Genomic DNA, 57,671 nt, shown 5'->3' on the forward strand with positions numbered 1-57,671 from the left:
AAAAAATGAATATTGAATAAAATGAATGTTGGATAAAATATGAAAAATGAAAAACAGCTTAACCGTTATTTATTTCCGGCTGCCGTTTTTTCGATGATATCTAACACTTTTTCAAAATTATTTTTCCATTCGGAATTTTGGGTCATCCATTCAATCATTTTTCCGCTTTCCTGCGCCTTTGAAAATTCAGGATCCATTGGAAGCCGCGCTAAAATTTCCGTGTGGAAATCTTGGGCGGCTTTGGCAAGTCCACCTTCGCTAAAAAGAATAATTTTTTCGTCGCAGTGTGGACAGATGATTCCGTCCATGTTGCTGACAATTCCAACCGGTTTGACATTTAACTTCTGAAGGAAGGTCAGAGATTTTCGAACGCTGGTGAGTGCGATGTCTTGCGGGATGGTCACGACGATTGCCCCGTTGAGGTTTTGAAGAAGCTGCATGATTCCAAGCGGCTCGTCTCCGGTTCCGGGCGGCAGGTCAATGATTAAGTAATCCAAATTTCCCCAGGCGACATCTTCAAAAAACTGGCGGATTGCGCTGGTTTTTGCAGGCCCGCGCCAAATGACCGGCGTGTCGTCGTCCGGCAAAAGAAGACCGATGGATATGACTCCCAAGTTGAGATTTTCCGCCGGCCGTGCCGGAATAAGTTTGTCGCCCGCTGTGGTTAAATCTTCTCCGGAAATTCCAAAAAGCATCGGGATGCTGGGACCGTGAAAGTCACAGTCCGCCAAACCGACATGGTTTCCGCGAAGCGCCAAACCGGTTGCAAGCGCCGCGGCAACCGTACTTTTTCCGACGCCGCCTTTTCCGCTCATGACGACAAATATATTTTTGACAAGCGCCAAATTTTCATGGAGCTTGTCTTCCTTTTCTTTTCCGGCCGGGTCCGGTTTTTTTTGAACAACATGAAGAGGGTCCGCCATTTTCTTTCTCCGTCATTTTAAATGTATGAAATGAAATAAAAACAAAAATAGAAAAGAACTTGAATTTTTAAACGGATTAGATTTCCTGAATCAATGAAACAGAATCGCAATCCGGATATTTGGAACAGTTGACGCAGTCCGCCCAGATTTTCCAGGGAAGTTCTTCCCGGTTAATTTCATCAAATCCTTTTTTCTTGAAAAACAGGGGACTGCTTGTCAGAACGAAAAGGCGGTTGAGTCCGACGGTTTTGGCATCTTTGATGCACGCGTTGAGAAGTTGTGTTCCGATTCCTTGATGCGTGCGTCCGCGAACGACCGCAAAAGAGACGACTTCTCCTAAGTCTTCCCAATCCGGATGGATACCGCAGCACCCAATGATTTTTCCATTTTCTTCACAAACCATAAAGTCACGAATCGTCGTGTATAGACTGTCTAAGGACCGCGGAAGCATACATCCTTCCGACGCATAAGAATTGATAAGCGCTTTGATTTCAAAAACGTCGCTCATTTTGGCTTTCCGAATCATTTCCTGACCTGCCTTTTTTGGTTTTTGTTCATTGAGTTTTGAATTTTACATAAATTAATGGAGGTATTAAAATCTCCAGTTGATTTTGAATTTAAGCGGGCGTGGGAGGATTCGAACCCCCGGCCTGCAGCTTAGGAGGCTGCTGCCATATCCGGACTAGGCCACACGCCCGAAAGAAACAATTTCAAAAGCACAAGCACATTCTGATTAAAATATATTCCGATGCGGTTATGAATAAATGAATTGTAAACATATTGTTCAGATGTTGACACAATAAAAATAAATACTATTTCATTTATTGTATACCTTAAATTTAGACCAGGTTTACATATTACAAAAAACTTAAACGGACAAAACGAAAAACGAGTCTTCCCAATCAATTTTCAAAACATTGATTTTCCAAATCAATTTCGAAATATTTATTTTTCAAAATTTTCAAAACAATTTATTCCAAATCTTACAACAATTTCATAAAAAAACAGATTCATAAAAACAATTTCATAAAAACAGATGTCAGTTTATCACAACGGTGAAAAAATGGATTCTTCGGAAGATATTAATCTTAAAATTAAAAAAATGGTTTTAGCTGCTCTTTTTGCGGCATTGATTGCGGTTGGCGCTTATATTTCCATTCCGATTACACCCATATCGATTGTCCCGATCACGCTTCAGACTTTTTTTGTCGTGCTGACACCGATTGTTCTTGGAAAAAAATGGGGAACCATCAGTGTTTTTGTCTATCTGCTTGTCGGACTTATCGGTTTTCCGGTGTTCAGCGAAGGACGCAGCGGAATCGGCGTCCTTTTCGGACCGACCGGCGGCTATTTGATTTCTTTTTTGATTGTTGCCTACGTCGTCGGCTTTTTGTATGAAAAATCCAACAAAAAACCGTTCAGCGTTTTTTGGATTGCGCTTTTCGGATGCCTGATTACATTATTTATCGGCTCCTTGTTCATGGCATTGACCCTTCATTTGTCTTTGGAAAAAGCTTTCCTCATCGGATGTTTGCCGTTTTTGCTCGGCGGACTTTTAAAGACCATCGCCATTGTTTTTGTCGCGCCGGGACTCGCAAACAAAGTCAATTTGAACACAACCTATCCGAACCCAAATGAAGATTTAGACGCAAGCGATTCAGATCAGGTAACCATTACACCCGAGGGATGAAATTGATTGAATCTGTGAACGAAAATTCTGGACCGATGAGCGAAAACGCTGAATCCATGAATGAAAATTCGGAACCGGTGAGCGAGAATGCGGAGCAAACAAAAGAAATCGCGTTTGAAGCTGTCAATCTGTCGTTTCAATACCCGGATGGAACCGTTATTTTAAAAAATATCGATCTTAAAATTTACAAAGGTGAATTTACAATCATCGCCGGCCCCAATGGTTCCGGAAAATCTACATTCGCGCTTCATCTAAACGGCCTTTTAAAACCGACATCGGGAAAACTTCTTGTTTTTGGAAAAGATACAAAAAAACACAAAAACGTATCCGCGATTCATAAAGAAGTCGGAATCGTTTTTCAAAATCCTTACACGCAATTTGTCGGAAATACGGTTTCGGAAGACGTTGCGTTTGGTCCCGAAAATTTAGGATTTTCGCGCGGGGAAATCAAAACTCGGGTGGATGCCGCCCTTTCAGCCGTTCGGATGACCGACCTTTCCGCCAAAGACCCGTCGTCGCTCAGCGGCGGAGAAGCACAGGCGGCGGCAATTGCCGGAATTTTGGCAATGGGAACCGAATGCATTGTGTTTGATGAAATCACCTCTATGCTGGACCACAACGCCACCGGCCGGGTTTTAAATTTGATTCAAGAACTTCGGGAACGGAAAAAAACCGTCATTTACATCAGCCACGAACCCAAAGACATTCTGAGCGCGGACCGCATTATTGTTTTGGACAAAGGGTCCGTGACGTTTGACGGAAAAACGGAATGCTATTTGAAGTCCGGAATATACCCGCTTCCGGATTTGGTTCAACTCATGAAATTGCTCCAAGAAACCGGCGCGGATGTTTCGGAGGCCGTTGCGTCCCCTCAGGAGGCCGCCGATGAAATCCGAAAATGGATGGATAAAAATTCTCAAAAATAATAAAAATAATAGAAATAATGAAAATGACAAAAACAGATATAGCCAACTAAAAATAATAAACGGACACCTCTATTTAAAAACAATTCATAAAAAACATGCCTCTGTTTTTTAAATATTTTAAAAAATTGCTGCCATAACGAACGGCGGCGGCATCAATATAAAAAACAAATGAAAAAATACCGCAAATAAATACAGCGAATAAAAATCGCAGCAATAAAAATCGAAGCAATAAGAATCGAAGCAGAGGAAATAGCGGCATAGAATATGGTATACAAAAAATTTTTAACTTACGAATCCGGAAAATCTCTTTTTCATAAATTGGACCCCCGGACGAAAATCATTGCGCTGATGGTCATCAGCCTGATCATCTTCAGCCAACGCTTTTTCAGTGGGCTTATTTTTATTTCCATTTTGCTTTTGATTTGCGTTTTTGTCTCCCGAGTTCCTTTCCGGAAATTGATTTTGTCCGTAAAACCCATGTTCTTTTTCATCTTCCTGGTTTTTTTACTTCATTTTTTGTTTACAAGCGATCCATTTGCGTTTCACCCGTTTTATGACATCCGTCCGGCGGAATTGATGGCCTCCGGCCATAATATTTATGTCAATCCGGATATGCCGCTGACGGTCTCTGTCGTTGCCGCGCCGGTTGTTACATTCCGATTCTTGTCCCCCAGTTTTTACAGTTTCTTTACCGGTCTTGGTGTTGCGCTCAAATTCTTGCTGTTGATTTTGTTTGCGGCTTTGATGACCGCCACCACGAAAGAATCCGACATTATTCAGGGAATCGACAAATTGGTCCGCCCGCTTCTTCCCAAAAAAACAGGTTTGACCTCTCACGATTTGGCAGTGATGATTTTTCTGTCCATTCGATTCATTCCGCTTCTGATTACGACCGGAGAGCAAATCACAACATCGGCATCTTCGCGTGGTTTTGAAATCAAAAAACATCCGGTCAGGTACATCAGAATTCTGTCGGCGGGACTCGTGTCATCCATTATTCGTTTTTCCGACGATGTCTCGTTTGCCATGGAAAACCGCGGATACACCGGCACCCGGCGCACCTACATGAATGAATTGAAAATGAAACCCAAGGATGCCGTCTTTTTGACGATCTTTGCCGTCATTTGTTTTTTGTTTTTCGCGTTTGCGATTCTGTTTTTCATTTATTCCGCCGGATATATGTAACGCCATGACCGGATACAATGGGTGATGTATCGGTATACAGATAATTTTATATTGTAATTTATATATTAGTATGTTGTCGGAAACATTTTATAGAACGAAACATTAGTATCTTTAAGATACTTTGTTTGAGTTCTTATTTTAATCAAACCGGCCGTCATAAATCGTGAATCGTGTTTTGACCGCTGATCGATTTTTGGTTTTTAGTTTTTAACCGGTTCGATTTTTGGTTTGATTTGTATCGCCTATTGATTTCGATTTTGTCAATCCTACTCGTTTTTTAAAAATCGAAAACATACGTTAATTCAAATATTATGAATTCAATCTCATCCCTTTAATATTTCAAGTTCAAAAGTACTCAGGAGTCAAAAAATGCTTCAAATTGAAGATTTATATGTGGATGTTGCGGGGCGTCCGCTGCTTAAAAATGTGAATTTGGTCGTCGAAAAAGGAGACACCAACATTTTGTTTGGTCCAAATGGCGCGGGAAAATCCGCGCTTCTTTCAACGATTATGGGATTTTCCAATTACAAAGTCACATCCGGCCGAATTTACTTTAAAGGAAAAGATATCACGGACGCGCCGGTCAATGAACGGTCCAAAATGGGCATCGGAATAATGTCCCAGCGTCCGCCAAATATTGTCGGCGTCAAACTCAAAGAACTGCTGGAAATCGAATCGCAGGAGAAATCTATAGATATTGACAAAATGGCGGAATCCATCGATATGGCCCGCTTTTTGAATCGTGACATCAACGTCGGCTTTTCCGGCGGCGAAATCAAGCGGTCGGAACTTCTCCAACTCCGGGTTCAAAAACCCGATTTTTACTTGTTGGACGAGCCGGAATCGGGAGTGGACCCGGTGAATATGGCGCAGGTGGGAACGACCATTCAAAGAATGTTGTGTGCTCAGGGGGATTGCCGCGCCAACCCAAAAATCCGGAGCTCGGCATTGATTATTACCCACACGGGAGAAATTCTGAATTATTTGGACGCGGATAAAGCGTACATTTTGTGCAATGGAACCATCATGTGTTCCGGAAATCCGAACCGGTTGTTGAGCGAAATTAAATCAAAAGGGTATGAGGAGTGTATCCGATGCAAACTGGCAAATCCGATCAATCTGTAAAAAGTGTGAAAAACACAAAAAAAGAAAAGACGGACGACGTGATCGTTCGTCAGTCTTTGGACAAAGAGGCCATGTACGGCACGTTTGTAGACATGAAAACGTTTCAAATTCCGGATGAGTCCATTCGCGTAAATAAATTAACGGATTTGGATGACGTGGTCAAAAAGTCGCTGGTGAGTGCCGGAATTGCGCCGGACGGCAAAAACAAAAGCGGCAGCTTTTTGATGTACAACAACACGGTTTCCCATCACTCAACCGCGGTGGATGGTTTGGAACTCATGCCACTTAAGGACGCTTTTAAAAAATACGACTGGCTGGCGGAATACTCTTGGAAATTGGTGAGTCCGGAGGCGGACAAATACACGGCTCAGAGTTATTTGGAAGACTCGGACGGCTATTTTATCCGGGCGCTGGCCGGCAAAAAAATTCAATTTCCGATTCAATCTTGTCTGATGATTGGTTCTGAAAAGACGATGCAGACGGTTCACAATATTATTATCATTGAGGAAAATGCCGAATTGGAAGTGATTACCGGGTGTGTGACGCATGACGACATCAAGCGTGCGCTGCACATTGGTGTCACGGAGATGTACATTCAAAAAGGCGCGAAGCTGACGTTTAGCATGATCCATAATTGGGAGGAGGAAGTGGAAGTCCGTCCGCGCACGGGAATTCAAATTGAAGAGAATGGGCAATTGGTCAACAATTATGTTTGTTTAAAGCCGGCTCGTTCTATTCAGACGAATCCGACCGCCCGTTTGGTCGGGGAAGGCGCAAAAGCCTTTTTCAACACGATTGCCGTTGCCCACCCGAATTCTGTTTTGGATATGGGCAGCCGTGTTTTCTTGGACGCGCCCCGGACGAAAACCGAAATTATTTCCCGGACGATTACGCTGGGCGGCGAAATGATTTCGCGTGGCGACATTATCGGAAACGCGCCGGAAGTTTATGGTCATTTGGAATGTAATGGTTTGGTTCTGAATGAGAAAGGAAAGCAGCGCGCGATTCCCGCGCTTGAGGCGAACGCGATGAATGTGGAAATGACGCACGAGGCGGCAATCGGCCGGATTGCCCGCGACCAAGTGGAATACCTCATGTCCCGGGGCCTGGAAGAAGGCGAGGCGACCGGTCTTATTGTGCGCGGATTTTTGAGCGCCGGCATTGAGGGCATTCCGGATGAACTCAAAGCGGAAATTGCCGACATTGTCAAAAAGACGGAAAACGCTTCTTAATTCTCCAAAAAATTCAGGGACTGAAAAATTTTTGAGTGAATTATCGGATTTGCCAAACGTGGGCAAAGTTTTGGAACGAAATCTGCGGCAAGCCGGCATTGAGACGCCGGAGCAACTCAAAAGAGCGGGTGCAAAGGAGGCTTTCCTTCGCATCCGCCTCCATGCTGACCCGGACGCCTGCTTGCATATGCTTTACGGCATTCAGGGAGCGATTGATGGTGTCCCGGACAAGCTTTTGCCGGACGATATCCGGCAACAATTAAAAGCATTTTACAAAACGTTATAATTTTTAAAATTAAAAAATTAAAAAATTAAAACAATTTCAAACTTTAATTATTCTCAAAAAACAATTCTTCAAAATCAATAAAAAAAGCCGGCATTCCTGCCGGCTTTTTCATTTTTCATTCCGTTTTTAAAAATGAATCCCCAAGTTCATTTTTTTGATGAATCGTTTTTTCGTTTTTGTTTTTTGAAAAATATTGATTGGATAATAATGGATGATGAAAATCATTTATTTCTTATATTTTTTCTTTTTTTCCTTTTCCAATTCTTCCTGCTGCCTTAAATAATCAGCTTTGATTTCTTCGGGCGTTCGGACAATATCTGTTTTTCCGATAAATCTTTCAAAAGCGGTCGCGTTTGTGAAAACTTCTTCCCGCGTTCCTTTTTGATTAATCATCAGCCCGACAAAAATCAGGGCAAGACCCAAAATATCGTTCACGGTCGGAATTAGAAAAATACCGATTAATACGAACGTCGACGCGATAATCCCTTTTAACGCGCCTTTGCGGTAAGAAAAGTAACCGGTCCGCCGAAAAATCCGAAGGTCGCGGTAAGTCAAATACAAAATCGCCACATACGCAAAAATGCCGATGACGATATACATTGTGATTAAGTCAAAACCTGCCATTTTTATTCTCCGATTTTTGTTTTTTACATTTTTTATTAGTTTTTTCGTCTCTTTGAAAATAAAATAAAAGAATACAAAGAAAATAGAAAAATAGAAAAGTAAATATGTAAAAGACATATAAAACCGTATTTAAAAAAACAAAATAAAAAATCAAAACAAAAAACCAAAACTAAAATAATCAAAATAAAAAATCAAAACTAAAATAATCAAACATTTCAATTTTCATTTCATTTTTATTTTTCAATTTTTTCTGTTTTTCAATAAACGAGTGTGAAAAGACGTGGACATTTCCGCCGGTTGGTATTTGCTGCTTGTTGTTTTATTGGCTTTTTCCGCCTTTTTTTCGTCAGCGGAAACTTCTTTTTCCTCCATTCACAAAATCCGTTTTAAAACAATGGCGGAAGAAGGAAATGACAAAGCGAAACGTGTGCTAAAAATCACCGACGACTACGATAAATTTATTTCCACCGTCCTCATCGGAAACAATTTGGTCAACATTGCGGCAGCCACGGTTGCAGCCATCATTTTCGGGCAACTGTTTCCCGAAGAAATCGCGGCGGCGGTGTCGACGGTTGTTATGACGCTGCTCGTTTTGACGTTTGGCGAAATTTTGCCCAAGAGCTTTGCCAAAGCCAATGCGGACAGCCTGGCGGTAAAATTCGTGGTTCCGGTGGAAGCCATTTCCATTCTTCTGTCGCCCTTTGTTTTCGTTTTTGCCAAAATGGCATCCTTTGCGGGACGGTCCGGCAAAAATGAGATGAAGCAGCCGACGGTTACGGAAGAAGAACTCAAATACATTATCGAATCCATTGAAGAAGAAGGTGTCATCGGGGAGCTCGAAAGCGAACTCATCCAATCCGCGATGGATTTTGACGCGACCGAAGTTCAAGAAGTCATGGTCCCCCGCGTGGACGTGGTGGCGCTCAATGTCGATGACAGTCAAGAAGCCATCATGAAACAAATCGTTGAAAAGGGATACTCGCGAATGCCGGTGTACGAAAACAACATTGACAGCATCATCGGCGTGGTTCACGTCCGGGATGTTTTAATAGAATGGGCAAATGCCCGGCCGGCCAGCTTGCGGGAATTGATGAAACCCTGCAAATTTGTCTACAAAACCATGAAAATCGAGCCGCTTCTTCATGAGTTCAGCCAATCCAAAACGCATTTTGCGGTGGTGGTGGACGATTACGGCGGAACCAGCGGTATTGTGACGATGGAAGATGTTTTAGAAGAATTGGTCGGCGAAATTTGGGACGAAACCGATGAAATCGTGAATGACATCGTGAAACTCGAAGATGGCACGTATGAAGTCAGCGGCAATTGCAACATTTACGACCTTTTGGAACATTTGGACGTGGATGAGAAAAATTTCGATTGTGACTACAACACCGCCGGCGGATGGACGCTGGAAGTCTTTGAACGGATTCCCGAAGTCGGCGAAAGCTTCGATTACAAAAACCTTCAAGTTACGATTCTGGAAGTCGACGACCAGCGGGTGACGAAATTAAAAATTAAAAAAACAAATTCGGCAGAAACGGAAAATATAAATTAATGGTTTTTTCGTTTTAGTCCTCGGTGGCGACCACGTGCGTTACAGCAACAACTTTGTCCTCTCGTGTGAAAAACCGGCAGGACGGATTATTTGAGACAATTGCTAAATTGCTAAATTTTTTATTTTCGTTTTATTCATAAAAAAGAACGTTTTCCCGTAATTGGTTTTCCGCCTCTCCTTCTTTGTTTTATAAACATGCATCTGGCAACCTATATATAGAAGTTCTAACATTAATTTATCCTGAATCATCTTCATCACCAATGCTTGATATTGATTTTCAATTCATGATTCTTACAATGAATCTTATGTAATATTTTTATGTAATATTCTTATGTAATATTTTACTCTTTCAAAAATCAGGAGGATTTACATTTGTCTGGACAAACAGGACAACCGATTTTTATATTAAGTGAAGGAAGCAGAAGAACCCGCGGTTCCGACGCTCAAAACAACAACATTATGGCCGCAAAAGCCGTTGCGGAAGCCGTCCGCACAACCCTCGGCCCCAAAGGCATGGACAAAATGCTGGTCGATTCCATGGGCGATGTCATCATTACCAACGACGGTGCCGCCATCCTTCGGGAAATGGACATTGAGCACCCGGCCGCGAAAATGATTGTCGAAATCTCCAAAACACAAGATGCCGAAGTCGGAGACGGAACCACAACCGCCGCCGTTTTGGCCGGAGAACTTCTCGCGAACGCCGAATCCCTTCTGGACGAAGGAATCCACCCGACCATTATCTCCGCCGGCTACCGGATGGCCGCCGAAAAAGCGCAAGAGATTGTCAAATCCATCGCGATTGATGTGTCCGTCGACGACGTGGAAACCTTGACCAAAATCGCCGCGACCGCCGTCACCGGAAAAGGCGCGGAATCCCACAAAGACAAGTTATCCGACTTAACCGTCCAAGCCGTCCGCTCGATTGTGAAGAAAGACGCGAGCGGCAAAATGGTGGCCGACACCGACAAAATCAAAATCGAAAAGCGCTCCGGCGGAAGCATCGGAGACTCCGAATTGATTGACGGTGTCATCATTGACAAAGAACGTGTTCACCCGAACATGCCCAGCCGCATCGAAAACGCGAAAGTTTTGCTTCTCAGTGCCGCGATCGAATACAAAAAGACGGAAGCCAAATCTGAAATCAAGATTACATCTCCGGACCAAATGCTCGGCTTTATCGAACAAGAAGAAGCCATGCTCAAAGAAATGATTAAAAAAGTCATTGACTCCGGCGCAAATGTTGTATTTTCCCAAAAAGGAATCGACGACCTCGCCCAGTATTACCTTGCGAAAGCCGGCATTTTGGCCGCCCGTAGAATCAAGAAAAGCGATATGGATCGCTTGTCCGAAGCCACCAACGCCAAAGTCATCATGACGATTGACGAAATCACAAAAGCCGACCTTGGAACCTGCGGCCTTGTGGAAGAACGTGAAACCTCGGGCTCTAAAATGATTTATGTTACCAAGTGCCCGGGCACCAAGAGTGTTTCCATTTTCCTGCGCGGCGGAACCGAACACGTTGTTGACGCGCTCGACCGTGCGATGGAAGACGCGATTCGCGTGGTCGGCGTTGCCATCGAGGACCAAAAAGTGGTTGTCGGCGGCGGCTCCCCGGAAATTGAAATTTCCCTCCGGCTCCAGGAATTTGCGTCCACACTTTCCGGACGGGAGCAGTTGGCGGTTTCTAAGTTTGCCGAATCCATGGAAATCATTCCGCAAACCCTTGCCGAAAATGCCGGCCTTGACCCGATTAATATGCTGGCCGAAATGAAATCCGCGCATGAGAAAGGCAACAAAAATGCCGGCTTAAACGTTTACAAAGGAAAGGTTGAGGACATGTACAAAAACAATGTCTTAGAACCGCTCCGGATTAAGACGCAAGCGATTAACGCCGCGACCGAAGCCACCATCATGATTCTTCGAATCGACGACGTCATCGCATCCTCCCGGGCAGCTCCGATGCCGCCGGGCGGAATGGGTGGAATGGGCGGCCCAATGATGTAAAAAACAAAATCAGAACGTAAAAATCAAAACAAAATAAAAACATAAAATAAAAATAGATGAATTTTAAAAAATAGATTCACTCCAAAAAAAGTAAGCGGGCGGTTTTACCGCCCGCTTTTTTTATCGATTTTTTCATCTTTCAAAGATGTTTCTTTTTTCAAATTCATTTCTTTCTCATGACGAAATACCAATAAGCAATTCCGCCAATGATGAGAAGTACCAAAATACCGCCGATTATCCAAATCCAATGGTTTCCGCCGGATTCCAGGCCGGAACCGCTTCCGTTGCCGGAAACATTATTGTTTTGGTTTTGGCCGGTTTGACCGCCGTTTTGATTATTTTGTTCGCCGTTTGAACTTCCGATTTGCGGCGGTTCGCTTGAAACATTTCGGCCTCCGGTGATTCTCACGTTTTCACCGCCAAACCCGCCGCTTGAACCGATTTCGTTAACCGTCAAAGCTGCGGCATCGGATTCAATAGAAACACCAATTCCGGTACCGGTTACCTGAACTTTAAACAAATAACCATCCATATCCAGCGTTGACGTGAAGCTCAAAACAGCATTTATTCCATCCGGTGTCCATTCTTGGAAGACTCCGCGGCCATCGTCATAGAACCATTTGTAATTAAATCCGCTGACATCCGTTGTTTCAAAGGTTGCCGTCACTTGTTCTTTAACTGTGACATCCATCGGATTTTCAAAAACCATCAGCGAAGCAGATTCCGAAGACGTGACGATTCCTTCATCCGAATTTACAACAACTCTATATTCTCCGGCATCGCCGCTTGTCGTTGTCATTGAAAGGGTTGCTTCGTCTTTGCCGGAAATGTCTTCAAAAATTCCCGAATTGTTTTTCTGCCATTGGAAAGAGAAAACGGTCGGCAGCGTTCCCGTCACAGAAAAAGTGGCTTGTTCTCCAATAAAAGCAATCGTGTCTGTTGGATTTGAAACAACGGTCAGCGAAGCAGATTCCGAAGACGCGACGATTCCTTCATCCGATTTTTTGACAACAACTCTATATTCTCCGGCATCGCCGCTTGTGACATCAGAAATCGTATATGAATTTGTTGTCCCGCCGATTCCGGTTGTCACATTAGCCCAACTTACAGAAGTGTTTTTCTGCCATTGGTAAGAGAGACCGGTTGGCGACGGTTCCGTCACAGGTGAAATCGAAAAAGTTGCTGTCTTGCCAACAAAAGCAACCGTATTCGCAGGGTTTTTAAGAACCGTCAATGTGAACGTATTAGACCCATCCCATTTTTCAGAAGTCGGATCAATCACATTTACATAATAGTTCCCGTTCGTAGATTTATTGCCGGTCAATGCAAATTGTGAACCACCAGAGAAGATAGGAGAGGACGTATCTACCCTATACCACTTATAATCCAATTCATTCGTGCCGCCGGATTCTCCGGTTGCTTCCACTGAAAAAGTGGCCACCTGTCCGTCAAAAACAATCTGGTTTTTAGGTTGAGTTGTAATTTTTGTTGCGGGCCGGACAGTCAATTTGGCCGGGCCGATGAAATAAGATTCCCCGCCTTTCGTGATACGGCATTGATATTGATTTCCATTCATGTTGGTTTTGACATCATTTAACTCCAAAGAAGAGGAGGTTTTCCCGTCAATCACCATAAATACATTACCGGGATTCGGTCCTTTCTTATACCATTGGTAAGAGTCCGCAGGTGAAATTCCGCTGTTCCATGTAAAAAATTGTCCTTCAAAGGCAGTTGCGTCGGGAAGTCCGGTTCCAAATCCTTTTCCGTCCACTTGGTACAAATACAAGAAGCCATTCTCATCCGTTTTTGACTTAAAGGAAACATCAGTTACTTCATTGTTTGTCAAGGAATACAAAGAATTTGCTGTCAACCCTTCGATTTTCTTTTGAAACACAGGGTTTCCGGCACTGTTGTTGATTTTATTATCAGCTTCTATATCAGAATATCCCTGAATATTTGCAAAATTGTTGGACGTTCCCGGTGTGTAAATGCTTCCGCCATCAATGATAATCTTTGAAAATCCGTCGTTTCCGGGTGTTAACCCGCCGCCACCTTTTCCGCCGCCAATTGCGTAACCGCCGGATGAGGTGACTTTTATGGTTCCGCCTTTTATTGTCATTTCTGTAATACTGCCACCGCTGCCGCCGCCGAAGACGCCGCCATCACCACCCGTTGCTGTAATCTGTGCTGAATTCGATACTGTCATTTCTGTAATACTGCCACCACTGTTACCGCCGCCGCCGCCGCCGCCGCCGATGCCGCTGCCGCCGCCGCCGCCGAAGACGGTGCTGCCACTACCGTTACCACCCGTTGCTGTAATCTGTGCTGAACCCGATACTATCATTTCTGTAATACTACCGCCGCCAATGCCGCTGCCACCGCCACCGCCAATGCCGCTGCCACCGCCGTTGCCTTCGCCAACGCTGTCGCCGCCTATTGCTTCAATTTTTACAAAACCCGCAATAATTATTGTACCGGCAGATTCTCCGGCTTTTCCGCCGATTCCGGCACTTCCCGGACCGCCGTAAACTTTCAAATGGTTGGAATCTTTTACAGATTCATTGGCGGTAATTGTCAAAAATTGATCGGTACCGACATGGATTCCGGTTAAACTGAAAGTGGCATTAATTTCGTTGTTGCCTTCCACAAAAAGAGTTGTGCCTTCGGCACCGTCGATGTCAATTCCATGTTTTCCGGAAGGCGCAGTGATGTTTAAATTTTGGATTGTTAAATTTAACGGTGCTGTTCGCGTCGCTGCTTCAATATTCGTATTTGCCAAATTCACGCCGTCACCGACAATTTTTAAATTGGTAATATTGACAGGAATAGTGATTGTTCCGCAGCCCCAGCCCGTGCTTGTCAAACTTAAAGTATGACCATTGGGTTGGCTGGATGTATCCCATCCAGATAATATGTTATTTGCCTCAGTTGCGTTATTTGCCTGTGCTTCTGCTGCGAACGCCACGCTTGGGACAAATACGAAAAAAATCGCCAAGGCGATAAGGATAATAAAAAATAGATTTGATGATTTTTCTTTATTCCGATTCATTTCAGATTCCCGATTTTGATTTTTTGGTTTTTATTTATGATTGGATTTTATAAAACTTTTACCTGATTATGTTTTTTATTTCGGATCAAATGATTTTAATGTAGCAACCGATAAACATTATATATCAATCATGAATTATTATAAACTTTATTGATTTAATTAAACAGAAGATATATAATTGTTTTTTAATAAAAATTGATTTGGTCTTGTGAATTTTTAAAAAAGAAGAAAAATAAAAAAAAATAAATGCGATACATGAAAAATAAAAAAAAAAATTTCAATCTCAGTTGCCTGAATTGAAAAATCTGATTTACTGTTTTGCAAGTTGTTTATTTATTTATTCAGTTATTTTGTTTATTTCAGTTATTTTGTTTATTTTGTTATTTTTGTTTATTTTTGTTTATTTTGTTTATTTTGTTTTTTTCCGTTTTTTTTATGATTCTTCGATCTCGTCGGGATCATTCATGGAAATGACTTGGCATTCACATTTGTTTCCCGCCATCCTTTCGATTACCTTTTTGACACAATCCGTACAGTAAGTCATGATTTCTTCCAAGGAACATTCGGCATCAATTCCGGCCGCGCCGCTGTGGCCGCCGCCGGTTCCATTATACTTGTCGCCGATTTCTTCCATGATTTTTCCAAGATTCACGCCGGTCGCAATCATGTCCCGCTTGGCACGCCCGCTGACACGCACACTTTTGTTGTCCTTCGTCGAGCCGACAAAAGCCACATCCGCTCCGATATTGGTGAGCATGGACGCGGCGGCGCCGCCGTAAGAACTGACATATGTGGTCGCAATCAAACGCTCATCCACACGCTCCAACTTGCACCGCATGGCCGCTTTGAGCATGGCAATCCGGATGGAAATATCTTGCGGCGTTGCCGCCATCAATTCCAACGCGTCATAATAATCCACATTGCTCTGGATCATGATTTCGGACAACGTCTGAAAAGTACCGGAATTCGCGTGTTTTAAATGACCGGTATCCGTAATGATTCCGGTAATCATCGCAAGTCCCATCTTTTCAGAAATCGGTAAGCCCGCCCGGTTTAACATCCGAAAGATGATTTCGACGTTGGACGTCGATTCTTCGTGAATGAAAAACTTGGCGTCTTCCAAAAGCGCAATGGTCGCGTGGTGGTCAATGAGGCAATACTTGTCCAGCTTCATGTCGTTGAGTTGACCACGGGTGGACGTATCCAAGACAACGGTAATGTCGTAGTCTTTCGGGTCGGGGCAAAGAACAACCGGAATGTCCAGCTTGTCAATTAAGTTGCTTGCGACCCGGTTGCATTCATCCACAATACCAATCGTTCCGCCGATTGCTTCCGCCAACGTAAAAGCGCTTCCAATCGCGTCCGGATCCGCGTTTCTGTGACAAACGTAAAGAATGTTTCGATAATCTAAAAGGCGACCCAAAAATTCAGTGTCTGTAACCCTCATAGATGTCACGGCTGTTTAGTTAGAGCCATCGGGTTCAATCATACTTTGGAGCTGCTCTTGAAGTTGCTTAAACCGGGAATTGAGACGTTCTTCCTGGCGTTCGATGGATTGAACGCGCAAAGAAAGCGTTTCTTTTTTCTCGGTTAAGGAATCCAAAAGTGATTTTTTGTCCGTCCGAACCATTAATTCGCCGACGGACTTGTAAACAACAGCATCATCCGCCGCTTTATTCAGTTCTTCCATCGCCATTTCCGTTTCTTTAATCATGACATCGGTTTGGGACTTTTGCATCGCAAGCGTTTGAGCCTGCTGTTGAACTTGTTGAATTTGTGCAACTTGGTTTTGCACCTGAGGAGATATTTCTGAACTCATAGTTAGGTTTCACCTGAAAAAACATAAGGGAACTGAAAGATTTTAATTGTTTCTACTCAAAAAAAAGAAAGGTGTTTTTAAAAAAACAAATATAATGATAGCTGCGTTAAAAAATTAAAAATTAGAAATTACCGTTTGGTTTTTTCAAAAAAAATAAAATTTGTTGCCGTAACGCACGCGGCGGCGCGGCACAAACCATAACAAAAACAAAATATGAAAAAATGAAAAACGAAAAGGAAGCGAGATACATTTTTTTATGCAAGTTCCGGCGCGTTTCTGATTTTATCCATCAGGCTGTTCACATAATCGGCCAACGCAAACATTTTTTCTTTGGACGGTGATTCCGAAACACCGGCAATCGCTTCTTTCGCACGGTTTAAGTAGGCTTCCGCTTCCAGGATTGTCTTTTTGGCGGCCTCGGCAAACGGCATCGTCCGGAGGTGAATCGAAAAGAGACTGTCCGACAAAACCCCCGACTCCTTGTCTTTGTAAAGCCCGAAATCTTCCAAAAGGTCGTCGACAATTTGGTACGCCATTCCGAATTCATAACCGTACGTTCCAAACGCTTCGATCGCGTCTTCGTCATTCGAATGCGCAATTCGGGATCCGATTTTGGCGCTGATTTCAAAAAGGGCGGCGGTTTTTTTGTAAATGCATTCCAAATATTCTTCCGCTTTCATTTCCCCGCGCTTAATGCTCGCGTCAATGATTTCGCCTTCGGAGAGTAAGACGCCCGAGTGCCCGAAATCAAAAACCACTTGCGGATTGTAGATAGAAATCCATTCGATGGACTTCGCGATCAAAAAGTCGCCGCACAAAATCGCCGCGGTCAGTCCGTATTTTTCATGAATGGTGGGTTGGTTGCGCCGCATGGTTCCGGCATCCAAAATATCGTCATGCGCAAGAGATGCCGTGTGAATCGCTTCGACAGCAAGGCACGCGTTTGTGGTGGATTTAAAGTCCCCGCCGGCCGCGCCGCAGGACAGCATAATAACAAGCGGGCGAAGTTTTTTTCCGCCGGTGTTAAAAATGTATCCGGTCACTTTCGTGAGCGCCGGCGAAGAAGATATGCTTGCGAGCGACTCCGTGATGGCATTAATAAAATGCTTGTATTCATCCCATTCTTCAATTTTCATACTAACCCTTCAATAAACATAAAGCATAAGCAACCAACATCAAAACAGTTGTTTGTTTTACTTTTTCAAAGTAAAAAGATAGATTTTATTCATCATTGAATTATATATTTGTTTTGAATAATAACTGGGTCAAAATAATTCTAATTTCCTGACAAAAGAACATTCTTTTCGAGATACTGCTTTTTGTGTTCCCTGATAAATAAATCTGATGATTGAATTTGTATTTTTATCATTTTTTCAGAATCAATGTTTTTTCATTTATTTTTAAAAAAATATAAATGAAAAAATATATATATTATAGACTTAATAATAAATTGTATGCATCATTCGCTGATGAAGTCTTTCATCTCTTAAAATATGTACTAAATTTGAATGTTGCATAAAAAACAGGTAAAAATAGGTGAAAAATGATGAAACGAAAATTAATTAAAAACACAGCACTTTTGGTTAGCACTATTAACTTTCAGCATGGTTTTTATTCCTGCTGTAAATGCACAAGCTGATAACGCAAGAAATGAAGCTTTAGAACAAGAACTTGAATATTTAAGAAACAATTCCGAAATATTAATAGAAACTTCCCATGAAAAAATTATCCGGTTTAATACAGAAGACGGATATTTCATGTACGGCATTGCATGGCGGGACATGGAAAATCCAAACCGAGTCTATTTTGCAACGGCAACTGAAGAAGAAATGGAATCAAATGGATTTTTTGATGCCATGTCTAATGTAAATTCTGATGCAAATAATATTTCTATATTGGCTTATTCCGGTTTTGGAAATGGAAGTTATGCAGAAACATATGGAAACTCCATTACGGGTGGAATTCATGTTTACTTTTCACCAGATGATGCTGAATTAGCTGCCTCGGGAAGCGTTGCCATTTTAACTATAGCCGGAGGTGCAATCGCATTAGCTGCTCCTGTAGCCGGACAAGTAATTGGTCCTCTTCTTGTCATTCTTGCAGGATGTATTGAATTATATTATACAGTAGCTAAAAATTCAGATGATAGTTTAGATATAAACATTCCTTATGTTGCCCTTGCATTTATGGCCAGCGGACTTCCTGATGCAAGCGCTTTCATTACAATTGGAACTATTAATTATTTCTTTAATGATTAATGGACTTTGACGATTGATTGTTTTTCAATCAATCGTTTCAATTTTTGGAGGGGACCGAAAAATGAAAAACAAAAGAAAAACCTACCTTGCTTTAAGTCTGTTTTGCATTTTACTTGTGTTCATCATAAGCCTTGGGATTTATGCGTCGATTCTGCCCAAAGATTGGGCAATATTTTTAAGTTATATTGCAACTCTTGCCGCTATTTTCTTCGGGCTTTTTGTTATAAAAGAAAAACCTCAAAACTGGAGAATTGCGCTCTTCCTTTCCTTTGCTCTTATATTTGTTTATATGGTGATCTGGTATTATGGACGGAAAAATATCTATTGGATTCAAACGGAAATATTCGGCATATCCATCTGGATTTGGGCAAATATTTTAACCAGTTTTGTATTGGTGATTTTGTTTGTATTTATTGCCCTTTATATCGATAAAATTGTCAACAAAATCAAAAAACCAAAAAGCTCTTCCTGAAAAAAAGAGTTTTTCTTATTTTTTAGTTTCCTGTATTCATTTTTTTATTTTGTTTCTTGTTTTTTAGTTTTTTGTATTCATATTCTTGTTTTTTTAAATTCGGTTCTTTTTTCAAAAATCAGTTTCACCGCGCGTTCAGCAGATTTAAATAAAAACATGTTCTTTTGACTGTGTATGACTCTTGAGCCTGTCCACATGAAAGAAATCGAAGAAATCGCTGTGGGGATTGATTATTCTTTCACGAAAAGAGAGACCACGGATCATCTTGAAATTTTCAAAAACTTGTCGGAACTCAAAAGCGGCGGGAAAACTTTGCTCAAATCCGCCGGCCCGCTGTTTCGCTCCAAAGTGGATATTTCCAAAATAAGCTTGCTTGAGGACGATTTTTCAATCACCTATTCTTCCGACAGCGGCAGCACCAATCCGATTCCGTTTGAGAGCGGACTTTTTTTAGACATTTGCCACTGCGCGATTGCGGCGACACCCACCGACTTAGACATTCAGCGGATGCGAACCATTGTCTGCGCCGGATTTACGCCGGGAAGAAGCGCGTCTTTTCAAAGCAGCACGGACTGGAAATATTTTGACGACGGATATGGCCGCAGCAAAATGATTCAAATTGATTCCTCCCTCCTCAAAATGCGGATGGCCAGAATGGTTCATGACATGGCAATTTATGCGTCGGAATCGGAACACATTTTGTGGTTCCAAGAGGAATTAAAAAAAGAAGAAGAGCGGGACAAAAACATCTTTTTCATGATGGACGGACCGATTTATCCGAAGCAGTTGATGTATTGGATGGGAACAGACTCCGACGACATTCTCATCCGGCACGACCCGTCCGCGCAAAAAGTTCTTCAAAATTACATCAACATCATGGATTTTCATATGGAACATGAAATCCCGGTCATCGGTTTTGTCAAAAATCCGGCGGAGACGCAAGTCATAAATGCGCTGCGTGAAAAAATAAAATCGGAACACGGGTTTTCAGATTTGCCGTGGGCAACCGACTCGCAATTATTCAAAGCGTTTTTAAAAAATCCGGACGGCAAAAAAGAAAGTGCGGCCGGCGTATCTGGCAAAATTGGCATGTCCGGCGCTCCCGGAACATCACCAAAACCGGACCCGCAAAAAAAATATTTGACATACACCAATTGGTTTTTGCAGCCCAACCAATTCTATGAAAAAGAAATCAAAACCGGATCCCCGTTGATTCGGGAAACGCTTTCTCATCAATTTGAACCGGAAGATTACACACTCTCCTTTTTCATGATTTATGTCCCGTTTGAATCAGACGGTCTTTTGTTTAAAATTGAAAGCCCTTACGGGCTCATTAAAAATGAGGAAATGCGGGCAAAAATTACCCGAAAAATGCTTTATGAATTATCGGGCGGAATTATTCCATTCACGCTTCAAAAAGCCGATACGGTCGCAAAAATCGGCATGGACGAAAAAAAAGAAATAAAGAATTTATTTGCACAAGAGACCGTGGACAGAACATACAACAACGTCCGGTGGGGGGATTTAGATGAGTTTTGATAAATTTGAACAAAAAGGCCAAAAGGATTTTGACGACATCAAGGAAAAATTAAACGCGCTGAAACAGGAAAAAACAGAAGAATCCGGCGGAAAAGATGGAAACAACAAGAACGGTGAGGATAATAGAAACGATTTGCCGTTTTTGGAATGGGAAGATCCCTCCAAACAAAAAAATAAGATCTCCGCAGCTGAAAAGTCCGGAGCGGTCATTCAAAAAGCATTCGGTATTGTCACAACCGGCGTCGAACCGCTTGAAATCGATGAAACGCATGCCAAAATTATCGGATACATTTCCGCGTCCATGCGGGAACAAATCCGTCTCGGTTCTTATGTGATTGTCCCGTACAAAGATGAAAAACTGTTTGGGAGAATTTCCAAACTTCAATACCGTCAGGAATTTTCAACCGACGACGCCACCGAAATTCATTCCCGGCGCATGCTGCACAAAGAAAACCGGCGGGAAATCAACGAAGAAGATTACAAGCTTTTGGCGATGATTGACCCAATTTGCATTTTGTATGAAAAACACGGTCATGAATTACAGCGTCGGATGGCGGACCGCATCCCAAAACCCAATACCCCGATTTTGCCGGTGACCGACAAAAACATGGTGCAGACGGGACTTAACATTCCAAAAGCCGGTATTTTTTTGGGACATTTAAGTGTCGGCGGCGAATTGGTCAAAACCGATTCTATTCCGGCAACCGTTGCATATTACCTTCGAAATGATTATTCCATGGGAGACCCGCTTATTTTCCGGCACTTACTTGTTTGCGGCAGCACCGGAACCGGAAAAACATTTTTGACCAAAAATATTCTCCGGCAATTCATCGCAAAAAACAGCTGTTACAGGCAGCGAAGCGATCTGCGGCTCCAAAAAAATCCCTGCCTCGTCATCATGGACCCGCAAGATGAATATTCTCAGCTTTATGAAGACAATCGGTTGTCCGATGACGAAAATTTTTTGTTTGAATCGGAAAGTGTGGCGTTTGGCGGAATTTCCAATACGAAAACATTGACCGCCAAAGTGGACGGCGAGCGTTACGCCGGAAAATCCAAGGCGCAACAAGTTGATTTTACGATTCCGTTTTCTTTTGTCCGGCACAATCCATGGATTTTGGAAGCGGCAGAAATGCCGGAAAACCAAAAAATCGGATACGAAGTTTTGATAGACGATTATTTCAAACGAGCCGATTTCAAAAAAGAAACCCCGACATATCTTGGTTTTAAATCGTTTTTGGAAGACGATTTGAACAAAAACTATTATACCGAAGAGACCGGAAAAATTCATGAAGCCACTTACGGCGGAATTGTTCGAAAAGTGCTTAACAAATCCTATGAGCGGATTTTTGACAAGGACGCAAAGCCGATGACCGAACTTTTTGACACCATGTTCAAACCCGGACAAGTATCCGTCTTCCCGACCGAATACATTCAATCCTCCCGCATTCGGGATTTGATTGTTCTGTCCATGATGTCGGTGATTGTGGACAACAAGCTCAGCACGTCCGGAAACGAAATAATCAAAAATACGCCGATTATTCTTGTTTTGGATGAGGCCCACCGCTATCTTTCAAGAGCGTCGTCGACGCAATCCGGAAAAATCATTCACAAGTTTTCGGAAGCGGCCAAACAAGGACGAAAAGAGGGATTGGGTTTGTTTTTAATCACACAAGACCCGCAGGATATCGAAACCGAAATCCTCAAGCAAGTGAACACGAAAATTGTTCTCAATCTCAACAATGATTCCGCGATTTCATCCGTGAAGCTTCCGCCAGAATATGAAAAACGTGTCCCGTATTTGAAGAAAGGACAAATGATTATTCACAGCCCGGACAACGGCGACATTGTTGAAATCACCGGCTTGTCCAATTGTGTTGTAAAACATCAATAAAAATCCGGTTTTATGCCTCTGTAAAACCGGTTTTTTATGACCGGTTTTTTTCTGTTTCCTCTTTTTTTGTTTTGTTTTTGAAGGCAAGTCGCCGCACGCGTTATGGCAGCGAATTTTTAATGTATTCATCAAAACCGCGGTTTGTTTTTGAAGTTTTTATTTAGATTTTGTATGTTACTTTTTTATTTTTCATTGAAAAACGATAGCGGCAATACTTTCACACCGCTTGGATTTTTTGTTTATATTTGGACTGTCTAAAGGAATATTTGCCTCCCTCCCACCCAAAAATAAAATTGGAGGTCTACGGACATGATGAATATGACGAATAGAAAAGATTCGATAAATGCAAAAGATGCAACCGCAATTGAAAAAAGTAAAAAGAAAGACAATATCAACAATTTTTTTGTTGCTGAAACGCTTGAAAAATACGAAGTTGTACCAAACTCCGCTGAAATTCAAGTGCCCCAAAGCCCAAAACAAGGTCAGAATTCGGAGGACACAGACCGGATTTTGGAAAGCGCCGAAAAAATTCAAAAATCGTTCTTGGAAAAAAACATCGATTTGACGGAGGAAGATGTTTACGCGAGGCTTTTTGAATGGATCACGGTATACAAAGTGCCGCCGGCTGAAGCGGAACGGACGGTGACCAACGCGCTCATAAAAAAATATAATCTGCCGAAAAATGGTGTTTTTGCCGGACGGGGCGCCAAAAACATGAAAATTTCGGAAATATTGGAAATCGGACAAAAGCCGGATGATCAAAACCCTTCCGTCGGTTCTGTCGGCTCCGCGGGTTCTGCCGGCGTCGGATCTGCAAGTGCAGGCACAAACGGCGGCACGGACACGGCGTCTTGGGCATCGTTTGACGGAAAAGTCATTCAGCTGTGGGAAAATTCACACGAAAGCATTGCGCAAGCCGGCCTTTTAGGAGATGAGACCGGCGTCGTTAAGTTTACTCTTTGGAACAATACGGACCTTCCGGTTCTTGAACTCAATCAAACTTACACTTTTAAAAATACACTCATCAAAAATTGGAATCAAAAAGTTCAAATCGAAATGAACCGGGCAACAACGTTTGAGTTGTCGGACAAAGAAATGAAAGTCTTGCCGTCCGAATCCGGCACATCCGGAACAAGAGGTGAAAAACACAATGATGTTCGAAAGATTTCGGAGTTGACCAAAGACGGACTTTGGACGGATGTGTATGCCAAAGTTGTCCAGGTTTTTGAAAAAACCCATGAAAGCATCATCACTGCCGGAATTTTAGGGGATGAAACGGGGACCATTCGGTTTACGATGTGGAAAACGGCGGAATGTATTCCGGTGGAAGCGGAAAAAACATATTTGTTTTCCAATGTCATCGTGAAGGAATGGAATGGAAAATACGCAATTGAACTCAACCGGTCCAGCCGGGTGGAAAGAGTGGATATGGAAATTGAAGTCAAATCCGCATCCTTTGAGATGACCGGCTGTGCTGTCGATATTCAATCCGGTTCCGGCCTCGTGAAAAGATGTCCGGAATGCAGCAAGGTTTTGTCCAAAGGCAGTTGCGGTGACCACGGAAAAGTAAAAGGAAAACATGACTTGAGAATCAAAGCGGTTTTTGACGACGGGAAAGTGGCCCAAGAAGCGATTCTCAACCGCGAATTGACGGAAAAAATTCTGAATATGACATTGGAAGAGGCGGTTTTGCTCACCACCGAAACTTTAGATCCGGAATCCGTCAGCGATCGGATTAAAAAGGAGTTCTTGGGAAAATATTACACGGTTTTTGGCGCAAAAACAGACCGCTATGTCATCGTTGAGACCATTGTTCCGGCGAACCCTGTCAGTCTTGCGGCCGTGTCCGAACTCAAAAGTAAAATTGAACTGGAACAGCTGGAATACGAACTTTTCGGAAACAAACTCGGAAACACAAGCGAAAATGCATTTGAAAACGAATCCGAAAACACAAGCGGAAATGCATTTGAAAACGAATCCGAAAACACAAGCGGAAATTCAAATGAGAATACAAATACGGCTCAAAAACAAAACAGCGTAAAACCTGAAAAAGATGCGGTTTTTGAAAAACCCGCGGATTATTCCTGCTTGGAGGAAAACGATGTCGATGATTCAAAATACAATCCGGATTTCGGCCCGTTGTCTGACCAGAGATTAGAATTTGAAAGTGTGTTTGAACTTGAAAAGGAAGTGATTTAAATGCCCGGATATTTCAGAGAAATTGCCGTCCGTTTGTTTGCCAAAGAATTGCGCGACTCCTGTGTTTTTTACCGGGAGGAAGGCGACCAATATGCTCCGCAATATGTTTTAACCCCGACGGGCGCGCGTATCAACCGCGTTTTAATTGCGGGAACGTTGACTGAAAATGAAAATATCGGAACCGATTCCGAATACTACCGGGCAAGAATTTCCGACCCGACCGGAACGTTCATGGTTTACGCCGGGCAATACCAGGCCGAAGCCATGCGGATTTTATCAGAGATGGAAACACCGGCATTTGTAACCGTTGTCGGAAAGGTGAGCGCCTTTAAAGCGGACGACGGAAATATTTTAGTATCCGTCCGCCCGGAATACATCCAAAAAATCGACCAAAAGGACCGAGACATCTGGGTCTTTGAAACCGCTCAAAAAACCCATGAGCGCATAATGGATTTGGAAAATGACACGGCAAAATCAGCCGATGTGTTGAAGCATTACCTTCCCGATTTTTTCGGATACCGGCAAATGACGGCAAACGCGCTTGAAACCATCCGGTAATTCAAAGAATTGGGTTTTTCAATCATTTCCGTTTTAGCGGAAATGATTGAAAATATTGAAAAATTCTTTGAATTTTGAGAAAATCAGCCCGGAAATATAAAAATCCAAAAGTTTTTATTTTTCCCCTTCTTTTCTTTACTCATGTACAACGTTAAAAAAATCCGAAAAGATTTCCCTGTCCTTGAAAAAACAACTTACCTGGACAACGGAGCTACTACACAAACGCCCAAGCCCGCCGTTTTAGCCATGTGTGATTTCTATTATGAATATACCGCCAATTACGGGCGAAGCGCGCACAAACTTGGTTTTCGAGCAACGGAAGCTTACGAAAAATCCCGGGAAAACGTTGCCGAATTCTTTGGTTTGCCGGTCAAAACCATGGAGGACGCCATGAAGAAACCGGATGAAATCCATCAAAAAAACATTATTTTTACGAAAAACACGACAGACAGCATTAATATGGTTGCCAACGGCTTTGATTTTAAAAAAGGCGACCATGTGATTACAAGCATTGCCGAACACCATTCTAATTTTGTTCCTTGGCTGCGCCTGATCAAAACAAAGGGAATTGTTGTCGATGTCGTCGATATTGATTCCAAAGGGCGCATCCGTCCGGAAGATATTCAAAAAAACATCACCGAAAATACCAAGATGGTTGCCATCACCCACATTTCCAATGTTCTTGGCTCCATTCAAGATGTGGAGGAAATCACAAAAATCGCACACGACCACAATATTCCGATTCTGATTGATGGTGCGCAGTCGGCCGGCCACATGAAAATAAATCTTAAAAAATTGGATTGCGATTATTTCGCGACCGCCGGCCACAAAGGTCTTTTGGGTCCGCAAGGAACAGGGGTTTTGTATTTAAAAGACAAAAGTTCCATTGCGCCGGCCAACCTCGGCGGCGGAACGACCTGCCATGCCAGCCGAGATGGGAAATATGACAGCAAACTTCCGCCGGAACTATTGGAAGCGGGAACTCCAAACCTTCCCGGTGTCATCGGTCTTGGTGCCGCTGTCAAATATTTGAGCCAATTTAATTTGGACGATATTGAGAAGCATGAAAAGAAATTGGCGCAAAACGCCGCCAAGCGCCTTTTGGAAATAAAAGGCGTGGAGGTCTATGGTCCCGAGGACCGGTCAGGGCTTGTCGCATTTAATATCAAAAATATGGCACCGATTGATGTTGCCGGCCATTTGAGTAATATGGATATTTGTGTGCGCAGCGGATGCCACTGCGCAACACCGCTTCAGGACTTTTTGGGAATTCCGGATGGTTCCGTTCGGGCATCGTTTGCGCTTTACAACACAAAAAAAGAAGTGGACATACTCATTGATGCTGTTTCAAAAATCGCAAAAGCTCAAAGCAAAAGGCAAAAAGACGCGAAAAAGAAAGATGAAAAAAAACAAGCCGATAAAAAAGAAACGGGATGTTGCGGCGGTGCATGCTCCAATGAAATGTAAATAAACGGAAAATAAAAAGAGATTATGAAAATAAACAACAAATAATTATGAAAATAAACAACAAATAATTATGAAAATAAATAGCGAATGAGTTAAATTGAATTGAATTTTTGAGGGATTGATTGCAATGAAAACATATCTTTTGATTTGGTACAACAGCGGCAGCGAATGTTCCAATCCGTCCGAAGTCAACAGCCGACTCATGTCTTTGGGATTTAAGCCGGTTCAAGGTCCGTACGATTATGTTTACGAATGGAATAAAAACGCGTCCATTGAAGATGTTTTAAGGTTCGGGGACAAAATCCATCTATCTTTGATGGGAACCGGCGTTTTTTTTAAAATAGAAACCGATTGAAAAAACCTTAAATTAAAAAATGAATGAAAAACTAAAATTGACATTGAATTGGACTTACCTTTAAAATTAGACTTGCATTTAAAAAACATATTATTTAAAAAATAAAGCGGGAAAAACAATGACAAAATGCCATGTTTGTGGTAAGGAAGAATCAGCGCAGCCGGTCTGCGGCGTCTGCGGAAAAAACTATTGTGACGACCATATTTCTCGAAACAATCATGTTTGTTTTCAAGACCCAAGAGGCGTGAATGTCGGAGCCGGAAATTCCCGTATTTACGTCAAAACGTACGGAACGGGTGCCTCTAAAGGAACAAATCCGCCCAAGGCCGATTATTATGACCGGGACAATTTTGAAAAAAAATATGGCTATGCGTCTAAAAGAAGCGAAAGCCTTTGGAAAACAATTTTTTCAAGCCCAACTTATGTGATTATTCTGATTTGCGTCTTGATGCAAATTGTTGCGTTTTTGGGCTTTATATTTCATGTCGAAATTTTCTACATTCTGTACAATATTCTGATGCTGCGGGCCGATTTTGCCTACATTGCCCGATATCCCTGGACATTAATCACCCACATGTTTTTGCACAGCCCGTACAATATTACGCACATTTTGTTCAACATGATTACGCTGTTCTTTTTTGGGACATATTTGGAAAAAATCATTGGCAAAGGACCATTTGTTGCCACCTACATCTTTTCCGGAATTGTCGCAGCGATTGGATTTACATATTTTGAAGCCGGGTCCGGCATCGGTTTGGTCGGCGCAAGCGGCGCAATTATGGGAATTTTGGCGGCGATTGCCATAATTAACCCAAACTTGCAAGTTTACATTTATTTCATTCCGGCAAAGATCAAGTATTTGATTGTTCTGTATGCGCTGATGGACTTCTTATTAATGAATTCGGGCGACTCGATTGCACACGTCGCTCACCTGAGCGGTCTTTTTGTCGGCCTGCTCATCGGCTACCATTACCGGAAAAAATTGAGAGGAAAACAGCCTCAGGAGTTTTAAGTGGCAAATAGAGATTGGAGGGCGGATGAACAGGAAAATGAATCTGAAAATGATTCAGCAAATTCCAATCCGGCGGACTCCAATTCAGAAAATTCCGATCCGGCGGACTCCAATTCAGAAAATTCCAATCCGACGGACTCCAATTCAGCAAATTCAAATCCGGCGGATTCAAATTCAATGGATTCCAATCTGGTGGATTTCAATTCAACTGATTTTTCCGATTTGTCCGGCTCTTCTTCATCGCCGGTCATCGGTCACGGATATTTAAAACCGTCTCCGGATGAGAAAATTTTGATTCATGTTTTGGATTTTAAAAAGATGTATGCGTGCTGGCTCCCAGGTCTTCGCTATACGCTTTATTTTGACAAAGAGCCAAAAACGCCTGCCTTGAAGCGTGTCCGAGAAATTGTTCTGTTGGAAGTGTATGACGGAACCGGCAAAAAGATAATTGAACTCACCGATGAAGAATTCAATCAATTTGAAATGACATACGATTTGTTTTCCACGTACGGCGGAGAGATTTGGTTTTACCGAGAAAAAAGCGGCCGCCGCCAAAAAAATCAATTTTATTTGAAACAAAAACCATCCAAATCGGAAGAGCCCATCCGAAAATACCATCTGTCGGATATCGTTTAAATAAACCTGAAAAATTTCGAAAATTATTAATAATTCGGGGAGCTTCATACACATATCTGATTCATTGAAATGAAAAAGAAAAAATGAAATTCAACGATTCAGAGAAAATATATATTATTAAGAAGATTTATATCATATTGCTTGCGGTTGCAAGGTTTTAATGAGTGTCATTTTGTTTGCGGTTCATTGGTTTGTTTGTTGTGAATTGTTTGTTGTGAATTGTTTGTTGTGAATTGTTTGTTGTGAATTGTTTATAATATGTATTTTTACATGTCTGTTAATTTATTTGTATTCATTTTGTGTTTTTAATTTTATTTTTTATTAATTTTAGTTTATAACGATTGCATTTATCACATTCATGAATGGAAAAAGGTCTTGAAAAATTATGAAGACAACAAAAACCGGACTCGGGTCCATTACAAAATATTTGTCTTCCAAAAAAGAGGTCGAAAGGAGACGAATCGGTCTTTTGGTGGATGGCCCCAACGTTATCCGCAAGGAATTCAATGTCGATTTATATGAAATTAAAAACGTTTTAAAAGAATACGGAAATGTGAAAATCGGGAAAGTTTTCATCAACCAATACGCATCCGATAAATTAATTGAAGCGATTGAAAATCATGGTTTGGAACCGATCATTTGTTCGACGGATGTGGATGTGCGTTTGGCGGTCGAAGGCATGGAACTGGTCTACAATGAAAACATCGATACGATTGCGATTGTCACCAGAGATGCGGATTTTAAGCCGCTTCTCAATAAAGCCAACGAAAAAGGCAAAGAGACGATTATTTTTGGAATCCAGCCCGGCTTTTCAATTGCGCTTAAAAATTCTGCCGATTACGTGATTTTGCTCAAAGACGCCCAAATGATGTATGAGGAAGAAGAAGAAGATGAGCCACGTTATTTGGGCGTCGCCGAAGAAGAAACACATGAAGATGTGGAAATCACCGGAAAAGAAAAAGCGGAAATTTCCAATGAAAAAGCAAAACCGGACAAACGATTTGAAGTGATCAAAAGCAAAGACAACAAAATTACGCCAACGGCGACGGATGATGAAGTCAAAAAATGAGAAATCAAAAATTAAAAAATTGATTTCCCGAGTTTTTCCCCGGCTTTGAGACTCTCTTTTTCTTTTTTTGTTATTTTATTATTTTTGTTATTTTGTTATTTTATTATTTTTGTATTTTGTTATTTTTGTTTTTCATTGCCGAACGAATTTATTTCATTAAATTTTTCCGCCACGAGTTTTTCCCCGAGTTTTATGAAACTTTCCGCTTCTTCTTTTGTTTTGGATTCGGTTGCCACCCGAATCATGGGCTCAGTTCCGGAGGGACGGATGAGAAGCCAGCCGTTTTTGAACCGGAGTTTGACGCCGTCGATGGTTTCCGCGTCGACATATCCGATTTCCTTTTTCTTTTGCGGGGACATTACGTCTTTTGTGAGTTTTTTCATCACAATTTTCGGGTCGACTCCGGGCGTTTTTATTTTGGATTTCGCATTGTGGTATTCGGGAACCATTTTCTTAAAATCAGATGCTTTTAAATTGTTTTTTGCCATCGCTTCCAATACAAAAGCAATGGCCATGGCACCGTCCCGGCAAACCTGATGTTTCGGAAAAATCATGCCGCCGTTTCCTTCGCCGCCGTAAACCGCACAGGTTTCCGTCATTTTTCGGCCGACGTCAATCGATCCGATTTTGGTATAAAAGATATCGGCACCGGCTTCTTTTGCGACATCGGTCAGACGGCCGGACGTGCTGACGGTTGTGACAACGGGGCCGAGTTTTTCCCCGGCTTTGAGACTCTCTTTTTCTTTTTGGAGGACAAATTTTCCGATTGTGGCCAGCATGATTTCTTCGTCGATGAATTCGCCGCGCTCATCCATAAAAACCGCGCGGTCGGCATCTCCGTCTTGCGCCACCCCGAGGTCGCCGCCAAACATCCGAATCAGAACCGACATTTCCCCCAAATATTCAGGAAGAGGCTCCGGGTTTCTCCAAGGAAAAGTTCCGTCCGGCTGGGCACCGATGGTCAAAACCTGGCAGCCGAGCTTTTGAAGTAAAACAGGAAGAGTGAGCGAACCCGCACCGGAACCCGTGTCAACGACAACACGAAACTTGCGGCCGGAAACGGTTTGTTGATCGGTCAAGGAAAGAATTCCATGAATGTAGGCATCGTTGGCATTGGAATCCACGTGAAATTCCCCGGTTTTTGACCAGTCCGACCACTCAAATTTTTCAGAAAAATAAATATCTTCAACGGCCTCCTCGTCTTCGCGCGAAAACTCGGTTCCGTCGCCGGCAATCAGTTTGATGCCATTGTATTCCCGCGGATTATGCGACGCGGTTACCACAAGACCTGCGTCAACACTCTCGTTTTTAACATAATATTGAAGAGATGGGGTCGGTACAATTCCCAAATCAACAACAGAAATTCCGGAAGAGAGCAGCCCGGAAATGACGGCGTTTTTGAGCATGGTTCCCGTGATGCGTGTATCGGTCCCGACGGCGACTTTTGGCAGGACGGAAAAACGATTTTTGTTCACCAAAAATGTGCCGAAACTGCGCGCCAATTTCAGCGCCATCTCCGGAGTCAATTCTTTATTTGCAAGCCCGCGAACGCCATTTGTACCGAAAAGTGCCAAAATAATCCATCCTTATCATGAATATGAAATAAAATGAAAGAAAAAAATGATATTTATTTTGATAATAAGAAGAACAAGGAAATATAAAAGTCCTGCAGACAAAGATAAGAAGGATGAAAAGTGGAATAAAAATAGAGATGGATAACAATATTAAATATTTTTAATCCATTCATATGTTGGAGCATACCGTTTCAGAAGATTTATTGCGGACCTATAATTTTCATTTGGAATACAATAATCATATCGATTTTGAGTTTTATAAGAGTGAATAATCTCTTTTCTTTCCAATTCTTTAAGTGCTTTTTTCACAGAACCGATTTTATCCGATCTCACTCCTTGACATAGATTTTCCCCTTCAATATGACGGTTGCAAATTCGCCCACGAAGGCAGATTTTATAAATAATATGTAATTCATATTCCGAAAAATTGTCATTCCAATCAATTGTCATAATTCTTACAAGATTTTAATATATATGAATTTTACAATGTTCAATTAAATGAACAGAATTCAAAAGATATAAATAGATATTTTCCATATTGTTCAATCAATTAAACAGTTTTTGTAAAAGGAAATGGATAAAATGGCACTGCAAGATTTTTTAGGAAAAACCATAGAAATAAAAATTATTGATTTTTTATCTCAAAATTCAATTTCTAATTACAATCAAACCGAAATCAGCGATTGCTTGAATATATCTCGGACATCGGTCAACCAAAAATTGCCAGAACTTATTTTTAACGGAATTGTCGAAGTAAAAGAAAGAAAAGGGAACTCCAACTATTACCAACTTTCCAACAACGGTGTCGTCAATAAATTAGTGGGAAGTGTATTCGAAAATGGATTATTTATTTCAAAATATGAAGATAGCGATGAAAATGAAATTAAAAAATTAAAAAAAGATATTGTTGAAATCAATTACACTGAAGAAAGTGAATTTGGTATAGACCAATTGGTGTGTAAAGCCCCAAAAATCCAATATTACAAAGACGATACAAAGTGCTCAAATGACATTCATCTCATATCTGCATAAATCGGTGGTATAACCATGACTCAAGAAAATTCTGTTTCATCTCAAAAAAAAAAGATAATTGAAAAAAACTCCAAGTTAATTTCAGAGAAATATTCCATCATTCGAACTCCCCTCTTTCATAAAACTTATGCGACAAATGTTTCCGTTAATCGAACAGATGTTGATTTTAGAGTGGAATTGTTTAATGAGAAATTCCAAACGGAAGATGAATGTGTTTATCACAGCGATGGATTGATGATATTAACAGCTGAAGCCGCTAAAATTTTGTCAGATTGTCTAAGTGAAAAAATAAAGGAATTTGAAAAAGAAAATGGAGAAATCATCGTATCTCGTAAAAAAATAATTTGAGATTGATATATTTTGAAGTTTATATCTTACAAAATCCGGACATCCAGACAGATATTGTATTGGTGCGGCGCATACGAGCGGACTGTTTTCTTTTCAATGACTTGAATCTCCCGATTTTGTTTTTTTGCCGCCGCCCGAATCTTTTTAATTTCGCCGTCAAAAAGATCATCTTCTTCCGTCATCGCATAATAATGAAGGATGCCGCCCGGTTTTGCCAAAGCGACTGCCGTGTCCAAAAAATCACATGCGTTGTGCGGTAAATTCATAAGGATATGGTCGCCGCATCCGGCATATTCTTTTTCCAAATCAAGAGCATCTAAGTTGAGCGGAATGATATTTGTGACTTTGTTGAGTTTCATATTTTCCGCAAGAAGTTCAACCGCCGCTTCATTTTTATCATTGGAAACTACCGTTGCGCTTTTTTTGTTTTTGGCGATTAAAATGCTGTACGGACCAACGCCCGCAAACATGTCGATGACAAAATCGCCGTCGGAAATCTGAGACAAAATCCGGAAGCGTTCGGTGGACAGCCGCGGCGTAAAATAAGCACGCGCCAAATCAATTTTGTAAGCGCATCCATATTCTTTGTGAACGGATGAAGTTTTGGGATTGCCGGCAACGAACTCCAAATCCCGGACCCGAAATTCGCCGGACACCGGGCCTCCGGATAAAAGAACGGTTTTTATGGAGGGGTGAGCGGACAAAATCGCGGATGCGATTTTTGAGACGGTTTTTGAATTTTCAGCGATAGTTTGCGGATTTTCGGCAGCAGTTTGCGGATTTCCAAGAACGGTTTGAGGATTTCCAAGAATGGATTGCGGGTTTTCAATGACTGTTTTGTCATCAATGACCGCAATATCGCCAATCATTTCATAGGCCACAGAATAACCCAGAATATCGGGGACAGTCAATTGTTTTTCCTGAAGCAGAAATTCGGCGACGGTAATGAATCGGAGAAAGATTTCCTTCATTTCGGGATCTAACGAACGCATTTCAAGATCTGTCCCAAAATTCATATCCATATCTGTTCCCAAATCTGTCTCAAAATCGATTCCAAAGTCCGGTTGGTCGGTTGTTTTTAATTCCGCGGGCCATTCAAATATCATGCTTTCCAAATGCGAAAAACGCTCGCAAAAAAGAGATAATTCCGATTTATTCGGATATCTCAGGAGCGGAAAATACAAAAAAATGTCATCGGCGTACGGCCGGCCGGAATGATTCAAAATGCCGATTTCATCCAAAAAACGGCGGCAAGGCTCGCCGTCTTTTCGAAGAATCCGAAAAGCAGGAACAATCAAAGAAGGAACTGTGGGAACCGAAGGGTTTGAAGATTTCAAAGTCACATGAATCGCTTTATTTCATGCGTTTTTGATATTTAAGGTTGAGGTTTTCTTGAAAAAAAGAGATGAAAAGAGCAAAAGAGCAAAGAGATGAAAAAAGAAATAAGAGATAAAAACCAAATCCGGCTGAAATATTGCCGGATTTTCATTTTTGAAAGAAAAACTCTTTTGTATTTTCTTCATTTGATCGAATTTTTTGATTTTATTTATCTTTTTCATTTTATTTTTTAGTTTTTTACTTTTTATTTTCCCACATTCAATGGAGAAGTGCATAATCTCCGAAAAAATAATGTGGGTGCTTAACTTATCTAATTCTTGCACAAAAAGAAGAGGAAAGCACCCATGATGCAAAACACATTGAAAGATAAAAAATATTCGCACCTAGAATTAGAACAACGAATAGACATTGGAATGTACAAATCATAGAAATGTACTCAAACTCAGATTGCAACCGTGATTGGCTGTTCACAATCAACTGTTTCCCGGGAATTAAAGCGGAATCAACCACCACATAATGATGTGTGCTATAATCCTCTCCAAGCACATAAAAGAAGCGAAAAACGAAAGTATGATGCTGCAAAGAAGGAAATATTGAAGGATAGATATATTCGCCGGTACGTTCATGAAAAATTGAAAAACCGATGGACGCCGGAACAAATTGCTAAAAGAATATCCATGGATTATCCAAATCTCAAGACCAATTATGAATCAATTTATCGATACATCTATTCTGTCGGGAAAGAATTAATTCAGTATCTGCCAAGACATCATCGAATCAGAAGGAAAAGAGGAAAGGAATCAAAAAAGCATGAAGGAAAGATATCAAACAGAGTTTCAATTGAGGATAGACCCGAGTTTGTAAATCTCAGAATCAGAGTGGGCGATTTTGAAATTGACACTTTGGGGTCACAAAAATCTAAATCATGCCTTCAGGTAATTGTGGATCGGGTTACGCGATATACCTGGATTAATTTGTTGAATGATAAATCTGCTCATGAAATGATGGAAAAGGCGATTGCTACTTTAAAACAACTGGATCCGGCATTCAGAAAAACAATCACTTTCGATAATGGGACAGAGAATGCTGCTCATATGAGATTGAAGGATGAGTTGGATATTGATACTTATTTCTGTCATACCTATTCCAGTTGGGAAAAAGGAACGGTGGAAAACACGATCGGGATAATTAGAAGAATATTCCCTAAAAGTACAAATTTTTCATTGATTTCAATAAAACAAGTGAAAGAATTAGAAGAGTGGCTGAATAACAGGCCAAGAAAGTGTTTAAATTTCATGACTCCTTTGGAAGTCATGAAATTATGCACTTCTTGATTGAAGATAAGTTTTGCTTTTTTTACATTTTATTTTTAATTTTTTACTTTTTACTTTTTACTTTTTAATTTTTTTACATTTTATTTTTAATTAGCTTTAATTTATGTTTTTTAATTTTTTGAACTCTTTTATATTTCTTGTGTTTTTCACATTTTTTATGCTTTACTTTTTTTGATTTTTATTCTGAAAACAGAATAGAGACGACATTTCGAAGAATTGCCTCAAAATAAGTAAAAGGACTAACGTTTTTAAATATATTTAATTTAATTAAATATATTTTAATGTAAAAAACGTGGAGTTGAGGCGGTTTTTATTTTTTTAAGTATTTCAAAAAAACGTATAGTTTTAAAAATCAAAAACATAATTCAGTTCATGTTTTTTCTATTACGGCAATTTTAATATAGAAACCAAGATTAAAAGAAAGCCTATGATTCAGATTTCAGTTCTTGTTTCCGGACGGGGAACAAACCTTCAATCCATCATTGATGCGATTGAAAACGGGCAAATCCGCAACGCAAAGATTTCCTGCGTCATTAGCGATAAAAAGGATGCGTATGCCCTGGCTCGTGCAAAAACCCACCATATTCCCGGAATTTTTATTGACCCGAAAACATTTTCGTCCCGGCAAGAATTTGACAACCGGCTGCTTGAAATTTTAAAGGAAAACAAAACCGACCTCGTTCTTTTGGCCGGCTACCTTCGAATCCTCAGCGACGGCGTCATTTCGGAATATAAAAACAAAATGTTAAACATTCACCCGTCGCTTTTGCCGGCTTTCCCCGGCCTTCACGCCCAAAAACAAGCCTTGGAGTATGGCGTCAAAGTGTCCGGCTGCACGGTTCATTTTGTGGAACCGGCGCTTGACAAGGGTCCGGTAATCCTTCAAAAAACCGTTCCGGTTCTGCCGGGCGACTCCGAAGAAACGCTGGCCGCACGAATATTGGTGGAAGAAAATAAAGCATACCCGGAAGCTGTCAACCTTTTCGTAGAAAACAAAATCAAAATAGACGGGCGAAACGTGACGATTTTGGATTAACAACCAAAATTATTTCACCCTCGCGACCTTTTTTTTCAATATTTCCCGTATTTTTTAAAAAAATACAAGAAAAAGGTTTTCTCTCTTTTATCAGACAAGCTCGCCGATAAAATATCCGGGTGTCGCGTCAACAATTTTTACTTTTGCCGTGTCGCCGGGTTTTAAATTGGTGTTGTTGACAATCACCGGTTTGTAATCGTCGGTCCGTGCCAAGACACCGCTTTCTTTGCCGTATTTGGACACGAAAATATTTTCAATCCGGCCGATGCGTTTATTTTTATCTTCCAATTTGATCCGGTCGGTGATTTCCGACAAAATTTTTGATCGCTCCACCATGATTCGGGAATCCAAGTTTCGCAAATCATACGCTTTCGTTCCGGGGCGGGGCGAATACTTGGAAATGTTGACTTTGTCCGGACGGTATGTTTTCACCCAGTCTACCGTCTTTGAAAAATCATCCTCCGTCTCCCCGCAAAATCCGGTAATGATATCCGTAAAAAGTGTCAGGTCCGGGAACCGGTCTGAAAATGTCCGGATGATGAGGTCGACATCACTCATTTTATGATTCCGATTCATGGTCTTGAGCACATTTTCGGAAGCGGACTGAATCGGCAAATGCAAAAATTTAAAAATTTTCGGGTCGGAAAAAGCATCGATGAGCTGGGGAAGAATCGGCAAAACCGAAAATGGATTCATCATGCCGACACGGATTTTAAAATTTCCGGGGATTTGAACAATCCTCAAAAGAAGATCAGAGAGACGCATTCCATAGTATGGCGAATCTTTGAGAAAATCCATGCCGTATTGGCTGTCATCCTGAGAGGTGAGCCAGATTTCCAAACAGCCGTCGGCAACCGCAGCTGCAATATCGGAAATGATTTCTTCCGGCGGAAACGAAATCAATTTTCCGCGGGCAAGGCGGACAATACAGTAAGAGCAGCCGAAGTTACAGCCGGTGGAAATTTGACAAATATGAATGTTGGAATTGTACCGGACTTTGGGTAAATTCAAAAAACCGTCCGGTTTTTTGGAAAAAATCCGAACCGGTGACGGAAAATGATTTTTTGAACCAGACCCGGAATTCAAAGCGGATAATGAATGAGAATCGGAAACAGAATTGGAAACAGAATTGAAGTCGGAATCGGAAACAGATTCGGAACCGAAGTCGGAAACAGAAATAAAACTCAAATCTGTCCGGATTTGAGACAAAACGTTTGAGAGGTCCAATATGGAATTGATGCCCAAAACATAAGCTTCCGGATTGGCATTTAAAATCAAATCCAGCTGGACCTCCGGCATGCATCCCGTAACAACCACCCGGCGTCCCAGCTCTCCAAATGTGCGGATTTTGTGAAGGATTTTCTGTTCGGTCGTGTATTTGACCGTACACGTATTACAAATATAAACATCGGCATCCTTTTCGCCGGAGAGTTCAAATCCCATGGACCGGACAATTCCAAGCATGGTCTCGGCCGATGCTTGATTGGCGGAGCAGCCGAATGTTTCAAAATAAATCTTCATGATGATCAAAATTGCCAAAAAAATAAAGCGAAAATATTCAAATGGAAAAAACTTAAAGCGCCAACGCTTTTTGTTCTTTGTCCCGAACATAAACACTTTCGATAACCCGGACCGTTCCCGAGATTCCGATACAAATGCTGGTCATGCATGCGTCACCGTCTTTTAAAAGCCGGGTTCCGTTCATAAACGGACCATCGGTGACTGCCGTTGCCGAAAAAATCACATCTTTTCCCGGGACCAAATCGTTTGTTTCCCGAATTTTTCCGATTTCGCTTTTCGGAATTCCCATTTTCATAAGTCTTGGCAACTTTTCATCAAGTTCTTTCTCAATATCTGCCGGAGATTTGTTGTTGGCAACACTTGGAAGAACCAGCCGTCCTGTAATTTTTCCGCCAAGACACTTAACCGCACTGGCCGTTAAAACGGCTTCTCCCGAACCGCCGGCTCCCATCACCATGTCCACGCCCGACTCGGAAAAACAAGTCATGACGCCCGGCATCAAGTCGCCATCCGGAACCAGCCGGACCCGTGCGCCCGCCGCCCGAATTTCCGAAATGAGTTTTTTGTGCCGTTCGCGGTCCAAAATAACAACCGTCAATTCGGAAATGGGTTTGTCAAGAGCGGCCGATACCAATTCCAAATTTGAAAGGAGGGGGGCGTCAATATTAATTTTTTTCCCGGATTTTTTCTCATAGGAAACTACTTTCGGACCGACGACAATTTTATCAAAATAAATATCCGGTCCATGGAAAATGCCACCTTTTTCCGCCATCGACATCACGGCAATGGATCCGTTGACATCATCGGCTGCCAAATTTGTGCCTTCCAAAGGATCGACGGCGATTTCAACTTCAGGACCCTGTCCGGTTCCGACCGCTTCTCCGATAAAAAGCATCGGCGCTTCATCACGTTCTCCTTCCCCGATTTTAATAGTACCGCAAATGTCAATTTGATTCAGCATGCGCCGCATGGCTTCAACCGCGACGTGGTCGGCATATTTTCGGTCTCCGCGTCCAATTTGGTAAGCAGAGGCAACGGCTGCCGCTTCCGTAATTTGAAGAAGGGAAAGCATCACATGTCGTTCAATCGGACCGGCCGAATTCATCATTTGTTCTACGGTTTTAGGGTGAGGCATAACAAATCACTTAGAGAAGGGAAATCAAAATAAAACGAAAAATATCAAAATTTCAAAATAATCAATAAACAATAGGTCAAAATAAAATCATTCCATTTAAAGAGAGGCTTATTATTTAAGCATTTAATCTTTTGAAAAACACGCTATCAAATAAAATATTTAACGGGTGATATCCACCAAAGCCACCCGCTCCATAATTAAATCCTTTAATTTATCTTCGCCGACCGCTTTGAGTTCTTCATTCGTGATTCCGAATTGAGCCATCAAATAGGCCTTTTTTTCAGAAAGCGGCGAGAGTGTTGTCCGACGCAGTTGGAACTCATCGACAAACATGGATTTAACAATATCGGGTTCCGATAAATCACCGAAAATGGCAAAAACATATTTGTTATCGCCAACGGAAAGTCCCATGGAAAACGATTTGTCGATTTGCCGCTGTCCGGACGCAAACCGCATAATTTCAAGCCCGGGATCCTTGGCGACATTGGTATGGTTTGCAAAGGATTCCTTCGCACGGTGAATCGCAAAAAGCAAATGATCCATATCCATGATTTTTCGCTCATCAAAACCTTGAATCGTCAAATTAAATTCCTGACAATAGGAATTCAGCGTATCCAAAAAGGATTTCAAATTTTTGATTGAGAGGCGGCCGAGTACAAAACAAACATCATCTAAATCCGGTTCCATGAGAAGAAAAAGAAATGATTCAGATAAATATTTTTCCAAAAAAATTCGCTCCCTTTGGTCGCGAATTTTTCAAATGGCGGGGGAACAACTGAATACCAAGATTCGCTTCGCGAACAGCTCCCTTTGGTCGCGAAAATACAACAAAAACAATGATTGTTCCGACCCGGACAAATACGCTCGAAAGTTTTGAAAAAATCATATTGTGTCTGAATTTCTCGGAAAAAAAACCAATTTGATAAGAAATGTGTGGGAAAAGGCAGCAAATCGCAAAATAGTAAACAATTGCAACAAATTGCAAAATAGATTTAAAAACCCAATTTTATTCATTCTTAAAAAGCGACCCTACGGATTTTATTGCATTTTTTTAAAAATGTGTTGCCATAACGCGCGGCGGCGCTAAAAACAATGAATTAAGTGAGAAAAAAGAAAAGAGAGAAAGCAAAAAAATAAAAAAAAACGAAAAAATGATATTATTTATGAAATATATAATGCGGGGGATGGGATTCGAACCCACGAACTCCTACGAGACTAGGCCCTCAACCTAGCGCCTTTGACCGGCTGGGCAACCCCCGCACTTGTTTTATATTAAAAAATAAACCAACACATTTGCCGGTATAGTCTTTGAAAATACGATTTATCGTATATAAAGATGTTGTTTAAAGCGGATTTTGCATTCATTTTTGAAAACAAGAAAAACAAAAAAAAACAAAAAAATATATTTATTTTTAAATTGCTTTGTTTTGTTTTTCGTTGATGAGGCAATTACAAATCCTGTAAAATACCCGCAAATTCTTGCGCGCGTTCCTTAATGACATCGGCTGCCTTTAAAATCAATTCGGACGACGAATAAGAACCATCGGACTCCAGCGTGAAAATAAAGGAAGTTTCATCAAATGTCACTTTTAAGGAGGCCGGGTCATTTAAATCGCCGACGCGCTTTTGAAAACCGCATTTGGCACACTTCAAGATATCATCATCGGAAATACGGGCTTCTCCGTCAATCAAATAAACAATTCCATCCGGCGTTTCATAAATTTCGTTGCCGCAAGATTCACATTTTTCCACCGTTAAAATCGGGATGTTTTTGTAACCGCACGCAACGCCGGCTTGCCAGCGGACATGGTCGCGTCCGTATCCGACATGTGCGATAGCTTCAAGCATGATTCGCTGCCCTTCTTTTAAGTCAACGATTGGGATTTTTTCATCGGCGGGACGAACTTTCGGGTCGGCGGCAATGAAATCTCCGGAGTAAACCATTTTCGGACCTTCAACGTCCAGACGAAGCGTCACTTCGCACGCCGGACATCCGATGCCGCCGCAGGTACAATCCGCTTGCGGGACATACTCGGAATCGGTTGACAACGGAACAAGCGCCAAGCGGAGTGCCAACTGTTCGTCATAAAGAACGGACGTGTTGTCGTTTAAATTCAAAAATTCAATGGCCAGCGTCGGAACATCCGCAATCATCGCTCTTCGGATACCGTTTGCGAACGCTGCGTTTGTTCCCGAAAGGACAAACTTGGCCGACCCTTTCGACACTTCAATAATATCAATGTCCATCTTACTCACCTTGGTTTTTGGAAATGAAACTGAAAAAAGACAATTCTGAGGCTTTACGGAAATGATTGATTTTAATAATTTTAAAATAATCAATAAGAAATAATCAATAAAAAATTCAAGAATCAAAATAAAAAACGAATTTTTCAAAGACCGGAAAAATGATTTTTCCGGTTTTGAAATTTTGTTTTAAAATATGAAACCGTTAAATGCGGTGTTTTCCGCCTTTGGGGCGGGTTCCATCATGGGGAATCGGTGTCACGTCTTCAATTCTTCCAATCCGGATGCCTGCACGCGCAAACGCACGGATGGTGGCTTGGGCGCCCGGTCCCGGACTTCTTTGTTTGTTTCCGCCCGGTGCTCTGACTTTGATGTGAATACCGGTGATTCCTTTGTCTTTTAATTGTTCCGCCAATTGGTTGGCCATTTGCATTGCCGTGTAGGGTGAACTCTCATCCCGCGCGGCTTTCACAATCATGCCACCGGATGATTTCGCGATGGTTTCGGCACCGGTTAAATCGGTGATGGTGATGATTGTGTTGTTAAATGAGGATTTGATGTGAGCAACTGCCCATTTCATTTCAGCCATAATTAGTTCCTCCTGTTGCCGCTTGCGCCGCCTTTTGGACCGGAGCCGCTGCGTGGAGCGCCGCCCGGAGCATTACCACGGGGTGCGCCGCCCGGAGCGTTACCACGGGGTGCGCCGCCCGGAGCATTGCCACGGGGGGGCCGGCCGCCGGGACCGCTTTTTCTGCCGCCCTTCTTACCGTCATTTCCTTGAGTGCGTGCCTTTTTGTTGTTTTCGGCCGCTGTCCGGAGTGTGACGCCGTCCGCAATGGACGATGCGATTTGAACCGGTCTCTCGGGGTGAGATTCGGTGGTTAATGGAGATTCGCCGTAGTAAGCGATGTTCATTTCATCTTCTTTGGAAATGAGCATGCTCGGGATTGTGGCTCTTCTGCCGTTGATGGCAATGTGCCCGTGTGTGATAAATTGGCGGGACTGAAGAACGGTTCTTGCAAGACCGAGTCTTAAAACTTGGGTTTGGAGCCGGCGTTCCAAAATGTTTTCCGGTTTAAGTCCCAAGATATCGTCGATTTCGGAATCGGGTTTTAAGATTCCGTAGCGGATAAGTCTTCCCAAAATTTGGTCGGCTTCCGTCTTTGCGTTTCCTTTTAAATCCCCTTCGGATGCGGCCAAGTGTGCCAAAAGGTTCATGGCATCAGACCTGTATTTTCTCAGAGAACTTTCCGCTTTCCAGACTTCTCTTTTGTTACGAAGGCCATAAGCCTTAATCAATTCAACTTCTCCGGCCATTCTGGCTTCTTGCCACGGATGATTCGGAGTTTCATAAGTTTTGTGTTTTTTACCCGGATATACCATTTAACTCACGCTCACTTCTTCTTTCTGACACCGACGATCGAACCACGTCTGCCCGTGGATTTTGTTCTTTGTCCTCTGACTTTGAGTCCTCTTTCGTGCCGGAGGCCTCTGTAAGCGCGCACTTTTTTGAGTGTGTTGATATCTTCTTTGAAAGTCAATTCAATGTCGACACCCAAAAGGTGTTTGTTTTCACCGGTAACCAAATCTCTTTGGCGGTTTAACATCCATGTCGGAGCGGACTTTTCGATGCCTGAAATGGCTGTGTCGAGTTTCGCGACTTCTTCTTCCGACAAGTAACCGATGATGGCGGTGGGATTAATTCCCGCGTCTTTTGCGATAATTTTGGAGATGCGAAGACCGATGCCGTCAATACCCGTCAAAGCGTATTGAACTTGCTGTGCCCCTTTTAAGTCGGTGTTCATGATACGAACAAGGTGGCGGATTTCGTCTTCTTCCGGTTTTTCTTCAACCGGTTGACCCTTTACGTTCTTTTTGTCGACGTTTTTATCGAGATTCTTGTCGACATTTTTCTTATCGACCGGTTTATCGACACTCTTTTTATTTTCTTCCGATTTTTTGGCCATATGTTTTCCTCCATTTGGAAAAACGCATTCCTTTAGCCTGAAACCTAAAAATTTCAAAAGCAGATGGGGGTGAACACTAGAATTATAGATAATTGTAGGAACACTATTGCCCTAATAATCTGCGAATATGATCTGCAAAACTCAAATGCTTATTTATTTGATTTTGAGAACTTAATCGGTTTCAAGCAGCCCGTTAAAAAGTAAAAGGCTTTCAATAAATGCTCACGTCCCAAGGTATTCATCTTATATAACCTTTTCAGGTCCAAAGATTTCGGGTTCTTTTATTTTTCAAAAACTTAAGAAAAACCAAAAATCAATTCGTGAAAAAACCAAAAAAAACCAATTCACAAAAAAATGTTTAAAATTTTGAATCGGTTCTTTTGTTTTCAACAAACGGTAAAAACCCGGAAACTTTGGATTTATAAGCGGTGTATTCGTCTCCAAACGTTTTTTCAAGAACCGGCTCTTCGATGTGTTTGTGATAAAAATATGTGGAGATGCCTGCAAAAACAAATGTAAATAAACAGATTTCAACGGACCCGGAAACAAAAAACAAAATCCCGATGTAATAAATCAGGTTTCCAATCGCCAGCGGATTTCGGGACAAAGCGTAGGGCCCAGATGTCACTAATTTTTGCGGCGGCGCACCCGCCGCCGGGGAACCTGCCCCGTAAATCCAAAGTTCGCGTATGGACCAGCCCATGAGAAGAAAACCGTAAAAAACAATCAATACCGATAAAATCATAAGGGTTTGAAGCTGGCGGCCGGAAAAAGAAAAAACAGATTCCGGGAAAAGATAATTTCCAATTGTCAGGAAAAAAAGCGGAAGAAAAATGAAATAAAAAAAGGACTCCCCTGCAAAAACCGCAATTGTAAAAGTTTTTGCATATTTTTGCCGATGCCGGTCCGACAAATAAAAAATGATCTTTTTGTAAACCGATGAAAAAACAGAATTCATGAAAACACCACCCGATTTTTTAAAATTCGTCAATCAAAAACTTACAGCACACCTCTTTCAGTAATTATAATTCAATTAATATAAATTTTATGAAATGATTTTTTTGAATAAGTTCAATGCCGTTTCAAAAGAAATAAAATTTCAAAACCCCCAAAATTTGGTCCCGTAAAAATATTCCGGCAGAAAATAAGATGGAAAATATGTTTTTGTGAAAAAAGAGTAACAACGAAAGTGAAAAAAGAGTTACAACGAAATTGAAAAAATGTTTCGGGAAATGAAGAAGAAAGATTTGCAGCAACAAAAAGGAAATTTACAACAATGAAGAAAGGTTTACAATCAAAATTAACGGATAAAAAGAGGAAACCAGATCGAAACGTTGTGTTTAAGAGATGGTTGAAAAATCATGCCGCGTAACTTTTAGACATGTCTTTCATCATGCAGATGGTCAATGCATCAGCATCATCAATCCGATCCAAAGAACCCTTGTGGATCATATAATAGATCACTGAGTTCTGCAGCCGAGACAAATCTATGTCATTCATAATTATAAAATAACAAATTGAGAATATATGTATTTCCATTGACAATAAATGGCGTGCTGTGACATGGCGAGTGTTAACTTGTATCATACATACCAAACAATAAAAAATTAAGATAAGAGATCCCCAAAAAGAAGAAAAATATATATAATACAAGATATATTTTTTTTATTTTTAAAATATAGTTTATAAAAAAAGAGATCGGAAGCCGGAGTAAAATATATTTGAGATTGTTGAATCTATGCTTAAAAATCATTAAAAATATACAAATCATTAGAGAAATGTAATAAAAACTGAAAAGGATGAGAGATTCATAAAAAGATAAAAGAAGTAGAATATTCAAGTCTTAAAAGAAATTAACAAAACTCCGGTAAAATTACAGAACTAAATGTAAAAAATAAACACACAATAAAATTCAAGGCACAATCTCAAAAAGCGTCTTGCGAAGATGCCATGAAAATATTTGCGGATATTTTTGCGAGAATTTTTGTTAAAACCTTTTGTCAAACATTTTTGACGATAAGAAAGTAAGAAGATTAAAGAAAATAAAGAAGGGGAAAACCGGTTAAGAAAGTAAAAAGGTAAAAATAAAGCGCCGAGAGGGAGACTTGAACTCCCGAGGGGCTACGCCCCACAAGCTTTCCAGGCTTGCGCCCTACCACTAGACTACCTCGGCATGAAGCAGGAGTTATAAAATAGATTTATTGTATATATTCTTTGTTCTTCGAGCAAGTGTTTTTTAATATTTTATGGGATTTTTGCCGGATTTTTGGGGATATTTTTGTTGGATTTTTTGAGATTTTTATTGAAAATTATGATTCCGGGAGATTCAAATTTTATTTTTGGACTCTTTTTTTCGATTCTTTTTTGGATTCATTTTTCGATTTATTTTTCAATTCATTTTCGGATTCAACCGATTTATTTTCCCGATTTTTCCAAAAAGCCGGATAAGTTCCTTTTTCCATCAAAACCGCCTTTGGGCGAGCAATAAATCCTTTTTCGGACTTTTTGATTTCATCCGGCGACATCAAGGCAACGGACAAGGAGATAATTTCGCCTTTTTGTGAAAAAATAGCGGCCATTTCGCCTTTTTGAATACTCGTCTCATAACTGATAACTCCCGCGCGCGCCAAAAACGCACCCGAACAAAGCGCGTCAACGGCCGTGTCGCGCACCACAATTTTCGGCAAGTGCGCAAAGGCCGACTCCATCGGCAAAATCAGCCGGCGGAGTTCAGATTCATCTCCGGATTCTTTCCAAAGCGCGTAGGCGTCTTTGAGCGCGTAAAGCGAAACGGATTCAAAATCCGTAAACGGCCCGGCTTTGGAGCGAACCAGTTCCTGCATGTGCGCGCCGACGCCAAGCGCCATGCCGGCATCGTGGCACAATTTTCGGATGTAAGTTCCGGCCTCGCAGCCAACCCGCATCAAAACCAGCGTGTCGCGAATCTCCAGCGGTTCAATATAATAGATATGGCGGACCCGGACCGCGCGTTTGACGGCGGAGCGAACCGGCGGCATTTGATAAACGCCACCCGTAAATTCCAAAAGAGTGGATTCAATCTTTTTTTTCGGGACCGCACGATGAAGTTTCATGAGGCAAATGTATTCTTTTCCGGACAAGCGAAGCGCGGCAACCGCCCGCGTGGCTTTCCCGATCATGACCGGCTGCGTTCCGGTAACGCCCGGATCCAAAGACCCCGAATGTCCCGCCACCTTAACTTCTAAGATGTCCCGCACAAAAGCCGCAATTTCATGGCTGGTCGGACCGGACGGCTTGTTGATGACAACCACGCCTTTTTCAATATATTCCCGAATCGGCCGCTCGGCCGGGCTCATGCCGGAAATTCCAGATTTGCCGGGCACGGCGTCCGCTAAAAAAACTGTTTCTCCTTTATCGGAAAAAAAATAGTCATTTCTGAAAAGTTCGCGCTTTGCCATTTGAAAAGAAGAGGCGCATCAAAATTAAAAAGATAGCGATGAAAAAACAATAAACAAAATAAACAAAAAAATAATAAACAAAAAATAAACAAAAAAAACAAAACCCGACCGTCGGTTTTGATGAAATAATTAAAATTCATTGCCATAACGCACAGCGACGGCGCAACACACACAAAAAAAATCAAAAAAAAATGACCTGCCGGTTTTATTGAAAAAATTAAAAAACCGTTGAAATAGAAATAGTTGGTAAAAACCGTCGGTAAATTGTTACAGCAAATTTTTCGCAAATCCTTCAAAAATAAAAGTTGTCTGAACCGGAACCGTTCCTTTGCTAATAAAAACATTCTCTTCTTTCATTTTCAATTCAACTTTGTCCAAGGGAATATTTTCCCGGCGCATGTACTCCTCAATCAGGGCTTTTCCGGTTGATTTTGCAAACTCGACGGCCGCGTCTCTCAAATCAAAAGCACGCCGGCCGCCCGGATAATGTACCAAAATGCCTTGCGTTCTTAAATCATATTTGGAATCGATATGAACCGTCCGAACCGTCACCTCAATTCGCTTGGACACTTTTCCGACAAGGGATCCAACCGCGTTTCCAACTTCAAAAAAATCCGGCGTTAAAATTTCTGCATCGAGAAGTTCATGGAGCTCCGAAACAAAAGCCTTGACAGGTCCGCCGATCATGACAATCGGAACATTGATTTTAAATTTCACATATGGTTTTGGGAATGACAAGAATGAGCGGATGAATTTTTTGGAATCTGCGGTCGATGAATACAACTCCAAAGACAAAACGCCCGACGTTGAATGATTGAATAAGGATTTGGAGCAGAACAGATCCGACATCCCCTTCTCCGCCAAAAAATAAACAATTTCAAGTGCCATCTTTTGAGTGATTATCTGTTTCAAATGCCGGCAAAATTCAACCGGACTCATGTCCAAAAAAGAAGCCAGGATGCCGGCGCCGATCATGGATGCTTCCGTACAAAATTCACCATATTCGCCTAAAACATGTAAAACATCGGTCGGTGTAAAACCAATCATGTTCACCGCTTTTTTTGAGACCAGACGGGAAAGTGCGTCGGATGGCAAATATTTCATTCCCCAAAAAATATCATGAAGCGACGTCGGCGTGTTTTGAATGCGGTCATAAACAAATTGTTCTTCGGACGTCAGCGAAACTTCGGCACCACTTCGAATAAAAAAACGGACCGGCTGAATGTATTCCGTCATATGGAGTTTATTAAAATACCGCCGATCTTGGAGAAGAGACAACATTTCCGGAAATTGCGCCGCGGCCCGGCAAAGCGGAATAACGCGACGTGGCCCAATTCTTATTTTTTCAGAATTCAGATCGGAAATGGAAGGCGAATGCAGCCAAATCTGGCTGTCTCCGCCCAATGCCGACGTTTCCATCCGAACCGCCTGCACCTTTGTTTTCCAGCCGCCAACTGTCGCCCCAGACTCCGAAATGTCTGCAAAACCACCCTCCATCATGGAAATGTCTGTGCTGGTTCCGCCGACATCAATCATCAGACAAGTATCCCGGCCGGATAAAAACGATGCCCCAAGAAGACTTGCGGTCGGTCCGGAAAAAATAGATTCAACCGGTTTTTCCATCGCCTCCAAGATTCCGGAAACTGCGCCGTTGCATTTAAGAATTTTAATATCTGCCGACAGATTCCGGCGCTTCATTTCGGAAAGGACCGATTCGGCAAAACGGCGCGTCACCGGAAGCAGCATGGCATTGAGGTAGGCGGTCACCCCACGCTCATAAGCACCCAACGACTGTGCCAATTCGTGTCCGCAGACCACCGGATGAGAATGGCCGGTCTCTATGTCCCGAGTCAAATCCGTAATCAGTTCCTTGATAAGGAGTTCATGCGCCGGATTTCGGACGCTGAAATAAGAAGAAACCGCAAAAGCTGACACTTTTTCCTTCATGGAAAAGACAAAATCCCGGACCGCTTTCGTATCAAGCGGTGTTGCTTCATCGCCGTTTTCATCGTGACCGCCACGGACAATGATATAATTTTGGATCGGATGATTTATAGATTCAAGGGAAAGATCCGTATTTTTCAAAAGAACTTCATCACCGACAAGAATTAAGGCGGCGGCATCCCCCGTATTTTCAAGAACCGTATTTGTCGACAACGTGGTGGAAACTGAAACGGATGACACCAATTTCAGCAAATCCGGTGACAACGCGTCTAAAACAGAAGAAATGCCTCCGATCGGGCTCGGGTAAGTTGTCAGCGATTTTTTAGACTCCAAAACCGTTTTTGCTTTCGCGTCCATAATCACAGCATCTGTGTAAGTTCCACCCGTATCGATTCCTAAACAATAAGTCATTTCAATTTCCTCGCTTTTATTTTTAGATTCAATCGATCAGAACGGCACCGAAAAAAAGCATTTAGTAATGTCCGGTAGGATGTTAAGCAGCAAAGCGATTGTAAAGAATCACGCACAAATTTAAAAAAAAGTAAAAGAAGAATGGACTCCTTCTTTTACTTGAACGGAAGGTAAAAACAGACGGGATTAAATGCCTGCTGCGGCTTTAACTTTTGAAACCGCATCGGAAGCACTTTCTCCATAGATATTGGCGCCGATTTTGTTGGCCCAGTCTTGGGTACATGGGGCTCCGCCGATCATTGTTTTGACATTACCGCGGATACCGGCTTCTTTGAGTTGTTCTTCGATTTGGATTTGGTTGACCATGGTGGTGGTCATCAGGGCAGAAGACGCAACAACAACCGGGCTGTGTTCCTTTGCTTTGGCAACGAATTCCTTAATCGGAACATCACGGCCAAGGTCAATCACATCAAAACCGGCAATTCCAAGCATGGAAGCGACGATGTCTTTTCCAATGGAGTGAATGTCACCCTCAATGGTTCCGATAACGACTTTTCCGTGGCTTTTGGATTGGGCTTTCACTCTTTCCATTTCCGGCTTTAAGACCTTGATGCCGGCGTTCATGGCTTCGGATGCGGCTAAGACGTGCGGAAGGAAGAGTTTTCCCTGCTCGAATTGAGCGCCGACATCGTTCATCGCGGCGGTAAAGCCGTTTTCAATCATATCCACCGGGTTGATGCCGGCTTTGATTGATTCTTGTGCTGCTTCTTCTGCCATTTCACCATCGAATTCCATAATGGATTCTCGTGCTTTTGCAATAATTTCATCTCTGTTTGCCATATTTAAAACCTCTTAATGTTTATTAAAACCGTTTTTGAATTGTATAAAATTTTAATTTAGATATTAAATTTGATACTAAATTGATACATTTGATACTAAATTGAAATTAAATTTGAAATATTATTCAAAAATTTTTCAGTGGATAACGAAAAAATAAAAAATCTGATAAAATCAGATTTTGAATTCTTTGTCTGCTTTGTCAACAAGTGCCTTCATCGCGGCGTAGATGTCTTTGTCCACCGGCGGAACCACGTGGTTCTTCATGACATCGACATAGACATCGTGTGCACGGGAAGCAATATCCTTGCTGCCTGCAGCCGCCCAGTCGCCAAACATCATTCTGTCGATGAGCTTGGGGGAAGACGGAAGATCCACAAGTTCACGTGTCTTTTTCAATGCCAAGAAGTTGTTGCCGATACCGACTTTCTTGATTTGGTCGACACCCAGGGTTTCTTCGGAAACCGGAATGCCTTCCATCGCTTTTTTCACCATTTGAATGATATCGTTGTCGATAATGAGTTGTTCCATGGAGAAAGTCATACCAAGTTCAAGCATACCTGCTCCGTAGATGCTGTTGGCGCCGCCGAGAGCCGCCATCATGGTGGTGATGGTTTTCTCGTGACCGGCTTGTCCGTCCGGAACTTTCGCGTCGGTCTATGCACCGGCGACGAAGGCCGGAAGACCGTAGAATTTCGCGAGTTTGGACACACCGGCACTGATTAAGCCGAGTTCCGGGGATCCGACCGGTGCGGTTCCTTTCTTTAAGTCAAAGGTTGTGGTGGAGCTGCCGTAGAAGACGGGTGCGCCCGGGTTTGCGATTTGTGCCAAAACAATTCCGGCGAGAACTTCGGCATTGTGGGTCACAAGGGTTCCTGCAAGGTAAACCGGAGCGGACCCGCCGGACATGGCCATACTCAGAACGTTGACCGGCATGTTGTAGCGGGCACCCTTCATGATCACTTGACAGGCGTTGTTGCTGAGTTCAAGCGGGCTGGTCGGGCAAACCAACAAGGACATAATCGGTTTTTTCCGGGCCTCGTTTTCATTTCCGCCGTAGTAGGCTTTGATGATTTCCCAGTATTTTTCGACGTTTTCGCCGACGGGGTCAATGTCGTGGTAGTGTTTCTCGGTGGAGGTGAGTGGGGTAAAGACTTCGTGAACGTCTTGCGCGCCTTTTCCGGCCCAGTCTCTGGCGGAAACCGGCAAGGAGAAGTAGTCAATGTTTTCAGCCCAGTCACAAAGCTTGGCGATGTCGGCAATGTCTTTCTCAACAGAGTCGACGGTTTGGTATTTTCCCGGACCGACATAGTTACACACTTTGACACCGGTACCGAAACAGGTCCAGTGGACTTTGCCGCCGCATTCTTGAACGGTGTTGTATTTTTTGTTTCTGGCCCAGAGAGTGAATCTGGACGGTGCGGTTTGAAGAGCTCTTCGGACAACAAATTCCGGAATTTTAACAACTTGGGTGGCTTCATCAACGATACAGCCGGCCTCTTTGAAGGCAATTCTGGCATCAGCGTTGGAAACTTGAATACCCGGGTCGCTCAAAACGTCCATGGTTGCTTCATGAATGGCTTTTAATTCGTCCGGCGTGAAGAGCTCAAACTCGACACCATTGAGTACTTTGGTTGCAGCGAATGCATTGCATTTTGACATAATTTAAAACCTCTATGTATGAATTAAAATAGAACTAACATGGAATTGAAAAAAATCGTTTTTGAGATGATTTTGCAATAATTATGAAAATTATTGAAAATCCCGTTTTTGAGATGATTTTGCAATAATTATGAAAATTATTGAAAAACCCGTTTTTGAATGATTTTGCAATAATTATGAAAATTATTGAAAAACCTGTTTTTGAGATGATTTTACAATAATTATGAAAATTATTGAAAAAACCATTTTGAGATAATGGAAAAATACGCCAAAAATTTTGATTATTGGCGGATTTTTTTAAAAACTGTTTTTGATTCAATTTAAATTTGTCAACGGATCGCCGGAAAAATGAATCCGATGAATTGCTTCATACGACATTTTTTTCCGGCGGTTCGTTTTTCAAATTAAATTTTTAAATTTTTAAATTTTAAATTTAGACTTTTTCAAGAATTACTTTTTGAGTTGGTTTCTGAAGAAGTTACAGCTGTTGATCTTGATGTCAAGAGCTTTTTCGATGTTCATTTTAGCAGGGATTCCTTTTGGGGTGCCCGGCATGGATGTGATAACACCGATTCCGAGTTCTTCACGAACTTCTCTCATTGCGTATTCGTCGGACAAGTCGTACGGGTCGACACCGACTTTTTTCGCGACATATTCCTTGGCTTGCTTGATCTTCATCTTTTTGGTGAATTCCATACGGGCAACCAAGTCGCCGCCGGCGCGCATACCGGTCATACCAGAGGCCATAATGTGGGCAATCGGCATACCGAGCGGGTCACCGACACCGATCTATATACCATCAACGCCGGCCATTTCGACCATGGCTTTGCTGGCGCGGGTCACGGCGTCAATCGGCGGGGTTTCAAGCATCGGGATACCGCCGACACCCATTCCCATGTCGACGTGGACCGGGAGTTTGGAAACTTTGGCGGCTTCTTTGATGAAGGTGATGGAGCGGGCGAGGTTCCACGGGAAGGTTCTGCTGGTGTTGGTGTTCACGACAGGACCAAAGACGCTTGCACCTGCTTTCTCGACGATCGGGGCTTGTTGTTGGGGCCAAAGGCCGGCCAAGTTGTGTCCTTCGAATTCGAGCATGCCGTGCATACCGATGATGCTTTCTCCGGCCATTCCGACTTCGATGTACATGTCGGGGAATTGTTGGCGAAGTGCTTTGACCGCGGTCAACGTACCGAATGCGTCACCGTCTCCGGCGGCAGCGGTTGTGTCGAGGTTGACTCCATCTGCGCCGCTTGCCCAGAGTTTTTGCATAATCCAGACAATGTCGCGGGAGAGGTGTTCTGCGGAGTGCTCAATGGAGGCAAAGGCTTCTTCGAGTTTGAAGGCTTTCATCAAGTCTCCCGGATTTTCGAACGGCCCGTCCGGGGTGTAGTAAAGCCCCATGTTCGGCATGGCACCGTAGAAAAGAGGGATGGTGGTGTTGGCCTGGCACATTTCCATGGTTTGGCATTCTTGGGAAACGATCGGCTTGACCGGCTTGTAGCTGTAGTCAATGTGACCGAGTTCCATTGTGTCGGCACCAAAGGCGCGTTCGTGGGTCAAGATACCGACCAAACGGCTGGACGGGATACCGACACCGCTGTTGCCCTGGTCACCGTCGAGGCGGATGGTTCCGATGTCGTGTGTGACCGGGACTTCCATACCGTATTCGACACTGACGGATTTTCCGGGCATGGTGATGATTTCAATCAATTTTTCGACTTCGTTGGCGGTCAGGTCCGGGACCTCTCCGTAGTCAACTGCGTTTCCGGCACCGGCGAGGATGTCTTCTTTGATTTTGTCTTTGGTCATGAAGACTCTGCTGCCGTCACCCATTCTTAATGCATATTCTGTTGCCATTTGGAATCACCTTAGAGTAAAAGGGCTTTTGCTTGTGCGACGGCTTCGCTGGCGTTTTCAGCATAGCAGTCGGCGCCAATCTTTTTGGCCCATGCGGTTGTTGCGGGTGCGCCGCCAACCATGACTTTCACTTTGTCGCGGAGGCCGTTGGCTTTGAGGAGCTCAATGACATCTTTTTGACCGTTTAAGGTTGTGGTCATCAAAGCGGACAAGCCGACCATGTCAGCGTTGTATTCTTTCACGGCTTCGATGAATTTGCTGATCGGAACGTCGCGACCAAGGTCGTGAACTTCGAACCCGGATGATTGAAGCATGGTAGACACGATGGATTTTCCAATGTCGTGAACGTCTCCTTCGACGGTTCCGTTGATAATGACTTTCTTGACAGTTGCGGCACCGCCGGTTTTCCCGAGGTTAAGAGAGTCAACGGCTGCTTGCATGCCGGTTGCGGCCATCATGACGTGCGGAAGGAATAATTTTCCACGTTCAAATTGGTCACCGACAGCGGTCATGCCTGCGGAAAGACCGTCAATGATTTCTTCGCTGGGCATGCCTGCGGCTTTTGCTTTTTCGACGGCGGCCATAATGTTGTCCTTTTTACAGGTAACCATGGCGTCAGATAAGTCTTTTAAAATTTGTTGTTTGTCCATTTATTTACCTCCGTAAATATGTTATATGAACGAATAATCCAAAAATTGTTTTTTTTGATTCTTGGAATCAATTTGTCAGGAATATTCATTTCACCATAGAAAGTGGTTTTTTAGATGCAAAAACGACTTTCGCATCCCCCCTTGTACAACAAAAAACCTCTGAAAAAATAATTGTACGGGCATCCATAAGGTATGAAAAATATATAGCATAACCGTTTTTTATTTTCATCTTCAAGAAAAATAAATCATGAACCAACAAGTTTCAAGATAGATTACAAGATTATAGCTCGTTATTAAATCAAAGTCCGACAAGATTTCAATATGGAATGAAAATCAAGAGAGGGAAAATATACATCAAAACCGATAAAGAAGACAAAAAATAAAAAATCAAATGGCATCGAAAACAGAAAATGAAAAATAAAATTAAAACATAAACAAATTAGATTGATTAATTCAAAAATAATCTGAATAAAAAAGAGAAAAAAAGAAGAAATATAAAAAAATGTGAAAAAAAGAGAAAAAAAGAAGAAATATAAAAAAATGTGAAAAAAAGAGAAAAAAAGAAAAAATATAAAATAATGTGAAAAAAGAAGAAAAAAATGAAGAAATATGAAAAATAAAAATCAGAAAAAGATTTTTGAAAAAAAATTAAAACTATCATCAAGATTAATCCATACAAATAGACGGTCGGAATCGGCGAAAAACTCAAAAAAACAGGATTGTAAAAAACGAAAATGATAAATTGAAATGACAATTGGAGGATAAAACAAGGATTTTGGAATAAAAATACAGATAGTAGAGCCGGAAATTATCGCACAAATAAATTGAATTATATAAAAATGATTAGAATTTTATACAAAGAAAAATCATAACCTCTTGTGAAACCATTTAAATCCATGCAGCTCAAAATTGCTCTTTTCATTGTCGGAATGGCTTTTTTGCAGTTTTTGTCCTACTATTTTTCGGAATTTCGTTCCGTTTATACTCTAATCGGCGGACTTGTCAGTACATTTTTCGTCGGAACGGTTGTCTCTACCATTATCGGAACCTATGCCGGAAGAATTACCAAAAACCAATACAAAAACAAATATTACGTTGTGAATGTGTTCGGTTTTAAATTTTCGATTTCTGCTTTCATGATTTTAACATTCATGCTGACTGTTGTGTCCATGACCATCATTTACTATTTTTCCGACATTGATTCCTACATGAGCAGCCTGCATCTTTTCGGAAAATAAATTCGGGTTGAAAAAAAGAAAAACAACAAGACATAAAATGAAAAAACGAACCATCCGAAATGAAATTAAATAAAAAATAAAAAATAAAAAAACCAAAAAATAAAAAAACAAAAAATAAAAAAACAAAAAATAAATAAAAAGAAAATAGGAAACCGAGTAGGGTTTCTTATTTTTACTTTTTGTGATTTTTTAAAGAATTTAGTCCGATTCGATTCTCGGCGCAAGCAAAAACGTCACATGGCAAACCGCCGGCGCAATATCGAATTGGATCAAAATCGGGAAATCGCAGCCGATGGAAAGCGACACTTCACTTGCTTTTCCGGCCGGTTTGATGATATCCAAAAGATAGTCCAACGAAAAGAGTGAGTTGGCTTCTCCAGATTTTAAATCAATCAATTGGTTGGCGTCCATTTCCAGGCGGACTTGGTCGGTATCGCCCTTGGCTTCCATGAAAAACACATTTCCGGAAACACCGAGAGTCATGTGATCGCTGATTTTTTCAGCCGCTTTGACGGCGCGTTTGAGGTCTTGTCCATTTAAAACGACCCGGGCCGGAAGATCCAGCTGCGGAACACGCGGTTCGGAACGAATCGTGGACGGGTCCAGGAGCGAAAGCGTGTAGGAAAGGCCGCCGAAATTGAGATGAAGCTTTTGGGCAGCGGTGTCCAATTCCATGTCAACCAATGTCTTCTTTTCCACAATTCCCAAGATATCGTTGAGTTTGACCAAATCCAAACCAAGCTCGGTATCTTTGGCATCGAATTTGTCAAAAGCAGACGCTTTTAAATCAAAAATAACCATGGCAACGTTCGCGGCGTCGACGGCTTTCACGGAAAGGCCGGCCGGTGAGACTTTCAAACGAATCTCATCCACAATAACGGACAACGCTGCAATGGAATCCCGAAGAAGATCAATATCAATAGAAGCTTTAAACATGAAATCACTCCTGAAACATCAGAAAATATAGAAATTATAAATTAAATAATGTAAACAATATGTAAATTATAAAGGACGATTTGAAATAAAATGATTTTCGTAAAAATCTGATGATATAAAAGAGTTCAGATATATAATATTTAATATTTTGAAAATTCCAAAAAATTTAAGAAGACAAGAACGGTGACAAAAAAAGGAATAATGAAAAAATAAAATAAAATAAATTATTTTTAAATGCCGGATGCCGGCTTTTTGAAATTTTAAAAAACTTGCTGCCATAACGCACGCGATGGCGCCAAAAAAAGAAAAAAGAGAAATAAATCCATTATTTTTTCCAGCGCTTCAGATGAGGATAATATTCCTGCATCATTTTTCGGGCGGCGTCTGCCGTCATATCGGGGTTGAAGGTAACCATGTGCGGCACACAAATTTCAATCATGTCGGCCATGGAAACGTCGGCTGTAAATTTTCCGTCTTCAAAGCAATACGCACAATAATCTTTGCTCTTGCTTCCGTCTGCATTTTTACCGTACATTTCATCCGTATCTCCCATCGGCATGCCGCAGCTCTGACAATTATTTTCGCTCATTTGGATTCCCCTGTTGTTTTTTATTTTTTGCAGGACTCTTTATTGTTCAATTAATCGTATTCCCGCCAGGTAAAAGCGCACTTTGTACACTTGAAAAAACGGGTTTCGGACTCGTCGGCAGAACGCAATTGGCGCAGCCACCAGTAAGCAGTTCTGTTTTTGCATTCCGGGCACATAACATCCGTCGTCGGAAGACCTTCTTGAATGTCGCCCTCCAAAACAACAACTTCCCGCTCTTTAATTTCGGATTTAAAGGTCGTGTTGGACGATTGGTCCATCTCCGCGGTACATCCGCATTTTTTACATTTGTACGTTCCGTTCGCGGGAAGCATCATACTTTTACATTTCGGACAAAATTGCATATGAGGTCACTTTCTTATAATGTTGAAATAGGGAATTGATAATGAATATGGTATGATATGAATATTGAAATGATGAACCAATGAGAAAATAAAATACGACTTCAACGGTCAAAATAAAAATCAGTTCCGATAAAATGAAGGAATTTCAAGAATGCATCCCATACATTTAACTATTTCTATTCATCGACGACAAATATTGAAAAAAAAGGAAAAAAGTGCGGTTCCAAAAAATAAACAAAAATAAACTCAAATATGCAAAAATAAACGAAATGGTTTTATTAAAGAATAGAGTTTTTCCATCCGATTGATTTCAAATCATTTTATTACAACTTTTTTTGT

The 57,671-nt window shown here is 41.8% G+C and carries 46 protein-coding genes, 3 tRNA genes and 5 pseudogenes; 24 read left to right on the forward strand and 30 right to left on the reverse strand.

Annotation, left to right across the window (positions count from 1 at the left end; all coding sequences use genetic code 11):
- Nucleotides 1-65: 65 nt before the first annotated feature.
- From MsAm2_RS06535 to MsAm2_RS06545, 3 genes are all read right to left on the reverse strand, one after another.
- The gene (locus MsAm2_RS06535; RefSeq protein ID WP_338097453.1) at nt 66-923 is read right to left on the reverse strand and encodes an Mrp/NBP35 family ATP-binding protein; all 858 of its coding nucleotides are present in this window, start codon (nt 921-923) and stop codon (nt 66-68) included.
- A gap of 76 nt (nt 924-999) precedes the next feature.
- Nucleotides 1,000-1,449: an N-acetyltransferase gene (locus tag MsAm2_RS06540; RefSeq protein WP_338097454.1), complete on the reverse strand. Its 450-nt coding sequence runs from the start codon at nt 1,447-1,449 to the stop codon at nt 1,000-1,002.
- A 96-nt stretch (nt 1,450-1,545) separates the two neighbouring features.
- Nucleotides 1,546-1,620, reverse strand: a tRNA-Arg gene (locus tag MsAm2_RS06545).
- A 366-nt stretch (nt 1,621-1,986) separates the two neighbouring features.
- Here MsAm2_RS06545 and MsAm2_RS06550 point away from each other — a divergent pair.
- From MsAm2_RS06550 to MsAm2_RS06575, 6 genes are all read left to right on the forward strand, one after another.
- The gene (locus tag MsAm2_RS06550) at nt 1,987-2,613 is read left to right on the forward strand and encodes a biotin transporter BioY (RefSeq protein WP_338097455.1); all 627 of its coding nucleotides are present in this window, start codon (nt 1,987-1,989) and stop codon (nt 2,611-2,613) included.
- Between the two features lie 35 nt (nt 2,614-2,648).
- The gene (locus MsAm2_RS06555) at nt 2,649-3,539 is read left to right on the forward strand and encodes an ATP-binding cassette domain-containing protein (protein WP_338097456.1); all 891 of its coding nucleotides are present in this window, start codon (nt 2,649-2,651) and stop codon (nt 3,537-3,539) included.
- A 264-nt stretch (nt 3,540-3,803) separates the two neighbouring features.
- On the forward strand, nt 3,804-4,724 hold the full coding sequence (locus tag MsAm2_RS06560) for an energy-coupling factor transporter transmembrane component T family protein (protein ID WP_338097457.1): 921 nt from the start codon (nt 3,804-3,806) through the stop codon (nt 4,722-4,724).
- A 369-nt stretch (nt 4,725-5,093) separates the two neighbouring features.
- Entirely contained in the window at nt 5,094-5,849 is a 756-nt protein-coding gene (locus MsAm2_RS06565) for an ABC transporter ATP-binding protein (protein WP_338097458.1), read from the forward strand.
- Nucleotides 5,819-7,081: a SufB/SufD family protein gene (locus tag MsAm2_RS06570; protein ID WP_338097459.1), complete on the forward strand. Its 1,263-nt coding sequence runs from the start codon at nt 5,819-5,821 to the stop codon at nt 7,079-7,081. Before MsAm2_RS06565 ends, MsAm2_RS06570 begins: the two co-directional genes overlap by 31 nt.
- A 31-nt stretch (nt 7,082-7,112) precedes the next feature.
- Nucleotides 7,113-7,367 (forward strand): TfoX/Sxy family protein, encoded by a 255-nt coding sequence (locus MsAm2_RS06575; protein ID WP_338097460.1) that lies wholly within the window; start codon nt 7,113-7,115, stop codon nt 7,365-7,367.
- Between the two features lie 225 nt (nt 7,368-7,592).
- Here MsAm2_RS06575 and MsAm2_RS06580 read toward each other — a convergent pair whose 3' ends face one another.
- Nucleotides 7,593-7,991, reverse strand: coding sequence for a hypothetical protein (locus MsAm2_RS06580; protein WP_338097461.1), 399 nt, complete (start codon nt 7,989-7,991; stop codon nt 7,593-7,595).
- A gap of 280 nt (nt 7,992-8,271) precedes the next feature.
- Here MsAm2_RS06580 and MsAm2_RS06585 point away from each other — a divergent pair, with 280 nt between their 5' ends.
- Together MsAm2_RS06585 and thsA are read left to right on the forward strand one after the other, a co-directional pair.
- Nucleotides 8,272-9,546 carry a hemolysin family protein gene (locus MsAm2_RS06585; RefSeq protein ID WP_338097462.1) on the forward strand — a complete coding sequence of 425 codons (1,275 nt, stop codon included), beginning with the start codon at nt 8,272-8,274 and terminating at the stop codon, nt 9,544-9,546.
- A gap of 372 nt (nt 9,547-9,918) precedes the next feature.
- Nucleotides 9,919-11,553 carry a thermosome subunit alpha gene (gene thsA, locus MsAm2_RS06590; protein ID WP_338097463.1) on the forward strand — a complete coding sequence of 545 codons (1,635 nt, stop codon included), beginning with the start codon at nt 9,919-9,921 and terminating at the stop codon, nt 11,551-11,553.
- A 163-nt stretch (nt 11,554-11,716) separates the two neighbouring features.
- Here the strand turns inward: thsA and MsAm2_RS06595 are convergent, their stop codons facing one another.
- The 4 genes from MsAm2_RS06595 to MsAm2_RS06610 form a co-directional block, all read right to left on the reverse strand.
- On the reverse strand, nt 11,717-14,602 hold the full coding sequence (locus MsAm2_RS06595; protein ID WP_338097464.1) for an immunoglobulin domain-containing protein: 2,886 nt from the start codon (nt 14,600-14,602) through the stop codon (nt 11,717-11,719).
- Nucleotides 14,603-15,035: 433 nt separating this feature from the next.
- Nucleotides 15,036-16,049: a DHH family phosphoesterase gene (locus MsAm2_RS06600; RefSeq protein WP_338097465.1), complete on the reverse strand. Its 1,014-nt coding sequence runs from the start codon at nt 16,047-16,049 to the stop codon at nt 15,036-15,038.
- Nucleotides 16,050-16,064: 15 nt separating this feature from the next.
- On the reverse strand, nt 16,065-16,421 hold the full coding sequence (locus MsAm2_RS06605) for a prefoldin subunit beta (protein ID WP_338097466.1): 357 nt from the start codon (nt 16,419-16,421) through the stop codon (nt 16,065-16,067).
- 254 nt (nt 16,422-16,675) lie between these two features.
- Entirely contained in the window at nt 16,676-17,557 is an 882-nt protein-coding gene (locus MsAm2_RS06610) for a polyprenyl synthetase family protein (RefSeq protein WP_338097467.1), read from the reverse strand.
- A 468-nt stretch (nt 17,558-18,025) separates the two neighbouring features.
- On the opposite strand from MsAm2_RS06610, the gene MsAm2_RS06615 reads away from it, so the two are divergent.
- The 11 genes and pseudogenes from MsAm2_RS06615 to MsAm2_RS06665 form a co-directional block, all read left to right on the forward strand.
- Nucleotides 18,026-18,679: a hypothetical protein gene (locus MsAm2_RS06615; RefSeq protein ID WP_338097468.1), complete on the forward strand. Its 654-nt coding sequence runs from the start codon at nt 18,026-18,028 to the stop codon at nt 18,677-18,679.
- A 61-nt stretch (nt 18,680-18,740) separates the two neighbouring features.
- A complete protein-coding gene (locus tag MsAm2_RS06620) occupies nt 18,741-19,151 on the forward strand; it encodes a hypothetical protein (RefSeq protein ID WP_338097469.1) in 411 nt (136 codons plus the stop codon).
- A 174-nt stretch (nt 19,152-19,325) separates the two neighbouring features.
- The gene (locus MsAm2_RS06625; protein WP_338097470.1) at nt 19,326-20,690 is read left to right on the forward strand and encodes a DNA double-strand break repair nuclease NurA; all 1,365 of its coding nucleotides are present in this window, start codon (nt 19,326-19,328) and stop codon (nt 20,688-20,690) included.
- On the forward strand, nt 20,680-22,584 hold the full coding sequence (locus MsAm2_RS06630) for an ATP-binding protein (RefSeq protein WP_338097471.1): 1,905 nt from the start codon (nt 20,680-20,682) through the stop codon (nt 22,582-22,584). Before MsAm2_RS06625 ends, MsAm2_RS06630 begins: the two co-directional genes overlap by 11 nt.
- A gap of 309 nt (nt 22,585-22,893) precedes the next feature.
- Complete coding sequence (locus MsAm2_RS06635; RefSeq protein ID WP_338097472.1) at nt 22,894-24,783, forward strand: hypothetical protein; 1,890 nt, start codon at nt 22,894-22,896, stop codon at nt 24,781-24,783.
- A complete protein-coding gene (locus MsAm2_RS06640; RefSeq protein WP_338097473.1) occupies nt 24,784-25,341 on the forward strand; it encodes a DNA-binding protein in 558 nt (185 codons plus the stop codon). It begins immediately after the preceding gene.
- Between the two features lie 141 nt (nt 25,342-25,482).
- A complete protein-coding gene (locus MsAm2_RS06645; protein ID WP_338097474.1) occupies nt 25,483-26,808 on the forward strand; it encodes an aminotransferase class V-fold PLP-dependent enzyme in 1,326 nt (441 codons plus the stop codon).
- Between the two features lie 127 nt (nt 26,809-26,935).
- A complete protein-coding gene (locus tag MsAm2_RS06650) occupies nt 26,936-27,163 on the forward strand; it encodes a hypothetical protein (protein ID WP_338097475.1) in 228 nt (75 codons plus the stop codon).
- A gap of 118 nt (nt 27,164-27,281) precedes the next feature.
- Nucleotides 27,282-28,175, forward strand: coding sequence for a rhomboid family intramembrane serine protease (locus tag MsAm2_RS06655; protein ID WP_338097476.1), 894 nt, complete (start codon nt 27,282-27,284; stop codon nt 28,173-28,175).
- Nucleotides 28,176-28,811, forward strand: coding sequence for a hypothetical protein (locus tag MsAm2_RS06660; RefSeq protein WP_338097477.1), 636 nt, complete (start codon nt 28,176-28,178; stop codon nt 28,809-28,811). It abuts the gene before it with no gap.
- Between the two features lie 385 nt (nt 28,812-29,196).
- Nucleotides 29,197-29,665, forward strand: a pseudogene (locus MsAm2_RS06665) (TIGR00288 family NYN domain-containing protein); the annotation flags it as partial.
- A 334-nt stretch (nt 29,666-29,999) separates the two neighbouring features.
- Here MsAm2_RS06665 and glmM read toward each other — a convergent pair.
- Together glmM and MsAm2_RS06675 are read right to left on the reverse strand one after the other, a co-directional pair.
- The gene (glmM, locus tag MsAm2_RS06670) at nt 30,000-31,454 is read right to left on the reverse strand and encodes a phosphoglucosamine mutase (protein ID WP_338097478.1); all 1,455 of its coding nucleotides are present in this window, start codon (nt 31,452-31,454) and stop codon (nt 30,000-30,002) included.
- 150 nt (nt 31,455-31,604) lie between these two features.
- Nucleotides 31,605-31,904: a hypothetical protein gene (locus MsAm2_RS06675; protein WP_338097479.1), complete on the reverse strand. Its 300-nt coding sequence runs from the start codon at nt 31,902-31,904 to the stop codon at nt 31,605-31,607.
- A gap of 132 nt (nt 31,905-32,036) precedes the next feature.
- Here MsAm2_RS06675 and MsAm2_RS06680 point away from each other — a divergent pair, with 132 nt between their 5' ends.
- Together MsAm2_RS06680 and MsAm2_RS06685 are read left to right on the forward strand one after the other, a co-directional pair.
- On the forward strand, nt 32,037-32,486 hold the full coding sequence (locus MsAm2_RS06680) for a winged helix-turn-helix domain-containing protein (protein WP_338097480.1): 450 nt from the start codon (nt 32,037-32,039) through the stop codon (nt 32,484-32,486).
- Between the two features lie 15 nt (nt 32,487-32,501).
- Nucleotides 32,502-32,834 carry a DUF3467 domain-containing protein gene (locus MsAm2_RS06685; protein WP_338097481.1) on the forward strand — a complete coding sequence of 111 codons (333 nt, stop codon included), beginning with the start codon at nt 32,502-32,504 and terminating at the stop codon, nt 32,832-32,834.
- Nucleotides 32,835-32,860: 26 nt separating this feature from the next.
- Here MsAm2_RS06685 and MsAm2_RS06690 read toward each other — a convergent pair whose 3' ends face one another.
- Nucleotides 32,861-34,132 (reverse strand): class I SAM-dependent methyltransferase, encoded by a 1,272-nt coding sequence (locus MsAm2_RS06690; protein WP_338097482.1) that lies wholly within the window; start codon nt 34,130-34,132, stop codon nt 32,861-32,863.
- A gap of 495 nt (nt 34,133-34,627) precedes the next feature.
- On the opposite strand from MsAm2_RS06690, the gene MsAm2_RS06695 reads away from it, so the two are divergent.
- Both MsAm2_RS06695 and purN read left to right on the forward strand, forming a co-directional pair.
- On the forward strand, nt 34,628-35,506 hold the full coding sequence (locus MsAm2_RS06695) for an IS30 family transposase (protein WP_420846959.1): 879 nt from the start codon (nt 34,628-34,630) through the stop codon (nt 35,504-35,506).
- A 427-nt stretch (nt 35,507-35,933) separates the two neighbouring features.
- Nucleotides 35,934-36,542, forward strand: coding sequence for a phosphoribosylglycinamide formyltransferase (purN, locus tag MsAm2_RS06700; RefSeq protein WP_338097483.1), 609 nt, complete (start codon nt 35,934-35,936; stop codon nt 36,540-36,542).
- Nucleotides 36,543-36,632: 90 nt separating this feature from the next.
- Here the strand turns inward: purN and MsAm2_RS06705 are convergent, their stop codons facing one another.
- The 16 genes and pseudogenes from MsAm2_RS06705 to MsAm2_RS06780 form a co-directional block, all read right to left on the reverse strand.
- Nucleotides 36,633-38,063 (reverse strand): tRNA (N(6)-L-threonylcarbamoyladenosine(37)-C(2))-methylthiotransferase, encoded by a 1,431-nt coding sequence (locus MsAm2_RS06705; protein ID WP_338097484.1) that lies wholly within the window; start codon nt 38,061-38,063, stop codon nt 36,633-36,635.
- 52 nt (nt 38,064-38,115) lie between these two features.
- Nucleotides 38,116-39,198, reverse strand: coding sequence for a class II fructose-bisphosphatase (gene glpX, locus MsAm2_RS06710; protein WP_338097485.1), 1,083 nt, complete (start codon nt 39,196-39,198; stop codon nt 38,116-38,118).
- A gap of 159 nt (nt 39,199-39,357) precedes the next feature.
- Nucleotides 39,358-39,885 carry a KEOPS complex subunit Cgi121 gene (cgi121, locus tag MsAm2_RS06715; protein WP_338097486.1) on the reverse strand — a complete coding sequence of 176 codons (528 nt, stop codon included), beginning with the start codon at nt 39,883-39,885 and terminating at the stop codon, nt 39,358-39,360.
- Between the two features lie 489 nt (nt 39,886-40,374).
- Nucleotides 40,375-40,458 (reverse strand) — tRNA-Leu (locus MsAm2_RS06720).
- Nucleotides 40,459-40,647: 189 nt separating this feature from the next.
- Nucleotides 40,648-41,445, reverse strand: coding sequence for a DNA-directed RNA polymerase subunit D (locus MsAm2_RS06725; protein ID WP_338097487.1), 798 nt, complete (start codon nt 41,443-41,445; stop codon nt 40,648-40,650).
- Between the two features lie 202 nt (nt 41,446-41,647).
- Entirely contained in the window at nt 41,648-42,031 is a 384-nt protein-coding gene (locus MsAm2_RS06730) for a 30S ribosomal protein S11 (protein ID WP_338097488.1), read from the reverse strand.
- A gap of 158 nt (nt 42,032-42,189) precedes the next feature.
- Nucleotides 42,190-42,825 (reverse strand): annotated as a pseudogene (locus MsAm2_RS06735) (30S ribosomal protein S4); the annotation flags it as partial.
- Nucleotides 42,826-42,836: 11 nt separating this feature from the next.
- A pseudogene (locus tag MsAm2_RS06740) lies at nt 42,837-43,277 on the reverse strand (30S ribosomal protein S13); the annotation flags it as partial.
- A gap of 490 nt (nt 43,278-43,767) precedes the next feature.
- Nucleotides 43,768-44,367 carry a methyltransferase family protein gene (locus MsAm2_RS06745; RefSeq protein WP_338097489.1) on the reverse strand — a complete coding sequence of 200 codons (600 nt, stop codon included), beginning with the start codon at nt 44,365-44,367 and terminating at the stop codon, nt 43,768-43,770.
- 1,132 nt (nt 44,368-45,499) lie between these two features.
- Nucleotides 45,500-45,582 (reverse strand) — tRNA-Ser (locus tag MsAm2_RS06750).
- A gap of 160 nt (nt 45,583-45,742) precedes the next feature.
- Nucleotides 45,743-46,846, reverse strand: coding sequence for an RNA-guided pseudouridylation complex pseudouridine synthase subunit Cbf5 (locus MsAm2_RS06755; protein WP_338097490.1), 1,104 nt, complete (start codon nt 46,844-46,846; stop codon nt 45,743-45,745).
- 267 nt (nt 46,847-47,113) lie between these two features.
- Nucleotides 47,114-49,201 carry a hydantoinase/oxoprolinase N-terminal domain-containing protein gene (locus MsAm2_RS06760; protein WP_338097491.1) on the reverse strand — a complete coding sequence of 696 codons (2,088 nt, stop codon included), beginning with the start codon at nt 49,199-49,201 and terminating at the stop codon, nt 47,114-47,116.
- Between the two features lie 186 nt (nt 49,202-49,387).
- A complete protein-coding gene (locus MsAm2_RS06765; RefSeq protein WP_338097492.1) occupies nt 49,388-50,041 on the reverse strand; it encodes a methyltransferase cognate corrinoid protein in 654 nt (217 codons plus the stop codon).
- A 171-nt stretch (nt 50,042-50,212) separates the two neighbouring features.
- A pseudogene (mttB, locus tag MsAm2_RS06770) lies at nt 50,213-51,700 on the reverse strand ([trimethylamine--corrinoid protein] Co-methyltransferase).
- A 450-nt stretch (nt 51,701-52,150) separates the two neighbouring features.
- Nucleotides 52,151-53,557 (reverse strand): annotated as a pseudogene (gene mtbB, locus MsAm2_RS06775) ([dimethylamine--corrinoid protein] Co-methyltransferase).
- A gap of 11 nt (nt 53,558-53,568) precedes the next feature.
- Nucleotides 53,569-54,207 (reverse strand): methyltransferase cognate corrinoid protein, encoded by a 639-nt coding sequence (locus MsAm2_RS06780; protein ID WP_338097493.1) that lies wholly within the window; start codon nt 54,205-54,207, stop codon nt 53,569-53,571.
- 896 nt (nt 54,208-55,103) lie between these two features.
- Between MsAm2_RS06780 and MsAm2_RS06785 the strand changes: the two genes are divergently transcribed.
- Complete coding sequence (locus MsAm2_RS06785; RefSeq protein WP_338097494.1) at nt 55,104-55,445, forward strand: hypothetical protein; 342 nt, start codon at nt 55,104-55,106, stop codon at nt 55,443-55,445.
- 198 nt (nt 55,446-55,643) lie between these two features.
- On the opposite strand, the gene MsAm2_RS06790 is transcribed toward MsAm2_RS06785, so the two are convergent.
- The 3 genes from MsAm2_RS06790 to MsAm2_RS06800 all read right to left on the reverse strand — a co-directional run bounded on the left by MsAm2_RS06790 (nt 55,644) and on the right by MsAm2_RS06800 (nt 57,332).
- Nucleotides 55,644-56,381, reverse strand: coding sequence for a DNA polymerase sliding clamp (locus MsAm2_RS06790; protein ID WP_338097495.1), 738 nt, complete (start codon nt 56,379-56,381; stop codon nt 55,644-55,646).
- Between the two features lie 325 nt (nt 56,382-56,706).
- Nucleotides 56,707-56,970: a zinc ribbon domain-containing protein gene (locus MsAm2_RS06795; protein ID WP_338097496.1), complete on the reverse strand. Its 264-nt coding sequence runs from the start codon at nt 56,968-56,970 to the stop codon at nt 56,707-56,709.
- 50 nt (nt 56,971-57,020) lie between these two features.
- A complete protein-coding gene (locus MsAm2_RS06800) occupies nt 57,021-57,332 on the reverse strand; it encodes a transcription factor S (RefSeq protein WP_338097497.1) in 312 nt (103 codons plus the stop codon).
- Nucleotides 57,333-57,671 lie beyond the last annotated feature (339 nt).

The organism is Methanolapillus ohkumae (assembly GCF_032594355.1).
GTDB classification, from domain to species: domain Archaea; phylum Halobacteriota; class Methanosarcinia; order Methanosarcinales; family Methanosarcinaceae; genus Methanolapillus; species Methanolapillus ohkumae.

Bases quoted from the DNA above. Each gene is read 5' to 3' on its own strand.
- MsAm2_RS06535 (WP_338097453.1), bottom strand. From the start codon at position 923: ATGGCGGACCCTCTTCATGTTGTTCAAAAAAAACCGGACCCGGCCGGA.
- MsAm2_RS06540 (WP_338097454.1), bottom strand. From the start codon at position 1,449: ATGATTCGGAAAGCCAAAATGAGCGACGTTTTTGAAATCAAAGCGCTT.
- MsAm2_RS06550 (WP_338097455.1), top strand. From the start codon at position 1,987: ATGGATTCTTCGGAAGATATTAATCTTAAAATTAAAAAAATGGTTTTA.
- MsAm2_RS06555 (WP_338097456.1), top strand. From the start codon at position 2,649: ATGAGCGAAAACGCTGAATCCATGAATGAAAATTCGGAACCGGTGAGC.
- MsAm2_RS06560 (WP_338097457.1), top strand. From the start codon at position 3,804: ATGGTATACAAAAAATTTTTAACTTACGAATCCGGAAAATCTCTTTTT.
- MsAm2_RS06565 (WP_338097458.1), top strand. From the start codon at position 5,094: ATGCTTCAAATTGAAGATTTATATGTGGATGTTGCGGGGCGTCCGCTG.
- MsAm2_RS06570 (WP_338097459.1), top strand. From the start codon at position 5,819: ATGCAAACTGGCAAATCCGATCAATCTGTAAAAAGTGTGAAAAACACA.
- MsAm2_RS06580 (WP_338097461.1), bottom strand. From the start codon at position 7,991: ATGGCAGGTTTTGACTTAATCACAATGTATATCGTCATCGGCATTTTT.
- MsAm2_RS06595 (WP_338097464.1), bottom strand. From the start codon at position 14,602: ATGAATCGGAATAAAGAAAAATCATCAAATCTATTTTTTATTATCCTT.
- MsAm2_RS06600 (WP_338097465.1), bottom strand. From the start codon at position 16,049: ATGAGGGTTACAGACACTGAATTTTTGGGTCGCCTTTTAGATTATCGA.
- MsAm2_RS06605 (WP_338097466.1), bottom strand. From the start codon at position 16,421: ATGAGTTCAGAAATATCTCCTCAGGTGCAAAACCAAGTTGCACAAATT.
- MsAm2_RS06610 (WP_338097467.1), bottom strand. From the start codon at position 17,557: ATGAAAATTGAAGAATGGGATGAATACAAGCATTTTATTAATGCCATC.
- MsAm2_RS06615 (WP_338097468.1), top strand. From the start codon at position 18,026: ATGGTTTTTATTCCTGCTGTAAATGCACAAGCTGATAACGCAAGAAAT.
- MsAm2_RS06620 (WP_338097469.1), top strand. From the start codon at position 18,741: ATGAAAAACAAAAGAAAAACCTACCTTGCTTTAAGTCTGTTTTGCATT.
- MsAm2_RS06625 (WP_338097470.1), top strand. From the start codon at position 19,326: ATGACTCTTGAGCCTGTCCACATGAAAGAAATCGAAGAAATCGCTGTG.
- MsAm2_RS06630 (WP_338097471.1), top strand. From the start codon at position 20,680: ATGAGTTTTGATAAATTTGAACAAAAAGGCCAAAAGGATTTTGACGAC.
- MsAm2_RS06635 (WP_338097472.1), top strand. From the start codon at position 22,894: ATGATGAATATGACGAATAGAAAAGATTCGATAAATGCAAAAGATGCA.
- MsAm2_RS06640 (WP_338097473.1), top strand. From the start codon at position 24,784: ATGCCCGGATATTTCAGAGAAATTGCCGTCCGTTTGTTTGCCAAAGAA.
- MsAm2_RS06645 (WP_338097474.1), top strand. From the start codon at position 25,483: ATGTACAACGTTAAAAAAATCCGAAAAGATTTCCCTGTCCTTGAAAAA.
- MsAm2_RS06650 (WP_338097475.1), top strand. From the start codon at position 26,936: ATGAAAACATATCTTTTGATTTGGTACAACAGCGGCAGCGAATGTTCC.
- MsAm2_RS06655 (WP_338097476.1), top strand. From the start codon at position 27,282: ATGACAAAATGCCATGTTTGTGGTAAGGAAGAATCAGCGCAGCCGGTC.
- MsAm2_RS06675 (WP_338097479.1), bottom strand. From the start codon at position 31,904: ATGACAATTGATTGGAATGACAATTTTTCGGAATATGAATTACATATT.
- MsAm2_RS06680 (WP_338097480.1), top strand. From the start codon at position 32,037: ATGGCACTGCAAGATTTTTTAGGAAAAACCATAGAAATAAAAATTATT.
- MsAm2_RS06685 (WP_338097481.1), top strand. From the start codon at position 32,502: ATGACTCAAGAAAATTCTGTTTCATCTCAAAAAAAAAAGATAATTGAA.
- purN (WP_338097483.1), top strand. From the start codon at position 35,934: ATGATTCAGATTTCAGTTCTTGTTTCCGGACGGGGAACAAACCTTCAA.
- MsAm2_RS06705 (WP_338097484.1), bottom strand. From the start codon at position 38,063: ATGAAGATTTATTTTGAAACATTCGGCTGCTCCGCCAATCAAGCATCG.
- glpX (WP_338097485.1), bottom strand. From the start codon at position 39,198: ATGCCTCACCCTAAAACCGTAGAACAAATGATGAATTCGGCCGGTCCG.
- cgi121 (WP_338097486.1), bottom strand. From the start codon at position 39,885: ATGGAACCGGATTTAGATGATGTTTGTTTTGTACTCGGCCGCCTCTCA.
- MsAm2_RS06725 (WP_338097487.1), bottom strand. From the start codon at position 41,445: ATGGACATTGATATTATTGAAGTGTCGAAAGGGTCGGCCAAGTTTGTC.
- MsAm2_RS06730 (WP_338097488.1), bottom strand. From the start codon at position 42,031: ATGGCTGAAATGAAATGGGCAGTTGCTCACATCAAATCCTCATTTAAC.
- MsAm2_RS06745 (WP_338097489.1), bottom strand. From the start codon at position 44,367: ATGAATTCTGTTTTTTCATCGGTTTACAAAAAGATCATTTTTTATTTG.
- MsAm2_RS06755 (WP_338097490.1), bottom strand. From the start codon at position 46,846: ATGGCAAAGCGCGAACTTTTCAGAAATGACTATTTTTTTTCCGATAAA.
- MsAm2_RS06760 (WP_338097491.1), bottom strand. From the start codon at position 49,201: ATGACTTATTGTTTAGGAATCGATACGGGTGGAACTTACACAGATGCT.
- MsAm2_RS06765 (WP_338097492.1), bottom strand. From the start codon at position 50,041: ATGGCAAACAGAGATGAAATTATTGCAAAAGCACGAGAATCCATTATG.
- MsAm2_RS06780 (WP_338097493.1), bottom strand. From the start codon at position 54,207: ATGGACAAACAACAAATTTTAAAAGACTTATCTGACGCCATGGTTACC.
- MsAm2_RS06785 (WP_338097494.1), top strand. From the start codon at position 55,104: ATGCAGCTCAAAATTGCTCTTTTCATTGTCGGAATGGCTTTTTTGCAG.
- MsAm2_RS06790 (WP_338097495.1), bottom strand. From the start codon at position 56,381: ATGTTTAAAGCTTCTATTGATATTGATCTTCTTCGGGATTCCATTGCA.
- MsAm2_RS06795 (WP_338097496.1), bottom strand. From the start codon at position 56,970: ATGAGCGAAAATAATTGTCAGAGCTGCGGCATGCCGATGGGAGATACG.
- MsAm2_RS06800 (WP_338097497.1), bottom strand. From the start codon at position 57,332: ATGCAATTTTGTCCGAAATGTAAAAGTATGATGCTTCCCGCGAACGGA.